The 57,671-nt window shown below is 66.3% G+C and carries 49 protein-coding genes, 1 tRNA gene and 1 pseudogene (1 of these 51 cut by a window edge); 31 read left to right on the forward strand and 20 right to left on the reverse strand.

Annotated elements, in window-relative coordinates:
• Nucleotides 1-499: 499 nt before the first annotated feature.
• Nucleotides 500-2,008 (reverse strand): HNH endonuclease signature motif containing protein, encoded by a 1,509-nt coding sequence (locus OG326_RS34815; protein WP_327141367.1) that lies wholly within the window; start codon nucleotides 2,006-2,008, stop codon nucleotides 500-502.
• Between the two features lie 331 nt (nucleotides 2,009-2,339).
• Here OG326_RS34815 and OG326_RS34820 point away from each other — a divergent pair, with 331 nt between their 5' ends.
• Both OG326_RS34820 and OG326_RS34825 read left to right on the forward strand, forming a co-directional pair.
• Nucleotides 2,340-3,530: a serine hydrolase domain-containing protein gene (locus OG326_RS34820; RefSeq protein WP_327141368.1), complete on the forward strand. Its 1,191-nt coding sequence runs from the start codon at nucleotides 2,340-2,342 to the stop codon at nucleotides 3,528-3,530.
• A gap of 44 nt (nucleotides 3,531-3,574) precedes the next feature.
• Nucleotides 3,575-4,591, forward strand: a pseudogene (locus tag OG326_RS34825) (agmatine deiminase family protein); the annotation flags it as partial.
• On the opposite strand, the gene OG326_RS34830 reads toward OG326_RS34825, so the two are convergent.
• Nucleotides 4,588-5,190 carry a DinB family protein gene (locus OG326_RS34830; RefSeq protein WP_442790863.1) on the reverse strand — a complete coding sequence of 201 codons (603 nt, stop codon included), beginning with the start codon at nucleotides 5,188-5,190 and terminating at the stop codon, nucleotides 4,588-4,590. The pseudogene OG326_RS34825 and the gene OG326_RS34830 sit on opposite strands and share 4 nt — an antisense overlap.
• Before the next feature lie 205 nt (nucleotides 5,191-5,395).
• Nucleotides 5,396-6,460, reverse strand: a complete 1,065-nt coding sequence (locus OG326_RS34835) for a phosphotransferase family protein (RefSeq protein WP_327146672.1) — start codon at nucleotides 6,458-6,460, stop codon at nucleotides 5,396-5,398.
• A gap of 138 nt (nucleotides 6,461-6,598) precedes the next feature.
• On the opposite strand from OG326_RS34835, the gene pabB reads away from it, so the two are divergent.
• Nucleotides 6,599-8,743: an aminodeoxychorismate synthase gene (gene pabB / locus OG326_RS34840; RefSeq protein ID WP_327141369.1), complete on the forward strand. Its 2,145-nt coding sequence runs from the start codon at nucleotides 6,599-6,601 to the stop codon at nucleotides 8,741-8,743.
• 111 nt (nucleotides 8,744-8,854) lie between these two features.
• Here the strand turns inward: pabB and OG326_RS34845 are convergent, their stop codons facing one another.
• Nucleotides 8,855-9,343: a hypothetical protein gene (locus OG326_RS34845; RefSeq protein ID WP_327141370.1), complete on the reverse strand. Its 489-nt coding sequence runs from the start codon at nucleotides 9,341-9,343 to the stop codon at nucleotides 8,855-8,857.
• Between the two features lie 125 nt (nucleotides 9,344-9,468).
• Here OG326_RS34845 and OG326_RS34850 point away from each other — a divergent pair, with 125 nt between their 5' ends.
• On the forward strand, nucleotides 9,469-11,142 hold the full coding sequence (locus OG326_RS34850) for a TerD family protein (protein ID WP_327141371.1): 1,674 nt from the start codon (nucleotides 9,469-9,471) through the stop codon (nucleotides 11,140-11,142).
• 24 nt (nucleotides 11,143-11,166) lie between these two features.
• On the opposite strand, the gene OG326_RS34855 is transcribed toward OG326_RS34850, so the two are convergent.
• Entirely contained in the window at nucleotides 11,167-11,955 is a 789-nt protein-coding gene (locus tag OG326_RS34855; protein WP_327141372.1) for a hypothetical protein, read from the reverse strand.
• A 78-nt stretch (nucleotides 11,956-12,033) separates the two neighbouring features.
• Between OG326_RS34855 and OG326_RS34860 the strand changes: the two genes are divergently transcribed.
• The 3 genes from OG326_RS34860 (at nucleotide 12,034) to OG326_RS34870 (ending at nucleotide 15,486) form a co-directional block, all read left to right on the forward strand.
• Nucleotides 12,034-13,266, forward strand: coding sequence for an MFS transporter (locus OG326_RS34860; RefSeq protein ID WP_327141373.1), 1,233 nt, complete (start codon nucleotides 12,034-12,036; stop codon nucleotides 13,264-13,266).
• Nucleotides 13,267-13,269: 3 nt separating this feature from the next.
• Nucleotides 13,270-13,644: an ArsR/SmtB family transcription factor gene (locus OG326_RS34865; protein ID WP_327141374.1), complete on the forward strand. Its 375-nt coding sequence runs from the start codon at nucleotides 13,270-13,272 to the stop codon at nucleotides 13,642-13,644.
• A gap of 228 nt (nucleotides 13,645-13,872) precedes the next feature.
• The gene (locus tag OG326_RS34870) at nucleotides 13,873-15,486 is read left to right on the forward strand and encodes a flavin-containing monooxygenase (protein ID WP_327141375.1); all 1,614 of its coding nucleotides are present in this window, start codon (nucleotides 13,873-13,875) and stop codon (nucleotides 15,484-15,486) included.
• A 70-nt stretch (nucleotides 15,487-15,556) separates the two neighbouring features.
• Here the strand turns inward: OG326_RS34870 and OG326_RS34875 are convergent, their stop codons facing one another.
• Nucleotides 15,557-16,597 carry an alpha/beta hydrolase gene (locus OG326_RS34875; RefSeq protein ID WP_327141376.1) on the reverse strand — a complete coding sequence of 347 codons (1,041 nt, stop codon included), beginning with the start codon at nucleotides 16,595-16,597 and terminating at the stop codon, nucleotides 15,557-15,559.
• Nucleotides 16,598-16,867: 270 nt separating this feature from the next.
• Here OG326_RS34875 and OG326_RS34880 point away from each other — a divergent pair, with 270 nt between their 5' ends.
• A complete protein-coding gene (locus tag OG326_RS34880) occupies nucleotides 16,868-18,250 on the forward strand; it encodes a serine hydrolase domain-containing protein (RefSeq protein WP_327141377.1) in 1,383 nt (460 codons plus the stop codon).
• A 281-nt stretch (nucleotides 18,251-18,531) separates the two neighbouring features.
• On the opposite strand, the gene OG326_RS34885 is transcribed toward OG326_RS34880, so the two are convergent.
• Nucleotides 18,532-21,714 carry a BTAD domain-containing putative transcriptional regulator gene (locus tag OG326_RS34885; RefSeq protein WP_327141378.1) on the reverse strand — a complete coding sequence of 1,061 codons (3,183 nt, stop codon included), beginning with the start codon at nucleotides 21,712-21,714 and terminating at the stop codon, nucleotides 18,532-18,534.
• 151 nt (nucleotides 21,715-21,865) lie between these two features.
• Here OG326_RS34885 and OG326_RS34890 point away from each other — a divergent pair, with 151 nt between their 5' ends.
• The 9 genes from OG326_RS34890 (at nucleotide 21,866) to OG326_RS34930 (ending at nucleotide 33,035) form a co-directional block, all read left to right on the forward strand.
• Nucleotides 21,866-22,276 carry a PaaI family thioesterase gene (locus tag OG326_RS34890; RefSeq protein WP_327141379.1) on the forward strand — a complete coding sequence of 137 codons (411 nt, stop codon included), beginning with the start codon at nucleotides 21,866-21,868 and terminating at the stop codon, nucleotides 22,274-22,276.
• A gap of 92 nt (nucleotides 22,277-22,368) precedes the next feature.
• Nucleotides 22,369-23,445, forward strand: coding sequence for a phospho-N-acetylmuramoyl-pentapeptide-transferase (gene mraY, locus OG326_RS34895; protein WP_327141380.1), 1,077 nt, complete (start codon nucleotides 22,369-22,371; stop codon nucleotides 23,443-23,445).
• Nucleotides 23,446-23,518: 73 nt separating this feature from the next.
• The gene (locus OG326_RS34900) at nucleotides 23,519-24,499 is read left to right on the forward strand and encodes an aldo/keto reductase (RefSeq protein WP_327141381.1); all 981 of its coding nucleotides are present in this window, start codon (nucleotides 23,519-23,521) and stop codon (nucleotides 24,497-24,499) included.
• A 158-nt stretch (nucleotides 24,500-24,657) separates the two neighbouring features.
• Nucleotides 24,658-25,515 (forward strand): Ig-like domain-containing protein, encoded by an 858-nt coding sequence (locus OG326_RS34905; protein ID WP_327141382.1) that lies wholly within the window; start codon nucleotides 24,658-24,660, stop codon nucleotides 25,513-25,515.
• A gap of 150 nt (nucleotides 25,516-25,665) precedes the next feature.
• Entirely contained in the window at nucleotides 25,666-26,205 is a 540-nt protein-coding gene (locus OG326_RS34910) for an orotate phosphoribosyltransferase (protein ID WP_327141383.1), read from the forward strand.
• A 220-nt stretch (nucleotides 26,206-26,425) separates the two neighbouring features.
• Complete coding sequence (locus tag OG326_RS34915; protein ID WP_327141384.1) at nucleotides 26,426-26,734, forward strand: hypothetical protein; 309 nt, start codon at nucleotides 26,426-26,428, stop codon at nucleotides 26,732-26,734.
• A 1,397-nt stretch (nucleotides 26,735-28,131) separates the two neighbouring features.
• On the forward strand, nucleotides 28,132-28,884 hold the full coding sequence (locus tag OG326_RS34920; protein WP_327141385.1) for a hypothetical protein: 753 nt from the start codon (nucleotides 28,132-28,134) through the stop codon (nucleotides 28,882-28,884).
• A gap of 277 nt (nucleotides 28,885-29,161) precedes the next feature.
• Complete coding sequence (locus tag OG326_RS34925) at nucleotides 29,162-32,272, forward strand: hypothetical protein (protein WP_327141386.1); 3,111 nt, start codon at nucleotides 29,162-29,164, stop codon at nucleotides 32,270-32,272.
• A gap of 49 nt (nucleotides 32,273-32,321) precedes the next feature.
• Nucleotides 32,322-33,035: a hypothetical protein gene (locus OG326_RS34930; RefSeq protein WP_327141387.1), complete on the forward strand. Its 714-nt coding sequence runs from the start codon at nucleotides 32,322-32,324 to the stop codon at nucleotides 33,033-33,035.
• Nucleotides 33,036-33,498: 463 nt separating this feature from the next.
• Here the strand turns inward: OG326_RS34930 and OG326_RS34935 are convergent, their stop codons facing one another.
• The 3 genes from OG326_RS34935 to OG326_RS34945 all read right to left on the reverse strand — a co-directional run bounded on the left by OG326_RS34935 (nucleotide 33,499) and on the right by OG326_RS34945 (nucleotide 35,053).
• Complete coding sequence (locus OG326_RS34935; RefSeq protein ID WP_327141388.1) at nucleotides 33,499-33,978, reverse strand: site-specific integrase; 480 nt, start codon at nucleotides 33,976-33,978, stop codon at nucleotides 33,499-33,501.
• A 437-nt stretch (nucleotides 33,979-34,415) separates the two neighbouring features.
• Nucleotides 34,416-34,489: transfer RNA gene (locus OG326_RS34940), tRNA-Ile, on the reverse strand.
• Nucleotides 34,490-34,672: 183 nt separating this feature from the next.
• Entirely contained in the window at nucleotides 34,673-35,053 is a 381-nt protein-coding gene (locus OG326_RS34945) for a DUF4234 domain-containing protein (RefSeq protein ID WP_327141389.1), read from the reverse strand.
• Between the two features lie 129 nt (nucleotides 35,054-35,182).
• Here OG326_RS34945 and OG326_RS34950 point away from each other — a divergent pair, with 129 nt between their 5' ends.
• The 3 genes from OG326_RS34950 (at nucleotide 35,183) to OG326_RS34960 (ending at nucleotide 37,343) form a co-directional block, all read left to right on the forward strand.
• Nucleotides 35,183-35,611, forward strand: coding sequence for a nitroreductase family deazaflavin-dependent oxidoreductase (locus OG326_RS34950; RefSeq protein WP_327141390.1), 429 nt, complete (start codon nucleotides 35,183-35,185; stop codon nucleotides 35,609-35,611).
• A gap of 208 nt (nucleotides 35,612-35,819) precedes the next feature.
• Nucleotides 35,820-36,845, forward strand: a complete 1,026-nt coding sequence (locus OG326_RS34955; RefSeq protein ID WP_327141391.1) for a TerC/Alx family metal homeostasis membrane protein — start codon at nucleotides 35,820-35,822, stop codon at nucleotides 36,843-36,845.
• Nucleotides 36,846-36,848: 3 nt separating this feature from the next.
• The gene (locus tag OG326_RS34960) at nucleotides 36,849-37,343 is read left to right on the forward strand and encodes a hypothetical protein (protein ID WP_327141392.1); all 495 of its coding nucleotides are present in this window, start codon (nucleotides 36,849-36,851) and stop codon (nucleotides 37,341-37,343) included.
• 635 nt (nucleotides 37,344-37,978) lie between these two features.
• Here the strand turns inward: OG326_RS34960 and OG326_RS34965 are convergent.
• From OG326_RS34965 to OG326_RS35005, 9 genes are all read right to left on the reverse strand, one after another.
• Nucleotides 37,979-39,745 carry an SDR family oxidoreductase gene (locus OG326_RS34965; RefSeq protein WP_327141393.1) on the reverse strand — a complete coding sequence of 589 codons (1,767 nt, stop codon included), beginning with the start codon at nucleotides 39,743-39,745 and terminating at the stop codon, nucleotides 37,979-37,981.
• A gap of 20 nt (nucleotides 39,746-39,765) precedes the next feature.
• Nucleotides 39,766-40,875 (reverse strand): PDR/VanB family oxidoreductase, encoded by a 1,110-nt coding sequence (locus tag OG326_RS34970; protein WP_327141394.1) that lies wholly within the window; start codon nucleotides 40,873-40,875, stop codon nucleotides 39,766-39,768.
• Nucleotides 40,872-41,777 (reverse strand): metal-dependent hydrolase, encoded by a 906-nt coding sequence (locus OG326_RS34975; RefSeq protein ID WP_327141395.1) that lies wholly within the window; start codon nucleotides 41,775-41,777, stop codon nucleotides 40,872-40,874. Before OG326_RS34975 ends, OG326_RS34970 begins: the two co-directional genes overlap by 4 nt.
• Before the next feature lie 208 nt (nucleotides 41,778-41,985).
• Nucleotides 41,986-43,848, reverse strand: coding sequence for an amino acid transporter (locus OG326_RS34980; RefSeq protein WP_327146673.1), 1,863 nt, complete (start codon nucleotides 43,846-43,848; stop codon nucleotides 41,986-41,988).
• Between the two features lie 210 nt (nucleotides 43,849-44,058).
• Nucleotides 44,059-44,847, reverse strand: coding sequence for an N-acetylmuramoyl-L-alanine amidase (locus tag OG326_RS34985; protein ID WP_327141396.1), 789 nt, complete (start codon nucleotides 44,845-44,847; stop codon nucleotides 44,059-44,061).
• 37 nt (nucleotides 44,848-44,884) lie between these two features.
• Nucleotides 44,885-45,304, reverse strand: coding sequence for a MarR family winged helix-turn-helix transcriptional regulator (locus OG326_RS34990; protein WP_327141397.1), 420 nt, complete (start codon nucleotides 45,302-45,304; stop codon nucleotides 44,885-44,887).
• Nucleotides 45,294-46,670, reverse strand: coding sequence for an MFS transporter (locus OG326_RS34995; RefSeq protein ID WP_327141398.1), 1,377 nt, complete (start codon nucleotides 46,668-46,670; stop codon nucleotides 45,294-45,296). Before OG326_RS34995 ends, OG326_RS34990 begins: the two co-directional genes overlap by 11 nt.
• Nucleotides 46,667-47,503, reverse strand: a complete 837-nt coding sequence (locus OG326_RS35000) for a hypothetical protein (protein ID WP_327141399.1) — start codon at nucleotides 47,501-47,503, stop codon at nucleotides 46,667-46,669. Before OG326_RS35000 ends, OG326_RS34995 begins: the two co-directional genes overlap by 4 nt.
• Nucleotides 47,504-47,604: 101 nt before the next feature.
• The gene (locus OG326_RS35005; protein ID WP_327141400.1) at nucleotides 47,605-48,594 is read right to left on the reverse strand and encodes a zinc-binding dehydrogenase; all 990 of its coding nucleotides are present in this window, start codon (nucleotides 48,592-48,594) and stop codon (nucleotides 47,605-47,607) included.
• 317 nt (nucleotides 48,595-48,911) lie between these two features.
• Between OG326_RS35005 and OG326_RS35010 the strand changes: the two genes are divergently transcribed.
• The 11 genes from OG326_RS35010 to OG326_RS35060 all read left to right on the forward strand — a co-directional run bounded on the left by OG326_RS35010 (nucleotide 48,912) and on the right by OG326_RS35060 (nucleotide 57,519).
• Entirely contained in the window at nucleotides 48,912-49,130 is a 219-nt protein-coding gene (locus OG326_RS35010; RefSeq protein WP_327141401.1) for a hypothetical protein, read from the forward strand.
• A 74-nt stretch (nucleotides 49,131-49,204) separates the two neighbouring features.
• Nucleotides 49,205-49,564 (forward strand): hypothetical protein, encoded by a 360-nt coding sequence (locus OG326_RS35015; RefSeq protein WP_327141402.1) that lies wholly within the window; start codon nucleotides 49,205-49,207, stop codon nucleotides 49,562-49,564.
• Entirely contained in the window at nucleotides 49,561-50,235 is a 675-nt protein-coding gene (locus OG326_RS35020) for a hypothetical protein (protein ID WP_327141403.1), read from the forward strand. The genes OG326_RS35015 and OG326_RS35020 overlap by 4 nt, the downstream gene beginning before the upstream one ends.
• 234 nt (nucleotides 50,236-50,469) lie before the next feature.
• The gene (locus tag OG326_RS35025) at nucleotides 50,470-52,452 is read left to right on the forward strand and encodes a sensor histidine kinase (RefSeq protein ID WP_327141404.1); all 1,983 of its coding nucleotides are present in this window, start codon (nucleotides 50,470-50,472) and stop codon (nucleotides 52,450-52,452) included.
• A complete protein-coding gene (locus tag OG326_RS35030; RefSeq protein WP_327141405.1) occupies nucleotides 52,449-52,904 on the forward strand; it encodes a roadblock/LC7 domain-containing protein in 456 nt (151 codons plus the stop codon). The genes OG326_RS35025 and OG326_RS35030 overlap by 4 nt, the downstream gene beginning before the upstream one ends.
• Entirely contained in the window at nucleotides 52,901-53,257 is a 357-nt protein-coding gene (locus OG326_RS35035; RefSeq protein WP_327141406.1) for a DUF742 domain-containing protein, read from the forward strand. The genes OG326_RS35030 and OG326_RS35035 overlap by 4 nt, the downstream gene beginning before the upstream one ends.
• Nucleotides 53,238-53,840 (forward strand): GTP-binding protein, encoded by a 603-nt coding sequence (locus tag OG326_RS35040; protein ID WP_442790864.1) that lies wholly within the window; start codon nucleotides 53,238-53,240, stop codon nucleotides 53,838-53,840. The genes OG326_RS35035 and OG326_RS35040 overlap by 20 nt, the downstream gene beginning before the upstream one ends.
• Nucleotides 53,837-55,090 (forward strand): cytochrome P450, encoded by a 1,254-nt coding sequence (locus OG326_RS35045; RefSeq protein ID WP_327141407.1) that lies wholly within the window; start codon nucleotides 53,837-53,839, stop codon nucleotides 55,088-55,090. The genes OG326_RS35040 and OG326_RS35045 overlap by 4 nt, the downstream gene beginning before the upstream one ends.
• 20 nt (nucleotides 55,091-55,110) lie before the next feature.
• Nucleotides 55,111-56,310: a cytochrome P450 family protein gene (locus OG326_RS35050; protein ID WP_327141408.1), complete on the forward strand. Its 1,200-nt coding sequence runs from the start codon at nucleotides 55,111-55,113 to the stop codon at nucleotides 56,308-56,310.
• 96 nt (nucleotides 56,311-56,406) lie between these two features.
• Nucleotides 56,407-57,117: a hypothetical protein gene (locus tag OG326_RS35055; RefSeq protein WP_327141409.1), complete on the forward strand. Its 711-nt coding sequence runs from the start codon at nucleotides 56,407-56,409 to the stop codon at nucleotides 57,115-57,117.
• A 138-nt stretch (nucleotides 57,118-57,255) separates the two neighbouring features.
• Complete coding sequence (locus tag OG326_RS35060; RefSeq protein ID WP_297620495.1) at nucleotides 57,256-57,519, forward strand: GlsB/YeaQ/YmgE family stress response membrane protein; 264 nt, start codon at nucleotides 57,256-57,258, stop codon at nucleotides 57,517-57,519.
• A 52-nt stretch (nucleotides 57,520-57,571) separates the two neighbouring features.
• On the opposite strand, the gene OG326_RS35065 is transcribed toward OG326_RS35060, so the two are convergent.
• A protein-coding gene (locus OG326_RS35065; protein ID WP_327141410.1) for a class I SAM-dependent methyltransferase crosses the window boundary here: on the reverse strand, nucleotides 57,572-57,671 show its final stretch. Its footprint extends 746 nt past the window's final position; the window shows 100 of its 846 coding nt (coding positions 747-846); the start codon falls outside the window, past its right edge; it ends in the stop codon at nucleotides 57,572-57,574.

Raw genomic sequence — 57,671 nt, forward strand, 5'->3', positions numbered from 1 at the left:
GTGTGGTCGGAGAGAAGGGTTGTGTGGTGCCCGCTTCAGGGGGTTTCGAGGCCGAGATGAGGCCGGTGCACCTGGGTTGTGTGCGGCGAGAGGCGGTGGTGGGTCACGGGGTGCGGGCAGGGCCCGAGATGGCCGTGCTGGTGGCGTTGGGTGGGGTACCCGATTTACCTTCCGCAGTAGGAAGGTACCTGCGGTACCGGCTCGGTCGACCGGCTGTGGTCCGGTTTCAGAGACAAACACGAAAGACGAAGAGCGAAAAGAAGAAAGATGCCTGGAACACAGGGATCGAAGATCAAGAACCCGAAAGACCAAGTCGGGCAACGGCCTGCAGCAGGGCGGGATCGGCCTGACTGTGAGGGAGTTGGGCGGGAAGCCCTTTTGTCGCGGCCGAGGTGTCATGGTTCGGGTTCCGCGAGCGAGCCGGTCTCGAAACACCCTGATAGGCAACGACCTGTAGCACCGACAGGATGATCCTGTCGGTGACACCAGGGGCGGGAACCTATTGTCGCGGTGGCGGTGGGGCAGCCCGGCGCAGCACCCGGTACCGCACCGGGGACAACCCCCAGGCACGACACACCCGGCCAGGCCGCAGCGACGGCGGAGCCTCCGACATCAACTCACCGGGATGGTGCAGGTGATTGACCTGCGGAGTCCCGGACGGGTCCACATGCGCGGGCGCGATCCACGCCGTACGACCCGGGAAGTCTGAATCCGCACCGAGTTTGATCGTCTTCCACCCGCGCGGGCCGTCCTTGACCAAGGCATGGCAGTGATCGCACGCCAAGGTCAGGTTCTCGATGTCGGTGCGGCCACCCTTGCAGAACTCGGTCACATGATGGACGGCGGCCATGCTCGCCGGGGCCGAGCAACCGGGGCGGGTGCAGCCGCGTTCGGTGGCGATCAACGCCAACCGCTGCGCCGGGTTCGCCAACCGGGCCTCGCCCAGGTGCAGAGGCATGCCGTCCTTGTTCTTCACCAACACGAACGTCTTCGAGCGGCGGGCCACCAACTTCAACGCCTCAGGAACAGGCACCGTGCCACCGGTCGCGGTGGTCGCCACTCCGGCCACGCGTTCCACGTCTTCGATGCTCATGGTGAGGATCGTCGAGACGGGCAGCCCGCGGTGGGAGCCGAGCTTGGCGGGGTTGAAATCCGGGTGCAACACCGCCAGCAACGCATCGTGCTGGCGTTGCACCTTCGAGCGCTCGTCGCGGGCGGCACAGGCTTCGAGTACGTCCCGGGGGATCGGGTTGTCCTCGTCCTCGGCCCACGGGCTTTCCTTGTCCGCGGGGTTGCACATCCCTGGACGCGCCAGCTTCGCCATGACCGCATCGAACGCCCCGCGCGCATCAGGGGTGAGTTCGACGGTGAGGGTGGACATCAGGTCATACCGTTGCGGACTCGCACTCGCCGACCGCAACCGTTGCCGGTCATCCTCATCGGTGAGTTTGCCGTCCGGGTCGAGGTAACCCAGGATCCGCTCCCCGATCCGCGGCAGATGCGTCGGATCCAACGCACGCGCCTGCCGGGCCAGTTCTTCTTCGGCATAGGCGCGGGCCTCGGCGGGGACTTTGCTGGGCAGCCGGTTCATGACCTGCCGGATCACCCGCACATGATCGAGGGAGATCGCCCCGTCATCGAGGGCCTGGGCCGAGCACGGCAGGACGGGGGCCGGGTCGGGTTCGTCACCGACCCGATGCCACACGGCGAGGTCTTCGGCGGTGCGCCACCGGTTGATCGCATCCCCGTGCGAGATATGCAGCACCGCTTGCAAATACAGGGCCGGGCTCCCGGACCCGTTCTTGGTAGGCAGGGACCGGGCACACGCTTGCACGATCAGGTCCCGTTGCACCGACGCCAACCGGCGGGTGCTGGTTTCGATCTGCTGCATCAACGCCACGATGTCGGTGTCAGGCAACGGAATCAACGACAAGGTGGTGAGGGAATCGACCGCCGCGACCAGTGCTTGCGCACTGGTCGTGATTGCGGTTTCTTCCCTTGATTCCATGCCTCTATTCTACTCCGGGGAAACAGACCCGGAAAGGCGAATTCCGTTGTGATATAAGGATATTCAGAATATCTGATCTTTACCTTTCACCCTCGACTGCTCTGTCTTTCTCGTTTTCGTTCTTCTTGTCCACGCGTCTTTCATCATTTGTCCTCTCCTCCTCAGACCGGAACGTGACGGGTCAATAGTTGGCGCTGGAACTCGGCGATCCGGTTGTCGAGGCGCGCCACCCCGTCGTGCGAACCTTCGGGAGTGATCGCAGTGCAGGTGACCGGTGCCGGTGTGCCGTCCGCCCGGCGGCCGGTCTTGCCCGGCTAGCATCGGGGGCACCATGAGTGAGCAGGTCACGGTCCACGGTCAGGTGGACAGCGGGTTCGGTCCGGTAGCGGATGCCTTTCGGCGCAACTTCGAGCAGCACGGGGAGATCGGGGCGGCGGTAGCCGTTTATGCCGGGGATCGGCCGGTGGTGGATCTGTGGGCGGGGTATCGCGATCGCAAGCGCACGCTGGTATGGGAGCGCGACACCATGGCGCCGGTGTGGTCCTCGACCAAGGGGATGACGGCTTTTGTAGTCGCTTCGGCTGTTTCGCGTGGGCTGCTGGATTATGAGGCGCCGGTGGCGAAGTACTGGCCGGAGTTCGCGGCGCACGGTAAGGAGTCGATCACCGTCCGGCAGTTGCTGGATCATCAGGCCGGGCTGGCGGCGCTGGACCGGCCGGTGCGCCTGCGCGAGATGGCCGATCTGGACGGCCTGGCGGTATTGCTGGCGGATCAGAAACCGCTGTGGCGGCCGGGAACCCGCCAGGGCTATCACCCGATCACCGCGGGGCTCTATCAGGGCGAGTTGATGCGCCGGGTCGATCCGGCGCATCGCACACTGGGCCGGGTTTTCGCGGAGGACTTCGCCGCGCCGCTGGGCCTGGACTTCTATATCGGCCTGCCGGAAGACATCTCGCTGGATCGTGTGGCCACGCTCTCGGCGACCGAGGGCCTGGACATTCTCAGGTATGAGCGGGATCTGCCGCTGCGCATCGGCGCTCAGCTGTACGCCAAGCGCGGGCTGTCCTTCCGCGCCTTGAACAGTCCGCAGGTCGGTGCGCCCGCCCGGGCCACGCGACGCGAATTCCTCGAGGTCGAATCCCCGGCCGCGGGCGGTGTGGGTACTGCCCGCTCACTGGCGCGGGTCTACGGCGCGGCGGCGGCCGATACCGGCGAGCTGCCGATCGACGCAGATCTGTTGCAGCGCTTGGCCGCCGCCGAGACCGCGCAGGATGTCCCGGCCGACGATCTGGTCCTGCTCACTCAGAGTCGCTATCACCTGGGGTTCCGGAAGTCCTGCGGCAGTTTCCGTTTCGGCGCCGATGCGCGTGCCTACGGCACTACCGGTTACGGCGGCTCGTTCGGATTCGCCGATCCGGCAACAGGTCTCGGCTTCGGTTACACCATGAATCGCCTCGGCATGGCCGTCCTCGACGATGTCCGGGCCCGCAATCTCCGTCAAGCTCTGCGCCGCTGTCTCTGACCGCTCCCTGCCGGGAGCGCGACCACCTGATGTGAGGAGCGATTTCGATGCCCTGGGAGATGCCCGACGAAGGCAGGCCGCACCGGCGCACCTGGATGGCATTCGGTGCGAGCGAACGGGTGTGGACCGCCGATCTGCTACCGCTGGCGCAGCAGACCCTGGCGAATATCGCGCGCACCATCTCCCGTTTCGAGCCGGTCGCCATGCTGGTGCGACCGGCGGAGCTGGAGCTGGCTCGAAATCTGCTGGGCCCCGGCATCGAACTATTTGAGACGCCGCTCGATGATCTGTGGCTGCGCGATTCGGGCCCGACCTTCGTCGTGGATCCGGACGCGCCTCGCGCCAAGGCCGGCGTCGACTTCAATTTCAACGGCTGGGGCGGCAAGCAGGAGCACAGCGAGGATGCGCTCGCGGCCAGCCTCGTCACCGCGCACGCCGGGGCGGAGGCGCTGCATACCGAGCTGGTGCTGGAGGGCGGCGGCATCGAGGTCGACGGCGCGGGCATGGCGATCATCACCGAAAGCTGTGTGCTGAACGACAATCGGAATCCGGACTGGACCAAGCCGGAGGTGGAGCGGGAGCTGCAGCGGCTGCTGGGCATCGAGCGGATTCTGTGGCTGCCCGGTATCGCCGGACGCGATATCACCGACGGGCACACTGATTTCTACGCGCGCTTCGCCGGACCCGGTGTGGTGGTGGCCGGACTGGAGAACAATCCGGACGCGTACGACTACGAGGTCACCCGCATCCATCTCGACATTCTGCGCGAGTCCAAGGATCTGTACGGCCGGCCGCTGCACGTCGAGGTGATCGAAGGCCCGAATACGGTGCGGCCGGAGTGGATCGACGAGGATTTCGCGGCGGGCTACATCAATTTCTACCTCTGCAACGGCGGGGTCATCGCACCACAGTTCGGTGACGAACCCTCCGATGCCGCCGCCAAAGCCACCCTCGAACGGCTGTATCCGGATCGCGAGGTGGTGCAGATCGACATCGATGCCATCGCGGCCGGCGGTGGCGGCATCCACTGCACCACCCAGCAGGAACCTGCGGTGCGTTAGCGCGTTGCGGCGCTGCGCTTCTCGACGTCGTGGACGTGGTGCACAACATCGTGGGTGAAGTAGCGCGCCAGTGACTCCACCGTGAACAGCGAGCCGTTGCTGCGCTTGGCGGGACGCGCGCGCTCGTCCTCGGCAACGGATTCGAATGCGCGAGAAGTGGTTTCACCGGCGGCGCGCAGTTCGGCGGCGACCTGCGCCGGATGCTGCGCGCCGTAGTTCTCCGCGAGCGCGGTGACGTCCTGATCCCAGTCGGCGAACATGGGGATGCCGGAATCGTCGACGGCGACCGAGGTGTCGTATCCGCCGATCGCCGGTCCGGGGCGCGCCGAACCGGTGCGGGTGATGTCGAGGCGGTGCTCGAAGATGCGGCACACATCGCGGACATGTGCGGCGTACTCGAGCGGTGACCAGGTCGAATCATCCGGCCGCACCGCGGCATTCGGACTATCGAGGGCCTCGGCCAGCGCGGCGGCGCTCGCACGCACCCGCCCCGGGATCGACTCGTACGTGACGGCGTCCGGGTCGAATCCGCATTCGGCGCAGGTGCGTTCGAGCACCCAGGTCCAGTCCTTGGCATCGGGAGCGATCGGCATGCCCATGAACCTACTGTGGCAATAACTTACCGTCCACCAACATTCAGCCACTCGCCGCCAAATTAGCGACAGGTGCGCCAAACCTGCGCAACGGTGCCGCGCCGAACACCCACCGCAGTCGACTCCGGATCATTACGCCGTAGCACCAGACAGCCATCGTGCAGGACGACGCCCCGCCCGCGCGATGCGAATGGGGCGCACCCGCACACACTCACTCCATCAACTGATGCGCCAGATCGAACAGCTCCAGCGTGATCGCATGCAGGAAATCGCCGACCTGCTTGGGCGCCTTGCCCGCACAGGCCCGCGCATGCGTGCCCTCCAGCACGATGCCGAGCTTGAAGCAGGCCAGCACCGTGTACCAGGTGACATTGCTCAGGTCGCGGTCGGAGAATTTGCCGTAGTGCGCGATCATCTCCGCCGGCGTGGGCAGCCCGCCGACCGCGCCGAGGGTGCCGATGAGCGCCGATCCGGTGGTGCCGGGGCGCGGCCGGGTGGCGATCTGCCAGCCCAGGTCCAGCAGCGGATCGCCGATGGTGGACATCTCCCAGTCCACGAGGGCCGCGACCTGCGGGCCGTCGTAGGAGAACATGATGTTGGCCAGATGGCAGTCGCCGTGCAGGATGCCGGCTTTCCATTCGGCGGGCCGGTTGCGGTCCAGCCACGCGCCGACGCGGTCGACGCCCGGGATCTCGGGTCCGGGGTAGCCCTCGTTGACGCTGTAGGACTCGAGTTCCTTGGTCCAGCGCGGCACCTGCCGTTCCAGGAAGCCCTCGGGCTTGCCGTAGTCGGCCAGTCCGAGCGCCTCGTGATCGAGCGAGCCGAGCCGGGCGATGGCCTCCACCGCGGACAGGCCCATCTGCCGCCGGATCTCCGGATCGCCCGCGTGCAGGTCCGGGAGTTCGGTCTGCGGGTTGAAGCCGATGATCGGCTCCATGAGATAGAACGATGCGCCGATGAGGGATTCGTCCTCGGCGGCGGCGATCACCTTGGGCGCGCGCACGCCGGTGCCGTCGAGAGCGCCGAGAATGCGGGATTCGCGGCGGATCACAGTGTTGCTGGCGGCGCGCAGATGCTTGGGTCCGCGCCGCAGTACGTAGTCCTGCCCGCCTCGGCGGAACCTCAGCATGATGTTCTGGGTGCCGCCGCCGAGCGGCTTCACCTCCTCGAATTCACCGCTGGGCAAGCCCTGCTCATCCATCCACTTCCCGACGACTGCGAAATCGACGAGGTCGCGATCAACATCGACCGGCTGCACTTCAGACATGCCCCACATTGTGCCGTAACCGTCCAGTGCAACTGAAGGCATATGCCAGCACAAGTGGCGGGCGCCTCGTTCACGCAGGTCAGGCATGACTATTCGAGCACGGTGATGCGCGGTGCCCGCGCGGTGGTGGCGTAATGTGCCAGCCAAATGCGCACGCTGCTGATCGACAACTACGACTCGTTCACCTACAACCTGTATCAGCTGATCAGTGAGGTGAACGGGGTGGAACCCGTGGTCGTGCGCAATGACGACGTTTCCGAACCGGCAGCGCTGGATCTCGAGTCCTTCGACAATATCGTCATCTCCCCCGGTCCCGGACGGCCCGATATCCCCCGCGATTTCGGCATCTCCGCCGCGGTGATCGCGCACTCGAATCTCCCGTTGCTCGGAGTGTGCCTCGGGCATCAGGGCATTGTGATCGCCGCCGGTGGTCTGGTCACGCCGGCGCCGCGGGCCCGGCACGGCTTCCCGGACCGCATTACGCACGACGGCCGCGACCTGTTCGCCGATGTGCCGCAGGACTTCACGGCCGTCCGCTATCACTCGCTCTGCGCCGCGCGCCCGCTGCCGGAGGACCTCGAGGTCACGGCGACCACCCCCGACGGCGTCATCATGGGTGTACGGCACCGCACCCGGCCGCAGTGGGGCGTGCAGTTCCACCCCGAATCCATCGCGAGTTCGTACGGGGCGGCACTGCTGCGAAACTTCAAGGCGCTCACCGTCGCTCACGGTGGGTCGCGGCGATTGCGCGGGGAGACAGCGGTATCGAGACCGGCCGTGGCCGGGGATGCGCCCGCACCGGCGGCGATCCGGGCCGCGCCGCGCGAAATACTCACTCCCCCGGTCGATTACACGGTCGAGCAGACGGTGGTGGAGCGGGCCGTGGATGCCGAGGCGATATTCCTGCGGCTGCACCGGGATTCGCCGACGGCGTTCTGGCTCGACAGCGAGCATGTGGAGCCCGGGCTCGATCGGTTCTCCTTTCTCGGAGACGCGTCGGGGCCGCTGGCCGAAACGGTGCGGTACCGGGTCGGATCCGGGCAGGTGGAGGTCGAGTCGGCGGCCGGGCGGCGGATCGTTCCGGGTGGGGTGCTGGACTACCTATCCGGTGAGCTACGGCGGCGGCGCATCGAATTCCCGGATGTGCCTTTCGATTTCGTGGGCGGCTATGTCGGATATCTCGGTTACGAGATGAAGTCCGAATGCGGGGGGAGCGCCGTGCACCACGCATCCACCCCGGATGCGCAGTGGCTCTTCGCCGATCGGCTGATCGTGGTCGATCACGAGGCGGGCCGCACCTACCTGCTGACCCTGGCCGAACCGGATTCCCTTGCCGCCGCGCGCGATTGGCTGGCGACCACGCGCGCCCTCGTGGAAGCCCTGCCCACCTGGGAGAATCCACCGGACCTCGAATTGCGCGCCGAGGAACGCGCGGTGGCTCCGCTGCTGACCCGGGGCCGGGATCGCTATCTCGCCGATGTGCGCGCCTGCCAGGAGAAGTTGCACGCGGGCGAATCCTACGAAATCTGCATTACCGACAGCGCGTATCTGCCCGCCGACACTGACGGTCTGAGCGTCTACCGCACCCTGCGCCGCTGTAATCCCGCGCCGTACGCGGCCTTCCTGCGCTTCGCCGATCTGGAGGTGGCGTCCGCCTCGCCGGAGCGCTTCCTCAAACTCGATCGCGCGCGCACCGTGGAGAGCAAGCCCATCAAGGGCACCGCTCCGCGCGGCGATACTCCGGCCGAGGACGAGCAGCTCGCCGCCGAGCTCGCGCGCAATCCCAAGACCCGCGCCGAGAACCTGATGATCGTCGACCTGCTCCGCAATGATCTCGGCCGTGTCTGCGAGGTCGGCTCGGTGCATGTGCCCAAGCTGATGGCCGTCGAGACGTATACGACACTGCACCAACTGGTTTCGACGGTTCGCGGCACGCTGCGTCCGGGCCTCGGCATCATCGACTGCCTGCGCGCCTGCTTCCCCGGCGGTTCCATGACCGGTGCACCCAAACTCCGCACCATGGAGATCATCGACGGTCTGGAAACCGAGGCCCGCGGCATCTACTCCGGCACCATCGGCTTCCTCGGCCTCGGCGGCACCGCCGACCTGAACATCGTCATCCGCACCGCGGTCCGCCACGACAATCACTGGCGGGTAGGCGCCGGCGGCGCCATAGTCCTGGACTCCGACCCCGAGGACGAATACCAGGAAATGCTCTGGAAAGCCGCCACCGCCCTCCGCGCCCTCCCCGGCCTGGGCATAACACCCCCGACCCCCCTCCCCTCAGCCTGACCCACGCCTCGGTTTCATGATCACCAGGAACTGACGCAGGTCTCCTCTCGACGAATGCCGCCACCATGTCCTGGTGAACTTCCGACCAGGACCAGCGGGCGGGGCCCTGGTCTATTTGCTGCGGCGGGGTTTGGGTTGGGGTGGTTCGGGTTCGGGGGTGTCGCGGGCGCCCGCCAGGCGGGTGAGGAGGGAGATGCCGGGGAGTTTGTCGAGGCGGGAGAGGGCCTCTTCGCCCAGGGCGGTGAGAGATTCGAGGCGGGTGAGGAGGCGGTCGTAGGCGACGAAGGCGGGTTCGGCGAGGGCGAGGGTGCGGTCGAGGCGGTCGATGGTGGAGTTGAGGCGTTCGACTGCGGTGGTGAGGTTTTCGATGAGGTCGGGGAGCTGGGCGGCCAGTTGGATGGAGGCCGGCGGGAGGCGGACGGCGGTGTCGAAGGCCTGGGTGGCGGTCACCTGGGCGGAGCCGAGGGCTTGGCCGGCGGCGGCTTGGGCGGCATCGACGGCGGCCTGGGCGGCGGCGAGTACGTCACCGACGGTGGGGACTCGCGGGGGCTGGGGTTTGCCGCGCGGTGGTTGGCCGCCGGGGCCCTTGGGTGTGGTCATGATTCCACTGTGCCGCAGGTTCCGTACCACGGCTGGAGGTTCGGTGCGACGTGGATCCGGTGTCGGACCGGGTGGTCTTGCGGGCTGCGGAGGGTGTCGTAGCCGCGTGGCATAGTTCGATCACAATGAAACTCACCGAGGGTGGCCATGCGCCGGTTCCGACATCGCTTCTGACGGTTGTCCTTTCGTGGCAATCCGATCACGAGGTCGATGCGCACGCCTTGCTGCTGTCGAACGCCGGGCGGGTCAGATCGGACCGGGATTTCGTCTTCTTCAACAATCCCCGGCACGTCTCCCAGGCGGTGACGGTGGATCCGGAGCCCGCCCCCGGCACCGCGCGGCTCTCGGTCTCGCTGCCGCGCACCGAATCCGAGGTCGAGCGCATTGTGGTCACCGGCTCGGTGGCGGGCTCCTTCGCGGAGGTCCCGGGGCTCATCCTCACGGTGTTCGACCACAACCGCCCGGTCGCCTGGTTCGAGATCGCCGCCGAACCGGTGCAGGCCATGATGTTCGGCGAGTTCTACCGCAGCGACGGGCACTGGCAGTTCCGTGCCGTCGGCCAGGGCTGGACGAGCGGATTGAGCGGCGTCGTCACCGAATTCGGCGTACGTGTCGACGACCCCGGCGAGCCCGCACCGGCAACCGAACCGGATCGGCAACAGTCAGGTACGAACGGACAGCGTCGGAGTTTCACGATCGAGCGTGAGCTCCAGCCTGAGCCCCCGCGATTGCCGCCGGATCCGGAACGGGCGGACTGGCATCCGGATCCGGAGGGAGCGGGGGTGCTGCGCTGGTGGGATGGTGCGGAGTGGACCGCGGCCACGCGTTCGCAGCTGATCGCCGATGCGCGCCATTGCCCGCGTTGCGGGCGAGCGCGGCGGTGGCGGGTATTCGGCGGAGCGGCGCTCTGCCGGGATTGCACGGATCAGGTCGAGCAGTATCTGTCGTCCTGGCGCGGCCGGGCCGAGCGGGTGCTGCGTTCCACCGGGCCGAAGGGTGCTGATTGGGAGGCACTGTGGGCCGGGCTGCGCTATCAGCGGATCGATGCGAACCCGGCGCGGGCGGCGCTGCGTCCGGTCGCGCACGATCATGTGGAGCGCCTGGTGGCCTTCGCTTTCGCGGACGGCAGCATCGACGAGCAGGAGATGGACGCCTTCGACGCGGCCGTCACCGCGCTGACGCTGGACGGCCCGCTCATCGAGGATCTGCGCCGCCGCATGCAGCGCGGCCGCATGCTCACGCGCCTGCGCGCGGGCGAACTGCCGGTGCTCGGCGCGGCAGGCCTGCATTTGGATCCCGCCGAACAGCTGCACCTGAATGTCGCCGCCATCCATATCCGCCAGCTCTCACGCGGCCCGAAGCTCACCGAGGGCCGCCTGATCTGCAGCAATAAGAAGCTCCGCTTCACCGGCCCGGACACGGGAACCGAAATGCCTTGGACGCGTGTTGTTTCGGTGATCGCGGAGAGCGGCCGCGTAGAGGTCGCCGCCACCTCGGCACGCGGCGGCGCGATCTTCGAGGTCGCCGACCCCGATCACGTGGCCGCCACCATGGAGGGCGCACTACGGGTCGCCAAACGCCTCGCACTCACGCCTGGCCGCCGCGACACCCGCACCATCGGCCAGGACATCAAAGCGCAGGTGTGGCAGCGCGACGGCGGCAGATGCGTGGAATGCGGCGACAGCCACTACCTGGAATTCGACCACATAATCCCGCTCAGCCGCGGCGGAGCCACCAGTGCCACCAACCTCCAAATCCTCTGCCGCGCCTGCAATCGCGCCAAGGGCGCCCGCATCTGACGGTGCGATCTGCCGCGGCGGTGGTCAGTTGCGGCGGACTCGGGTGACTGCGGGTTCGGCGCAGAACTGGGTGTCGGCTTGGGTGGGGGTCAGGCCGGTGGCGGCTAGGCCGCCGGAATCTATTACGGCGCAGGTGGTTCCGGCTACCTTGCCGGTGCCGTCGTCGATCGGGCGGACCTGGGCGGTGACGATCGGGGTGAGGTCGTCGGGGCTGAATTTCCAGAATTCCACGTCCCAGCTGGCGTATTCGGCGCGGGCGGAGACTACGACGTATCCCGAGGCGGAGGTGTCTATGCCGATGCCGGCGAGTTCGCCGGCGCGGTGGTATTCGAGGGAGTCTCCGTTGGCGTGGTAGACGGCGTAGCGCATATTGGCGGTGGCCAGGAAGATCGGGATGACGAGTTCGTCGCGGCCGTTGCCGTCGAGGTCGCGCAGTTTCGGCACCGCGCCCGGGGCGTCGGCTTCGGGTTCGACCAGTGTCTGCACGAACGCACCGGCGGAGTCGAGCAGTGTCACGGTGGTGACGAGGTGTGCCGGACTCCCGGTGTGCCGGATTTCGAAGGTGATGCCGGCGGGATCGCGGGATTGCAGCTGACAGTCGGCAGGCATTGCGGCGGTGCCGATATCGCCGCAGGGCGGCAGTTCCGAGGCGGGTTCGGGCGGCGCTTCCGCCGGCGGAGCGGGGGCGGTCTCCGGGGCCGGAGTGGTCGTCTCGACCGCGGGTGCGGGCCCGTCTGCCGGAGGCGAGGAACAGCCCGAAAGGAGCAGTGTCGAAACCGCGGCCACGGAGCAGACCGCGAAATTCCTCACCATGGGGCGAGAATAGTCGCCCGCTGGCGGATAACCGACAACATGTGCACAGCTGCGCACTTATTGTCATATAGTGGGGTCGTGCTCGACGTACTACGCCACACCCAGTTCCGGCGGCTCTTCATCGCCCAGGTGGTCGCGCTGATCGGCACCGGCCTGCTGACCGTCGCACTGGGCCTGCTGGCATACGACCTGGCCGGAGCCCATGCGGGCGCGGTGCTCGGCACCGCACTCGCGGTCAAGATGGTGGCGTATGTGGCTGTGGCGCCGGTGATTTCGGCGCTCACCGAGCGGGTACCGCGCACCACGCTGCTGGTGTCCGCGGATGTGACGCGGGTGGCGATCGCACTGGTCCTGCCGTGGGTGACACAGACCTGGCAGATCTACGTGCTCATCGCGCTGCTGCAATCGGCGTCGGCGACATTCACCCCGGCTTTCCAATCGGTGATCCCCTCGGTGCTGCCGCGGGAGGAGCACTACACCCGCGCACTGTCCCTGTCCCGCCTGGCCTACGACCTGGAATCGCTGCTGAGCCCGGTGCTGGCGGCCGCCGCGCTGACGGTGATCAGCTACCACCTGCTGTTCGTCGGCACCGCCGCGGGTTTCGTGGCCTCGGCCGCGCTGGTGCTCACCACGCGACTCCCCCGGCTCACCTCGGCCCGGCCCGAGCCACTGCGGGAGCGGATCACCAGCGGCGCCCGGCTCATGATGGATCGCCCCGTACTGCGCGGCCTGCTCGCCATGAATCTCGCAGTGGCCGCGGCGACTTCGCTGGTCGTGGTGAATACCGTTGTGTACGTGCGCGATCGGCTCGACGGCTCGAATACCGGGGTGGCACTCGCCCTGGGCTGCTTCGGATTCGGCTCCATGGTCGTGGCCCTGGCGCTGCCCCGCGTGCTCGCGGACATCCCGGATCGCCAGGTCATGATGACCGGCTGCCGCATCCTCCCTGCCGGATTACTCGCCGCGGCCGTGATCCCCCTGCTCGGTTCGGTCGCCGGCGCCTGCGTTCTGGCGGTGACGTGGGCGGTGCTGGGCGCGGGCACGTCCATGATCAATACGCCGTCGGCGCGGCTGCTGCGCGCCCACTCGGATTCCGATTCCCGCGCAGCCGTTTTCACCGCACAGTTCTCGCTGTCGCACGCCTGCTACCTGCTGACCTATCCCGTCGCGGGCACCCTCGGCGCGCTGGCGGGCCTGCCGATCACGGCGGTGGTGCTGGCGGCGATCGCTACACTGGCTGCTACGACGGCTGTCCGCATGTGGCCCGTGTCCGCACCCGCGGACAGCGAGGCGGTAGCGGCGGAAAGGTGAGCGATGGCGAGCAAGCGCAACGCACAGGCATTGCCCGCCGAGCGTTCCAGCCTCGCCCACCCCGTCGAACCCGATCCCGCGCGCCTCGATGCCGCCACCGCGACCTTCCGCATGCTCTCCGATCCCACCCGCCTGCACCTGCTGTGGATCCTCGCCAATGCCGAAGCCGACGTCACCGCCCTCACCGAGGCCTGCGGCGCCTCCCGCACGGCGGTCAGCCAGCACCTGGCCAAACTCCGCTTCACCGGCCTGGTCGACACCCGCCGCGACGGCCGCCGCATCATCTACAGCATCCGCGACGGCCACCTCTCCCGTCTGATCCGCGAGGGCCTCAACCACGCCGATCACATAGTCACCGGCGAACCCACCCACGAATAGGCCGGGCGCCGCTACTCCGCTTGCGCCGCACCGCACGGCTTGCCCACGTGGCCCGCTCAGCCCGTGACCAGGTCACCGAGGTAGCGGTTCGTGCGCACGATCCGCCCGTGATGGGCCTCCTCGCCGCCCGTGGCTCCTGGTCAGTGGGACGAGGGCTCGCGACCAGCCGCTGTCGGCCCGACGATATGCCTATTCGAAATAGTTTGTGGACGAGTCGAGAGGGCACGCATGTTTGCCAGCGCCGAGCAGGCCAGTCAATACGATGTGATCATCATCGGCGCCGGATTCGCCGGACTCTACGGCGTCCATCAGGCGGCCCGGGCCGGTCTGAACGTGCTCGGCCTGGAGGCGGGCGAGGATGTCGGCGGCACCTGGTTCTGGAACCGGTATCCGGGCGCGCGCTGCGATGTGGAGAGCGTGGACTACTCGTACTCGTTCGACGAGGAGCTGCAGCAGAGCTGGACGTGGACCGAGCGTTTCGCCGCGCAGCCGGAGATCCTCGCGTACATCAATCACGTGGCGGACCGGTTCGAACTGCGCCCGCGCTACCGCTTCGGCCAGTCGGTGACGGCCGCGCACTTCGATGACGAAACCTCGCTCTGGACAGTGCATTCGGCCAGCGGTGACGAGTTCCGCTCCCGCTTCGTGGTTTTCGCCACCGGCTGCCTGTCCGCGCCGATCAAGCCGAATATCCCGGGCGTGGAAACCTTTGCGGGCGAGGAGCTTTTCACCGCCCGCTGGCCCGAGGAGGGTGCGTCCCTGGCCGGTAAGCGGGTCGGTGTCATCGGCACCGGTTCCTCCGGCATCCAGGTCTCGCCGATCATCGCCCGGCAGGCCGAGGCGCTGACCGTCTTCCAGCGCTCCGCCAATTTCAGTGTGCCCGTGCCGAACCGGCCCTGGACAGTGCAGGAGCAGGAGCAGATCCGCGCCACCTACCCGCAGCGGCGCGCGAAGTCCTACTACGCCCCCGCCGCCACCCCGCACCCCAGCCTGCAGACCAAGGCGCTGGAGCTGAGCGCGCAGGAGCGCGAGGAGGCCATGGAGGACCGCTGGAACGGCGGCGGTGTGCTGTTCAACAAGGTCTTCCCCGATCAGAACAGCGATATGGCGGCCAATGATCTGGTGCGTGATTTCGCCGTGGCGAAGATCCGCGCCAAGATCTACGATCCGGCGGTGGCCGATGATCTGATCGCCACCGATCATCCGATCGGCACCAAGCGCATCTGCACCGACTCCGGCTACTACGAGATGTTCAACCGGCCGAATGTCACGCTGGTGAACCTGCGCCGCGAGCCCATCGAGGAGATCACCCCCACCGGCATCCGCACCGCGGACAAGTTCATCGAGATCGACACCCTGGTCTACGCAACCGGATTCGACGCCATGACCGGTGCACTGCTGCGCATCGACATCCAGGGTGCGCGCGACTCGCACCTGCGCGACACCTGGGCCGACGGACCGGTCACCTATCTGGGCTTCGGCATCCACGGTTTCCCGAACATGTTCAGTATCAACAGCGTCGGAACCCCGTCGGTGATGGCGAATATGGTCCTGCATTCCGAGCAGCAGCTCGACTGGGTGATCGACCTCATCGAACACTGCCGCGCACAGGGCATTCGGCAGGTCGAGGCCCGCGAGGAGGCGGCGGCCAAGTGGACCGATCACCTCATGGAGGTCGCCGAGGGCACGCTGTTCGTCAAGGCGAACTCCTGGTACATGGGCGCGAACATCGAGGGCAAGAAGCGCGTATTCATGCCCTACATCGGTGGTTTCGGCAATTACCGCCGCTTCTGCGACGAGGAACGCGACAACGGCTACCCGAGTTTCGAGCTCACCACCTAGCCTCCGGCACGAAAAAGCGCGGCTGCGGTCGGCATCCCCACCGACCGTAGCCGCGCGACCGGCCCCGAATTCAGTTGGCGGGCAATCCGAGTCCGGCCGCGAGCACCGGCCACGAATTCTTCAGATCATCCTGCCAGTAGCCCCAGGAGTGGGTGCCGGTCGGCGTGAAGTTGAAGGTGGCGGGAATGCCCAGCTGACCCAGCTTGGCTTGCAGATTGTGCGAGCAGTAGTTGGTGGCGGCCTCCAGCGCGCCGCCGAGGGTGGTCTGATTCACCACTCCGCCGACCCCGGGCAGCGTGTGCGGACCGTTCAAGGTGTCCCACGGCCCGGGCAGGCCGGAGCCGCTGGAGATATAGAGATTCATACCGCGCAGCTGGTCGGCGTGCACATACGGATCGTTGGCCGCCCACATCGGATCACCCTTGGGCCCATACATATTCGCGGTATTGCCACCGCCGGCCGCGACCACCAGATTCACGGCGTTGTAGCCCACCGGATCACTGATCTGCGCGCAGCCGCTGTAGGAGGCCACCGACTGGTAGAGCCCCGGCGCGGCGATCCCCAACTGCAGCACCGAGGTGCCCGCCATGGAGAGTCCGGCAATCGCATTGCGGCCGTTGGTGTTCAGCGCCTTGTCGATGAGCGGCGGTAGCTCCTGGGTGAGGAAGGTCTTCCACTTGTTCACGCCCAGTGTGGGATCCGCGTCGCGCCAGTCGGTGTAGTAGCTGAATCCGCCGCCGACCGGCTGCACCACATTCACGTTCTTGTCCGAGAGGAAGTTCAGCGCGTCGGTCTGCCGCTGCCAGGTGGCGGAATCCGTGCCGCCGCCCGCGCCATTGAGCAGGTAGAGCACCGGGCTGGGCGCGGAGGTGTCGGCCGGGCGCTGCACATCGACCTCGATGTTCTTGTCCATGGCGGCCGAATAGACCTGCAGCTTCACCGTGCGCGCGTCGGTCGACTCACTGGAGGCGATGTGCGAACCGTCCGTGGAGGTGCCGCCGGCGCGCAGCGCAATGCCGGAATCTGCGGAGGCGGTGCCCGCGGCGACTGGTAGCAGGACGGTTGCGGTGAGCGCGAGAACCACGCTGCCCCAGGTCTTCGACAATCGCACGCCGGGTATCTCCTCAGTAGATGACTAATTCTGATCGGCAGGTTTTCACACTGCCCTAGTTCACTGAGTGTTTGCTAACCCCCTCCTGAAGGGGGCCTGAGAGAAGCCGCTGACCAGGGCCGATACCCCGCCGATCGGTGCTGTCAGCGGGGGTGTCCGTGCTGTCGGCGCACTGTCGGCCCGCTGTCAGCGGCGCTCGGCACTCTGATCTCAGACCGGATGAGCGGCCGACAACGAGAGCCGCACACCGAGCACAGGAGAGGTACTGCCATGCCGAACATCGCACCGTCGTCGGATATCGCACTGTCGGAGATCGTCGAAGCCACCGCCACCGAATTCGGAATCCCGGGCGTCACCGTCGGCATCTGGGTCGACGGCCGCGAGATCTTCGCCTCGCACGGCGTGACCAGCATCGAGAACCCCCTGCCCGTCGACCCGGACACACTGTTCACCATCGGCTCGATCAGCAAGAGCTTCACCGCCACCGTGCTCATGCAATTGGTCGCCGAGGGCAAGCTCGACCTGGACGCGCCGGTCCAGCGGTACGTGCCGGAGCTGCGGCTCATCGATGCGGAGGTCGCCGCCGCCATTACGGTGAAGCAGCTGCTCAACCACTCCGCCGGGCTGGATTGGAACCTCATCAACGACACCGGCGAGGGCGATGACGCGCTGGCCGAGTTCGTGGCGCAGCTCGCCGAGATCCCGCTCATCGCCGCTCCCGGCGTGCGGTCCTCCTACAGCCAGGCGGGCTTCAACCTGCTCGGCCGGGTCATCGAGAAGATCACCGGCCAGACTTTCGAACAGGCCGTCACCACGCGCATCCTGCGTCCGCTCGACCTGACCACCAGCAGCTACTCCCGCAACGAGATCATGACGCGGCGGTTCGCCGCCGGGCACGAGCGCGGCGAGGACGGCGAGCTGTCGGTGCAGCGGTCCTGGAACGGGACGCGCGCCAACAACCCCGGCGGCGGCCTCTCCTCCTCGGTCGTGGAGCAATTGCGCTGGGCCCGTTTTCATCTCGGCGCGGCCGCGAACGGTGAGACGGTGCTACCCGCTGAACTGCGAGACCTCATGAAGCAGCCGACCATCGAAATGAAAGCGAGCACCCTCGGCGACGCCCTCGGACTGTGCTGGTTCCTGCGCGATGTCGACGGTGTCCGCACCGTCGGGCACGGCGGATCAGGCTTCGGGCAGTTCTCCGAACTGCTGCTGGTCCCCGAGCGGAACTTCGCCATCTCGATCATGTCCAATGCCAGCCCCGACGGCATTCCGTCCAACCAGGCCATTGTCCGCTGGGCGCTCGAGCACTACCTGGGCGTGATCGACAAGGATCCGGAACCGGTGGCCTACAACGCCTCCCGCGCCCAGGAGCTGGTCGGCACCTACGAGATCGACGCCATGACCATGACCGTCCTCGCCACCTCCGACGGCCTCTCCCTGGAATGCCGCATCCGCCCCGAAATCCGCGCCGCCTCGGAAACCGAACTCCCCCAGGACCACCCCGCCTTCCCCTTCGGCATGCTCCCCGGCAACACCGACGAATACATCATCACCGAAGGCTCCTTCAAGGGCCAGCGAGGCTACTTCAGCCGCAACCCCTCCGGCGCCATCACCGGCCTAGACCTCGCCGGCCGCCTCTTCACCCGCGCCTAGCATCACCGAGAGGGCTCTCACGGTGGGGACACGCCGAAACTCCCCACCGTGAGAGCCCTCTCGACGTTTGGGGTGGGGCGCGCTGGCGAGGAGCTGCGCGGGGGGATGTCTGATCTGGGTTCAGTGCGCGAACGAATACCCAGCTAGAGCACCTGCGCCGCAGGGGATCCCGCCTCAGCGCTCGCATCGTGCGGGACTGCGACTGTGCAGCCGTGTCTGGTAAAGCGACCGCAGCACGAAAGGTTCGGCCGACAGCGCTCGCGGCGCGGGATGTGGGGGGGTTAGGGGCGGGGGGTGGTTTCGGATCGGAGTTGGTGGAGGGCTTGGTCTCGGGGGAGGTTGGATCCTTGGAGGTAGGCCGTGTGGAAGGTCTGGTCGCCGAGGCGGTCTTCGAGTTCGGTGATGAGGGTTTGCAGTTCTGGTTCGCCGTTGTCGAAGGCGCCTCGGATTGCCTCGGTCATGCCCAGTGTGGTGGCTGCGGACTGCGGATCGTTCTCCAGGAGTTGGAGTTTCGCCAGCAGTTCCGCTGTGTGGGCTACGGCCTGGGTGACGGCCGCGACGTCGCCATTGACGAATGAGCTTTCGATGATTTCCGGCAGCAGGGTCCGGGCCTGGGTGGCTGCGCCCTCCGCGAGCCGGTTGGCCATGCGGGCGACTGCGATTCGGTGTGCGGCCAGTCCCTCTGGGAAGGGCAGTCGGCGGATGCGCTGCTCGAGCTGCTCCAGGTCTCGGTCGGCTCGGGCGATATCGCCTGCGCGCCGGTGCAATTCGGCCAGGCTGAAGCCCATGACCGCGGCCATGCGGGAGTAGCCCAGGTCCTCGGCCTGCCGCTGCGCCACCTGGATATCGCGTTCGGCCTCCGCCAGATCACCGCTGCGCATGCGCTCGCGCGCCAGCTCGGTGCGCGCGATGTAGACGTCGTCCTCCATGCCGAGCTCGGACGCGATGACCACCGCCCGCCCGAACGCCGCCATCGACTCCGGGTATGCGCCCCGCAGCGAGTGATCACGCCCGACCGCGAGCAACGCCATCCCCAACCCCCAGCGATCCCCGGCAATCTCGAAGTCACGCAGTGCTTCCCGCCGCTCCACCGCCCCGGCGAGCAGCTCTCCCCGACCGGTGAGCGCCAGATCCCGCGCCAAATGCGCACTCGCCCGCAACCACGGATCCGGCGACTCCAGCGCCTCTTCGAGCAGCCGCTCCCCCACTTCCTCCGCACCGGCCTGAAATGCCACCAATGAGGTCCACAGCGGCAATCCCGGATGAAATGCCAGCGCCCCGGTACGCACACAACCGTCGACCAACCCACGCGCCGAACCGGATTCATCCCCCGGCGCCCCGGCCATCAACTGAATGACGCCGAACGCAGCCCGCACATCCACCGGCAACGCCTCCCCGAACCGCAGCACGCCGGCAATCGCACTCTCGAACTGACTACTCATCCCCCGAATCCCCCAGTACCAGAACATCGCCCGCGCAAACCGCCAAGCCGGCTCCGCCTGCCCGGTGGGCTGCCCCACCGGCAGGTCGCCCCGATCGGCGGAGGCGGCGCGGAGGGCGGCGGCCATATTGGCGTGTTCGGCGTCGAAAACTGCTATGGCGCTGAGTTGTTCGCCGGTGCGCAGTAGGGGTTCCTGTTGTTCGGCGAGGGTGAGGTAGTAGTGGGCGAAGGCCGGGGTCAGGTTGTCGCCGGAGTCGGCGAGCTGGTCGGCGGCGTAGGCGCGGATGGTTTCCAGCATGCGGTAGCGGGGCTGGTCGCCACCGGAGGATTGCACCAGGGACTTCTCGACCAGGGCGCCGAGGACATACAGGATGTCGTCGGCCGGGAGGGTCTGGTCGGCGCAGATCGCTTCCAGCGCTTCGACTGTCGCGCCGCCGGGGAACAGGGAGAGTCGGCGGGCCAGGACGGGCTCGGCGTCTTCGAGCAGATCCCAGCTCCATTCGACCAGGGCCAGCAGGGTGCGCTGGCGGGGCAGTGCGGTGCGACTGCCCGAGGTGAGGAGGCGGAAGCGATCGTCGAGGCGGCGGGCGATCTGGTCGACGCTCATGGACCGCAGTTTGGCGGCGGCGAGCTCGAGTGCGAGTGGGATGCCGTCGAGCTTGCGGCAGATCGCCACGACGGGTGCGGTGGTGTGCTCGTCGAGCGCGAAGCCCGGGCGGACCGCGGCGGCCCGGTCGAGGAACAGCTGCACCGCCGGAGAGCGCTGCGCCACAGCAGGTTCCGTCGACTCCGCCGGGAGATCCAGCGGTCCGAGATGGCACAGCACCTCGCCGATGATCGTCAGCGGTTCCCTGCTGGTGGCCAGGATTCGCAACTGCGGCAGTCGGTCCAGCAGATGTTCGGCGAGCTCGGCCGCAGCGCCGATCAGATGTTCGCAATTGTCCAGAACCAGTACCGCCGCACCGACATCCAGCAGTTCCACCAGCCGTGCGGTTCTGCCCGCGGGCAGCCCCTCGGCGGCATTGCCGAGCGCTCCGGTGACCGCATCGGCGAGCTGGTCGGGGGCGCCGATCTCGGCGAGAGGCACGAAAAATACTGGGCCACCCTGATATCGGGACATGACTTCCAGTGAAAGCCTGGTCTTCCCGGCCCCGCCCGGCCCGACAACGGTGACCAGCCGGGCAGTATCGAGCAGCTTCGCGAGCGCTTCCAGCTCACTGTCGCGACCGACAAAACTCGTCAACCGGGCCGGAAGGCTGCTGCCGACGGGTTCCCTTCGCACAGCGGGGCTTTCGAGCTCGCCGCGCAGGAGCGCGAGATGGGTGTCCCGCAATTCCGCCGACGGGTCGATGCCGAGTTCGTCGCCCAGCAGCTCCCGCATGCCTTCGTACACCGCGAGGGCATCGGATTGCCGCCCGGCCGCGGCCAGCGCCCGCATGCGCAGCGCCGCCAGCCGCTCACTCAGCGGATGTTCGGCGCCGGCGACCTCCAGATCCGCGAGAATATCTGCGTGGCGGCCCAATTGGAGTTCGGCCGCGAATCGGTCCTCGACGGCCGCCGCCCGCAAATCATCCAGCCGGGTGGCGACAACCTGCACGAAAGGGGCATCCTGCACATCCCCGAGTACCGGTCCGCGCCACAGTCCCAGCGCCTCCCCCAGCAGCCCCGCCGCAACCTCCGCCCGCCCGGCCGCGAGCTCCCGCCGCCCGCGCTTGACCAAATCCTCGAACCGCTCGGAATCCACCTCGACCCCGGGCAGCCGATACCCACCGGCCGTGAGCTCCACCGTCCCCGCCTCGCGCAGGGCGCGCCGCAGCCGCGATACCAGGGCCTGCAGCGCACCCGGCGCGTCACCGGGCGGCTGCTCACCCCAGAGCCCGTCGATCAGCGCCGCCGCCGATACCGTCCCGCCCGCCTCGAGCGCGAGCCGGGCCAGCAACATGCGCACCCGGACCCCGCCGATCTCGATCGGCGCTCCCGTATCCGTCGACGCCTGAACCGGCCCCAGCACATCTACCCGCACCGGGCGAGTCTCGCAGAATCGCCGACCATCCCGATACTTGTCGCGTCGGACCTCCGCGTGGTGCGGTATCAGCGGCCCCGAGCCGCCGCTCTCCGCCCCATTACCCCCGGGGTAATCGCGGCGCGGCACCCCATGCGGCAGAGTTGATCTCATGACCGAAACTGCGCTGGATCCGATCGGAACCCAACTCTTCAGCACCATGCCGTTCGCCGATCGACTCGGCATCGAGGTGCTCGAGCACGGACCGGAGCAGGTCCGCAGCCGCCTGGCCTGGGACGAATCCCTGTGCACCCTCGGCGGCGGCATGCACGGCGGCGCGCTGATGGCGCTCGCGGATTCCACCGGGGCGGTCTGCGCCTTCCTGAATCTGCCGGAGGGCAAGCAGGGCACCACGACCGTCGAATCCAAGACCAATTTCCTGCGCGGTGTGCGCTCGGGTCATGCCACCGCCACCGCACGGCCGCTGCACGCCGGGCGCAGTTTCATCGTCATCGAGACCGAAATTCGGGATGATGCGGGCAAACTGGTCGCCAAGGTCACGCAGACGCAGGCCGTGCTCTGAGGGTCGCATCTCGGTGAGCCGAACCCACCTGTGAACCGCCTCGGGGGCTGCGGATAGCGTCAGAGCAATTGTTCGCGGCACGAGGTGGGTAGATGAGGCAGATCTTTTTCGCGGTCCTGATCGCATTGGCGGTGTCGATCACACTGACACCGCTGTTGATCAAGCTGTTCGCGAAAAGGAATGTCGGGCAGGAGATCCGGTCGGACGGTCCGGCCAGCCATCAGGCCAAGCGCGGTACGCCGACCATGGGCGGCATTGCCATCATCATCGGCATGTGGGCCGGTTATCTGGGCTCGCATCTGATCGGAATACGGTATGACGCAGAGGGTTTGACCGCCTCCGGGCTGCTCGTCCTCGGGTTGGCGACCGCACTCGGCGTGGTCGGTTTCCTCGATGACTTCATCAAGCTGTACAAACACCGCAATCTGGGCCTGACCGCCAAGGGCAAGTATCTCGGACAGCTCACCGCCGCCATCGTCTTCGGCGTCCTGGCGCTGCGTTTTCCCAGCAATTCGGGCCTGACCCCGGCGAGCCGGCACCTGTCGTACGTCCGCGACTACCCGTTCCTGTCCTTCGGCATCATCGTGTTCCTGGTGCTCGTGGTCTTCCTCGTGATCGCCTGGTCGAACGCGGTCAATATCACCGACGGCCTCGACGGCCTGGCCGCCGGATCGATGGCGCTGGCACTGGGCGCGTATGTGATCGTCACCCTCTGGCAGTACACCAATGCCTGCTCGATCAAGCCCGGCGTCGGGTGCTACACCGTGCGCGATCCGCTGGATCTGTCGCTGGTCTGCGCGTCCGGCGCCGCGGCCTGTATCGGCTTCCTCTGGTGGAATGCGGCCCCCGCCAAGATCTTCATGGGCGATACCGGTTCCCTCGCGCTCGGCGGCCTCATCGCCGGTATCTCCATCACCACCCGCACCGAACTTCTCATGACGGTCATCGGCGCGCTCTTCGTCGCGGAAATCCTCTCCGTCGCGCTCCAGATCGCGGTCTTCAAAGCCAACCGCACCCGGCTGTTCAAAATGGCCCCCTTCCACCACCATTTCGAACTGAGCACCTGGCCGGAAACCGCCGTCATCATCCGCTTCTGGCTGCTGGGCGGCATTGCCGCCGGTGTCGGCCTCATGCTCTTCTACGGCGAACACCTCGCCGCCACCAGGTAACCCATTGACGCGCCGATGGCACCCATCGGAATTCCTATTTGTGCGATCCTCACCCCGTCAGCACGATGGGGTCATGCAGCAGCATCAGCTCGGCAGCGAATTGACCACTTCCGCAATCGGTTTGGGATGCATGGGCTTCTCTCAGGGCTACGGCGCGACCGATGACGAGGAGTCGATCACCGCGATCCACACCGCGATCGACGCCGGCGTAACCCTTTTCGACACCGCCATGAGCTACGGCAGCGGCCACAATGAGCGCCTGCTGGCCCGCGCCCTGCGGGACGCCGGCGAACAGGTCCGGGTAGCAACCAAATTCGGCATCGTCCGCACCGATTCCGGTGTCCGCCTGGACGGCAACCCCGCCCACGTCCGCGAATACTGCGACGCCTCACTACAGCGCCTCGACCGCGACGTCATCGACCTCTACTACCTTCATCGCATCGACCCCGAGGTACCGGTTGCCGAAACCATCGGCGCCATGGCCGAATTGGTAGCCTCCGGCAAAGTCCGCCACCTCGGCATCTCCGAAGCAACCCCGGCCCAGTTGGCCGAGGCGGCCGCCGTCCACCCCCTCGCCGCAGTGCAATTCGAGTGGTCGATGCTCTGGCGAGAGCCAGAACACGACGTCGTCCCCACTGCCCGCCGACTCGGCATCGGCCTGGTCCCCTACAGCCCCCTGGGCCGCGGCCTGCTCACCGCCACCCTGGACCCAACCACCGTGGCCACCAGCGACTTCCGTCGCAACGACCCCCGTTTCCAAGGCGACCACCTGGACAACAACCTCACCCAGGTAGCCGCCCTCCGCGACCTGGCCGCCCGCCTGGACATCACAGCGGGCCAGCTGGCGCTCGCCTGGCTCCTGGCCCAGGGCCCGGACGTGGTCCCCATCCCCGGCACCCGCCGCTCCGCCCGCATCCTCGAAAACGCAGCCGCCGCCACCGTCGAGCTGTCCGCAGCCGACCTCGAAGACCTGGAGAAGTTCGTCTCCCCCGAAGCCTGGACCGGTGACCGCCAATCCTTCGCAGCCCACGCCACAACAAGATCGACCAGCTGACTTCGGCGGTGGCCGGCAACCTTCACGGAAACTGAATCACAATCATTTCAGATTCTGGTCCGCCGACCAGTTCACCGTGATGTAATCACGCCGAACTCGGGTGCGGAAACCCTTCGACGACCGTGTCAAGGGACACCCGAGGTCTGTGGGAGATGCAAATGATGGACAGCAATATGCGGCGGGCAGCCGGAGCGGCGGCCGCGATCGCGGTAGCGGGCGGTCTCGCGGTGACGATGATCCCCGGCACGGCCGTGGCCGCATCGGGAACGATCACCTGGACCGACGGGAACAGCAAGTTCACCCGGACAGTCTCGGACACCACCCCGATCGCCGGCGAAACCATCACCGTCACGACGATGTTCGAGCGGACCGGCATTCCGGTCGAGTACATCTACTCGATCGCGGACGCGCACCCCACCTGCCTGACTCCGGTCGCGGGCTCGGCCACGATGGGCGGCGATCAGGTCTCGCTCGACACCTCGGCCGCGGGCACGGCCAGCGCCTCCTTCAGCATCGTCAAATACCCGGTGTACCCGAACATCTCACCGAAATCCCAGACCTTCTCGGTGCAGTACACGGTGGGCGTCAACTGCGCGCGCGACACCGCGCTGCCGACCTCTATGAGCTACACCGGCTCGCTCGGCGCCGGCAACTACACCGACAAGGGCCCGGCCATCACCGTGTCCAGCGACGCCGTCTCGACCACCACGCTCGCCCCGGTGAGCGGCCTCCAGGTCAACAACGCCACCACCCTGCAGGCGAGCGTCTCGCCGGCGGCAGCGGGCGGCACCATCGAATTCAAGGCGGGCGACCAGGTTCTCGGCTCCATCCCCGTCGCCGCGAACGGCACCGCCTCGATCGGCTGGACCCCCGGCGCCGCGGGCACCTACAACATCACCGCCACCTTCTCCGGCCGCACCGGCGTCGCCGGCTCCACCACGACCCAGGCGGTCACCGTGGCCGACGTCTCGACCACCACCACGACACCCCCCAAGCCCAGCACCGGCTCCTTCTGATCGTCACCTGACCACTGCGGTCGCGGGTACCCCGCGACCGCAGTGTCGTGCCACGAATTCTATTGCAGCGCATCGCTGATCAGCTGCCACGCAATCTGGACGAGCGCTCGGCGCCACACAGACGCAAACAGCGCCCCCTACCCTCTGAGGATGCGCGATCTCCACGCCTCCCTCCCCCGCCCCGCGGCCGAAGGCGACCTCTCGGCCCGGATCCGTCAGGCGGCCCACCTGACCGGCGAGTTCCTCCTGCGATCCGGCGAAACCGCCACCCAGTTCCTGGACGAGTACCGCTTCGCAGCCGACCCCGCCCTACTCGACGCCGCCGCCCGCGCCATGGTCCCCCTCATCCCCCCGAACACCGAGGTCCTGGCCGGCCTGGAACTCGGCGGCGTCCCCGTCGCAACCGCCCTCTCCCTCCACACCGGACTCCCGATCGCCTTCATCCGCAAGAAGGCCAAGATCCACGGAACCTGCCGCCTGGCCGAGGGCGCCGACATCACCGGCAAACACGTCCTGATCATCGACGCCGTCGTAAACACCGGCGGCCAAATCGCCCTCTCCGCAGCCGACCTCCGCCCCCTGGGCGCCACCATCACCCACGCCCTCTGCGTCATCGACCGAGGCCGCACCGGCCGCACCAACCTGGCCGCGCACGGGGTGGAGCTGCTGAACTTGCTGGAACTGACCTGATCCCGAAATACCGGGCCGTCCGTTTCGACGACGCGCACAATCCATTCGTGTTCCCAAAAACCGCGTGCGAGAAGAAGACTCGCGGTAGAGGTCCGGGGCTGAGCAGAGGCCATACATGGGGCGGGCGGGGCTCGAACCCGCGACCGAATGGATTATGTGCGCCTCCATAGGTGCGCCGAAACAAGTTGAAATGACATTATTTCAGATAATGTCAGCGAGCATGACATCCTCATCCCGCAGGGCCATACGCACCGGATTCACCACCCTGGCCCTCACCTCCGTGCTCGTCGCCGGCGCGGGCACCGCCGATGCGGACAGTCTCTCCGCAAGCAATTCCGCTACCTCCGGCTCCAGCACCCCTCAGGGCGACTCCGGCTCCAGCAACGCCCAGGGCGTCCCCACGGGCAGCGCCGCCGTCTACAACGACATATTCGCCGCCCTTACCCCCCTCTTCTTTGCTGCGTGCGGGGTCGCCGAGACGATCGTCGGGCAGGAATTTTGCTATGGACTGTCCGGGCGCCCGGCTTAGCCACGTGCCCACCCATCAACTGAACCTCACCAACCCCACCATCGGTCCATAACCGCCAGAAGGCCCCTCGCTCACCGGGATTCGATGAGCGAGTGGCCTTTTCATGCGCGTATGTGCGGTATGTCCGCCGCAATGGCTGCCGACTTTCACGGGTGCCGCGAACATACTGCTGCAATTCCGGCCGGCGCAGCTCAATTGCGAAGTCTTCCTTCAGTTCCCGGAGATCGCCTGGATCGAGCGACCCGATACCGGATGATTACGCGCAAATACAAAGCTGGATGCGCTTTCGTATTCGGATCTCTCGCGACTTCAGCCAAGCATCGGCACTGTTCAGAGGCCGTAAGTGGGGCGGGCGGGGCTCGAACCCGCGACCAATGGATTATGAGTTCAAACAGGCTTGACATTGTCCTGACCTGCGAAAACGCTGATCGCGGGCCAGCATAATTTCAAAATCCATTGCTGTTCACCTGCACCCTGTTGATCTTGATCGGATAGAGCCCTGCGACTGTCCTCCTTAGAACGGTCGGGTTTGCCTCGGGGCCTCTGGTCGTGACAGTGCACGCGCGGAGCCCCCGCTCCGTCGCGGCGCTGGGCACGATCCACATTCGAGTGACGGAAATATAGTCCCACCAGGTCTGTTCAACACTTTTGCCGTGTTTTAACACGAGGAAGGGTTATGCTGCCGGCCTCGCACGACGCCTCTCTCGCGTGGGCACCCACCCCTCGGCTACCGCAGGGCAAACAACCCCCGACAGTCAACCACCGACCGCCGCATCACTCCGGCTTCGCACTGACCGATCGCGCAGGCTGCCAGCCGATTGACAAGTCCCCATCCTTGAGTAAAACCTTTACCAGCGATAGATCTGTGCGCCCGCCTCACCTACGAAATTTCACCCTGAATAAATCCCGAAGCGCTGACCCCCTTTCCTTTCCGGTCAGGGCTTCAGTCGTTCCGATGAGCCAGTGACCGTCATATGACGGTAGACAGAAATAGCCTTCTACCTGCACTGTTGGACACTTTTTGCCGAATCGTCACGCTCCATCCGATACGCTGCCGACTGTTCGGACGTTCATTCGCCCGCCCTGGCGGTCAGGCAATCTTCATGGCATTCAGGCGGTGCACGTGCAGCGGCGGCCGAAGTATGTTGCCACGCTGGAGTATTCCGCGGGGCAATGTGCACCCCGCCTGTATTCACGTGATAACCCGTCCCCGGGGACAACGTCGATTCCGGTGCACTGACACCCGCAGCATCAGTCCACAGGCCGAGAAATCATCCAATGAGCCCGTAGCCACCTCACAGGAGGGACCCTCAGCGCTCGTTCGCACTGTGAACTCCTGTAGATATTACCTTGTGTACCAGGAAGATTGAGTAGGACGTGAGGATATTTGGATGAGTGTGAGTGAGCACGACAAGATCGATCAGCTGGCGGCGGGGCCGGATGGGCGCCTGTTGCTGGCTATGACCGAGGAGAGGTCTTATTCCGATGGCGATCCCACGCTGTTGAACGAGGACTTCCGGTTGAAGATCAATTCCTACGTGTACGGAGTCCAGTCCGGGTATGTGCAGGATTTAGCCCGCAGGGCGGGTATCGCGGACTTCGCAGGTGTCGACATCGTGCTGTTCAGTGATAGCGAACCGACGCCGTTCGTCCATGAGGTGCTCGACGCGATCAGCCGCGAGTTCGCGGGACAGGGTATCCGGGCGTGGTGGGAGTCGACAGCCGCCGACGAGCTCGGGCCGGAGGTGATCGAGCGGGCGTTGGTGGACGAGGCAGTGCGGCTGTGTGGTCCTCGATGGGAGTTCGCGCTGCTGTGGGTGCGACTGATCGGCGAGGAAGGCCACGCCGGCGTCAAGGTCATCCGCAGTCGTAAGAAACAGATAACGGAGAACCTCGAGCCGTCGGAGGCGATGCTGGCGATGCTCGCCGACTACAAGCGGGCCTGCTACGACGAGCGGACCGGAACCTGGCTCAGCGGCCAGATATCCATCGCAGGCCCCGACAACTATCGCGCACAGTTCTCGAAAACCACCGACCTGCCGTGGGTGAAGATACCGCCGGTCACAGAGAGCTTGAAGGCGGAGCTCGCAGCGTTCCCTCGGGCAACCGAGGAAATCCCGCAGTGGATCCGCGAGTGCATCTCGCTATAGCCGCTCAACTGTCCGAAGTGGCTTTATCAGCGAGTAGATCAAACCTCTCGTAGCAAAAGGAATCATCTGACATCGCTGGTGCGATCCAAGTCGCACCGGAAGTAAACGCGTCTCGCATACCTGTGGGGCGCGTTTTTCATGCCCGAAATGCCGACTGACCCTCTGTTCGGCACAAACTATTGGAGTTCAAATGTCTGACCCTGTCGGCCTGCCACCAGAGGCGAGTAGTCACCACGAAGGAGATACATGGTGGTCGACAGACGCCAATGGAAATCCGGTGAAGAACACCATCCCCATCGGTAACGGCAACCAGACTGTCGACCAGACCTATACCGATCCAAAAACCGGCGTCCAAACTAATTCTCGTGTCACAGGCAATGGACTGGGTGGCTACCAGCGGTGGACGAACAGCTCTGATGATTCAGCGAATTATGTCGGCAAAGATACCCAGGACGGGCCGGGCTATGTCCAGGCCTACAACCATGGATCGTCGACCTCCGGCACACCTGATTACGTAATCGGGGCGCAGGGAAACAATTGGAACAACAACGTCGTGTCGGCCTACGACAGGCACGGAAACCTCACCGGCGTCCAGCAGAACTCCATCGGTATCGATGGTCATCAGCACAGCACCTATATCGACCCTGCCACCAATTCAAAGACCTTGTTCGGCGACCAGCCCGACGGCAAGGGTGGTGTCATTCACGGCGCGCTCACCGGCCAGATCAACAAGGACGGGCAAGGCTGGGAGAACGACGCCGACGGCCACCGCTGGAACATCGTCCCCACGAGAGTCGACGAGGACGGCCATCAGGCCCCGATGATGTGGCGCACCCAAACCGACAAAACCGGCACTCACACCTATTACCAGACACCCCAGACCGACGATCAGGGCAACGTCACCGGTTTCCTGCAACAGGACGATTTCACGGGGACCGACCCGAAGAATTCCTACCAGCAGAACGCGAACGCCGACGGGACGATCACCCGCGACGACGCCAACGGCACGCGCACAACCCTCGACCAGCACGGCAACGTTCTCTCGGTACAAACTCCCCCCGACACCCGCAGCGGTTTCGACAAAGCATGGGATACCGTCGATCACTGGCCTGGTGCGGCTCTCGGTGCCATCAATCGAACCTTTTCCGTCGGTTTCGACTCGTTGGCCGACCCTATGCACATGACTGGTTTCGGTGCGGGCGATGCGAACCTACCGAACCCGGATGTCACCTTTACCGGAATAGGAAAGGGTCTTATTGCGCCGGCTCTCGCGCCGTTGCAATTCATGGCGGACACCTTCGCCGCCGGATTGACCGTTGCCGCAAACCCTCTTGACCCCTCGCTCGTCCAAAAATCCCAGAACATCATGCACGACGGGCCGAGCGCCACAACTGCGCTGATGGACGCCGCTACTCTGCTCCCGCTACCCGAATTCCAGATCGGTGAACGCATCCTCGCGACGATGGCGCGCCTGGGTATCTACCGCGTCGGCAGCCGAACCTCGGAAGAGTTGCTCATCGACGCACTGGTCGCCGAAGGCCGCAACGATCCCGAAATCATCAAGCAGCTACAAGACGCCGGCACATTGGGTCAGGAACAGCGCCTCACCGATGCCGAAGTCATGGCCGCTATTCAACAATCGCGTGACGCCCGAGCCGCAACCCAGAACGGCGGACTCGCCGCACCGAACGAAGACGCCACAAGCGCCGGCTCCACCGAAAATTCGGGTGAATCCGACGGCCGGAACCGGGTGCCGGGCCTCGCCCAGGAAACGCCCGGTGGCGGTTTGGATTCGATGCTGAACAGTTTCCAGGACCGACTATCAGCGGGGATCGATGGCTTCTTCGGTCGGATATCGTCCGGCCTCAACGCATTGGACTCGTTCCTGAAGGGACCCGTAGACGATCTGGTCCCCCTCGGCCCCGCGGCGGACTCTGGTGGCGGCGTCCTCGGACAAATGTCTGCGGCCGCACAAGCTGCCGGTGACCGACTTCAGCAGGCACTGTTCGGCGACGGTGACCAGGGCGGCCTGTTCGGCATCCTCAGCGGTGGCCGACGCAGCAGCCCAGCGGCGCTTATTGGGCCGGGTGAGGAATTCGAGGCAAGCAACGGGATCACCTACGGACGTGACGAGAAGGGCAGGTGGTACGGGTACGACGAGACCGGGGCGCAGGGGGCTGAAAAGCGTTTCCTTCCTGATGGGGCCGCGCCCACCAAAAATGGCCTCTGGCATGACGGCCACTCCGTCAAAATGGATGATTGGGCCAAAACTGGTCGCCGGAACACCGCGCCCAGTATCCCCAAGGCTGACCAGGAGGCGCTTGAGACCGGCACCCCGCCAGCGGATGACATGCCGACTATCGGGCCTGACCACCCAGAGTTGACGGTGTCGGGGCTGGGCAATGCACCGAACAAGTCGGGAGTTCTCGGCAAGGTCGGCGACGCATATACCAGGGCGCGAATCAAGATGAGAGGCCTCACAATCGTCGCAGAGGAGCCATGGCTTCCTATCCCGGGAAGACCGGGCAAATACTTCAAGCCAGACTTTCTGTGCGTCGACAAAGAAGGTAACGTCGTCCTGGTCGAATCCAAATTCAACCGGTCGGGGTACCAACCAGGCCAATACTCGGCATATAACTATTACCGCAATGGCGGAGATTATGATATGCCGCTCCAAGTCGAGAGCGACAAGTTTCGAGATCTGCTAGAAGAAAAGTACGGGATCAAGCCTGGATCCAAGGTGACTCGGGTCGAGACGTATCGATGGAATGGGGACATGCCGGATGGCGGCCCTGGCATTGTGCCGGACGACCCAACAGTATTTTATACTGCGGACAACTATTTTCCGGACAAATACGGTTCGGTCGTTCGGAGTCCCGACGACAATCTGGAGTTCGCGGACTCCATGCTGAGGGGGTACTCCGCGGTCCTTCAGGAGGCTGCCGACAGAGCAGCAGTTCTGCATGATCCGCGGGAAGACCTGTACCAGTTCAAACACGATACACTTGAGGGCCTCCTGAACTCCGCGATATTTCCGGAAGACCAACTTCTCAACATCGTTAAAACTGCGGATAAATTGAGTGAATTCGGCGTGAAGGAGCTGGACAAACTGCTACAGCTCGGATTCAAGCCTCCCACCAGGAGGGTGGGTGAGACCTCCGCGCTGCTGTCACCAGGAGGTGGAGCCGTCGATGTCTCAGCAGCCCTGCAATCGCCACCCGAAATACTTCCGCTAGCCGCCCCCGTCGCCGCTCTGACCCGCCCCGATCGCGGAACGAGCCCGGTGAACCAGAAGCTTGTCGTCAAAATCGCGATGCCCACACAGGTCGGGTCGACGCCCGAGCAGAGACGATGTTTAGGTTATGGTGCCACGTTCCTGCGCCGCTGAAATCAGAACTAGAGTCGACGCGAACGTGACGTCAGAAAGGGTATCGACAGTGGGTGCGCGCAACCAAGCTCGATGGACGAAGCAGATCATTCCCCGATTGACGAAAGCGATGGAGGCAGAAGGGTTCACGACTTGCGCACCGCTAGAGGTGTGGCCCAGCACCGGACCACAGTTGTGGACGAAGGTCCGCTTCAGCCCGACGGACGAGTCGATCCCCCGAATGACTCGAGTTGTCGACGCCTACATCGAGCGTCACCGCAATGGTGGCCTTCGCCTGGAAGGGACTGCACGGATCGGCTCGCCGGCCGTCGATGAGATCATGCGCGACCTGCCCGGCGAGGGGCTCAGTCGCGGTGACATCGATCGCGCGCTCTTCGAACTCCTTGATGAGTCACCGGAGCCGTTGGTGATGTCGGTCGATTTCGATACCGATGTCGATAGATCGGTGACTAAGTTCATGGGTTACGTACGTGGCCCTGCCCGGGTGTGGTTCGCCAAGCGAGCCACGTTCTCAGCGCTGCTCGAAACTGCGCGGGAACCGACGATCGCGCCATGGGAGACGAATCCGGATCCGACCCTGCTGCGGGGGACTCTCCTGCTCTGTGTGCTGGATGGTTGCGTGCAGGAGGCGGCGTCGTTGATGCGGTGGTATCTGCAGCGTGAGCAGTTCCACCGGTGGGATTCCCTCGAGGATGCGTCCGCGTTCGACACTGCGATGCGCGAACGGTTCCCCGACTACGCCGCCGCACGGTCGGGGAACTGAACGCCCCGACGTATCGCTCCTGTGAGATTCGAACTGACCCGGTTCAGGCTTTCCGATTTCGACCCTGAATGATCATCGCAGACGAAAATTGCTGTCCGAACCCGTCATAGATGTCGAAGGCACCTCGCGCCCCAGGTCGGGCGCCACCGGACCGGTCCTTCAGGAACGGAACCGAACTCATGCGGAGCTCACGCTGCACCGGAGCCTACTCGGAACCGACTGTGCGACAACCTCGGTCACGAAGCTGGCCCAGAAGGTCACAGATGCGGCGCGCGGCGACCGTTTCGCCGTCCATGCCGAGAAGGCGGGCGATCGTGCCGAGTTTCCGGTATTCGTCGGGGTCTTCGGGCATGGCGTACGAGTCCGGTCGGCGCTGCGCCTGCCAACGCACCAGCCAGCCGTCGAGCTCCTACTCCCGATGGCGTGCTCCACGGCTGGTTCCGGCAGGGCGGGCACGGTATTGCTAGTGCGCTGGGAAGTCCTCGCGCAGCGCCCATTTCGTCCGAACGGTCGTCAAGCTGAGGCCATGCGTTTTTGCCCATTCGGCGAGGGTCACCAACCGTGCCATTGCTCCAATGTCGGTGGCGTGCCCCCGCGGCGCCGTGCCGGCGTCCGAGCCAGAGAGCTTGCTCGTTGTGGTTGGTTTTTGGGTGTTTGGCACGGGCTCGTAGGTACTTCCGAAGGGCAGCTCGTGTCTTGTCGCCGAATGGTGCGGTGCGCGGCCTTCGCCGAGAACCATTGCTGTGTTCTCTACGAAGTCAATGCCATCGACGTCCAATCCGGCGAGTTCTCCTGCATGGCAACCGGTATCGGTGAGCATTCGGATGATGGCGGTGTCGCGCAACGCCTCGAAGTCGGTGCCAGCGCATTCGGACAGTAGGGCGCGGAGGGCGTCGTCCGGTGGGCCCGCTACGAGCTGCTCGGGCGCGTCAGGCAGGGTCATCTTCGCGAATGGGTCTGCCTCGATGATTGTCTTCGGCCGCAAGGTATTTGAAGAACTGTTGCAGGCTTCGGTACTGGCTGCGGGAGTATTGCGGCGAGAGTGGCGGGCCTGTGCGCCTGTTCGTGCGCGTCAGTAGCGACTCTATGTAGGCGCCGAGGTGCTCGTAGGTGATGGCCGGCGCGCTGGCCGGCAGCTCGTTCGAAACGAGGTAGTAGATGAGGTAGCCGATGTGAACCAGATAGCCGTCAATGGTGGTCTTACTGCGGCTCTAACGGCGCGGCCCAGTGGCGAAGTCGTCCTTCAGTTCCCGGAGATCATCCAGGTCGAGTGTCCTCATACGGGCCGTATTTTACGCGCAGAATCCATGGCTCGACGTGCTTTGTGCTTGATCGACCTGGCGGCACTCGATCAGATCCGCGCAGTTCAAAGGGTATAAGTGGGGCGGGCGGGGCTCGAACCCGCGACCAATGGATTATGAGTCCACGGCTCTAACCGACTGAGCTACCGCCCCTGACCGCGGCGGTGTGCTGCGGGCCTCGCGATGCTACCGCGAGGGTTGGGGGGATGCCTAGTGGACCCCCGGGTTTCTACGGTGTCGTAGGTTGGGGTGCGGAAGACCCCCGGCGGGGATGGCGCCGGGGGTCTTTCGTTGCGGTGGCTCGGCCCGAATCGGGCGGGGCGGGGCGGGTTTCGGTTATTGGGCGAAGCGGTCGGCGATCTTGTTGAGCTCGAGCTGGTAGTAGAGGATGCCGAGGCCGAAGACGAAGTTCAGGAGGAAGCCGAGGACCGGGTTGCAGGTGCCCTGCAGGCCCGCCGCCTCCTGGGATTCCTTGATGCGGGTGCCGGTGCGCCAGAAGCTGATGATGGCGGCGATTCCGGTCCAGGACAGGAAGATCATCACCAGGAGCGGGCCGGCCACGGGCGCGTCCGGGTCGCGGCGGAGTTCCGCCATCTCCTTGTGAATCTTGTAGTACCAGACCAGGAAGTAGATGCCGAGCGTGATGAGCGGCCAGACGAGCCACACCAGCACGGCATTGCGGTTCTTGATCGGGGAGGCCACGAGGGCAGTGTTCATTTCTTCGATCCTGTTGTTGTCGACCGGAATTGGAGGCTCCGGCAGCGCGAGCAAGGCCACCGTATCGGCGGCTTCATGATCAGATCGTGAACCGCATAGGCTGGCGTTAACCGCGCAACAGGAGGAACCATGGCGAATCTGTTCGTGAACGTGCTTCGAGGCCACCAATGGCTGTACGAGAACACCGGCGGGCTCGTCGGGCACCGGCTGCTCTTCGGCAATCCGACGCTGCTGCTGCGGACGGTCGGCCGCAAGACCGGGCAGCCGCGCACCTCGGCGCTGACCTATGCCAAGGACGGCAAGGACTACCTGGTGACCGCCTCCAATGGCGGCTCCTCGAAGCCGCCGGGCTGGCTGGCGAATGTGAAGGCCGCCCCGGAGGTCGAGATCCAGGTCGGCACCACCAAGATCCAGGTGACGGCACACCCCACCTATCCGGATGATCCGGACTACGCGCGGCGATTCGCGCTGGTCGACAAGGTCAACGGAGGCCGGTACGCGGAGTATCAGAAGAAGACGTCCCGGCCGATCGCGGTGGTCGTACTCAGCCCGCGTTGACCCCGGATTGCCGCGCCGGGTGACCACGCACACGGCGCGGCTTGTTGGACAGGTGAGTTAAGGGTCGGTTATCCTCTGCGTCGAGGGGAGTACTTCCCAAGAATCATTCCGGTCAGTACGGATTGCGCCATCGCGATCCCCGGGTGGTTGCCCGAGGACACGGGTGAAGGAGACCTCAGGCGGTTTTTCCTGCCCGAGGAGGTCCTGAATGAGTCCCGAACTTTCACTATTCGCAAGTCCCGCGGTAATCCACACCATCGGCACACCGTGGTTGTGGGGCGGCACCATCGCCGTCGTCCTGGCCCTGCTGGTCATGGACTTCGCGATCACCCGCCGCCCGCACGAAGTGTCCATGCGCGAGGCCATCGGCTGGACCGTCTTCTATATCGCCCTGCCGATCGCGTTCGGCATCTTCCTGTGGGCCGGCCACGGCTCCACCACCGGCATGGAATTCTTCACCGGATATCTGCTGGAGAAGTCGCTGTCGGTCGACAACCTCTTCGTCTTCATGCTGCTGCTGTCGGCCTTCGCGGTCCCGGCGGCGCTGGCGCAGCGAGTCCTGCTGTACGGCATCGCCGGAGCGCTGGTCCTGCGCGGCATCTTCATCGCGCTGGGCGCCGCGGCCCTGGCCACACTGGATTGGGCGTTCCTGCTGTTCGGCCTGATCCTGCTGGTCACCGCCGTGAAGCTGCTGGCCGACGCGGCCGGCGGGCACGAGCAGGAGGTCGACGTATCGTCGATGAAGTCGGTCAAGCTGATGCGCCGGTTCATGCCCGTCACCGACGACTATCAGGGCACCCGCATGACCGTCCGACAGGCCGGTCGCCGCGCACTCACCCCGCTCGCCCTGGTGGTGGCCGCGGTCATGGCCACCGACCTCGTCTTCGCCGTCGACTCCGTCCCCGCGGTCTACGGCGTCACCGGTGACCCGTTCCTGGTGTTCGCCACCAACGCCTTCGCGCTACTCGGTTTGCGCGCACTGTATTTCGTGCTGCACGCCGCGCTGTCGCGACTGGTGCACCTGGCCTACGGCCTGGCCGCCATTCTCGCCTTCATCGGCGTGAAGCTGGTGCTGCACTGGGCGCACGGCATCTGGAGCGGCGTACCCCAGATCCCCACCGCCACCTCACTGGTGTTCATCGTGGTGGTGCTGGCGACGGTCACCTTCACCAGCCTGCGCGCAACCCGCGGAGAACAGCGGCATGCGGGCGAGGAGCCCACTGTCGTACCGTGAATCATGGTGCTGCAACGCTTCCGGCGTCCACGGCTGGATGAACTGAATCGAGTCGTGGACGCCCTGGAACTCCCGGAGGCTGTGTACAAGACCTGCCCCTGGCAGCCCCGGGAACTCGTGGAAACCGGTCTGCGGCAATGGTTGCGCTGCTGCGGAGCCGCCATGCGGGACGATCAGGTGATCGGTATGCCTTCTCATGCGGTGGACGAAGCGTGGCACGGGCTCATCCTCTGCACCCTGCGGTACGCGCGATTCTGCGACGCGGCGTACGGGCGATTCCTGCACCATTTCCCGGAGGGTGAGGGCTCCCGCGGTACGAACGCGGACTCGATGGCGGATCAGCTCGGGCGCACCGTGGTGGCCTGGTCCATGGTGGCGCGCCGTGGTGAGCGGTGTGTGCTGTGGAATCTGGATACGGTTGCAGGAGTGGATAACCCGTGGGGCATCCCGCCCGAGCGGGTGGCAGCCATCGAGCAGGCACAGCCGGCCCACGACTGAACCGAGCTGCCGGACGGCGGCTCAGTTACCGCCACCGCCACCACCCCCGCAGCCCCCGCCACCGCAACCACTGCCGCCACCGCACCCGCCGCCACCACAGCCACTACCCCCGCCGCACCCGCTATGGCCCCCGCCGCACCCGTGCCCGCCGTGGCTGTGCCCGCCGTGGCTGTGCCCGCCGCCGGATCCCCCGTAGTAACCGCCGGAACTGGAGGATCCGCCCGAATCTCCGTAAGAACCGCTGCCCCAGCGCCTTCGGTTCCTGCGCCGCCCTGCTTGGCGATCCATCCGAATGAACACCGCCAGTACCGCGATCAAGAACGCGCCCATCACCACTATCCCGGTCATCAGCTCTCGCCCTCCCCTGCCGAACGGCAATCGTCGTGCTATAGCCGAAAGCTACCGGCCCCCCGATCGCTTCGACAGCCCCCTCAATTCGGGGAATCCCCCCTGGTGTGAACCACGTTTGCGCTGGGTACGAATCTCCCGCGCCACGGCAGCGACGACCGCGCGGCCACGGCGGCGATGCCCGCACCCCGGCAGCACCCCGTGCACACTCGCGAGCCAGGACAGAGATGGGTGTGCCCCCTGCGGATATTCGCAGGGGGCACATGCTTACTCAGTAGTCCGCGCGGCTACGTCAGCTTCACCCGCGCCGCGAAAAAGCGGGCGACGGTCGGCGCGAAGCGGTTGAACCGGTACTGCAACCACGCCTCGGGCGTCACCGGCACGATGTCACGTCCCTGTTCGACAGCCTTGACGATCTGCGCCGCGACCTTCTCCGGCCCGTAGCGGCGCGCCGCGTAGAGCTTGTCGAAGCGCTCCTGCTTGGCTGCCTCCTCCTCGGCGGAAACGCCCGAGAAGCGGGTGGTGGCAACGATATTGGTGTGCACGATGCCGGGGCAGATGGTGTGCACGCCGATGTTCTTGCCCGCCAGTTCGGCGCGCAGGCAGTCGGAGAACATGAAGACAGCGGACTTGCTGGTGGAGTACGCCGAGAAACCACGCTGCGGGGTGTACGCCGCCATGCTGGAGAGATTCACGATATGGCCGCCGAGCCCGCGCTCGGCCATGGCTTTGCCGAACGCCCGGCAGCCGTTGATCACGCCGTGCAGGTTGATATTGAGCACCCGATCGAATTCGGCTGCGGGAGTGTCGAAGAAGTCTCCCGCCTGCCCGATCCCCGCATTGTTGATGAGGATGTCCGGCACCCCGTGCGCGGCGATCACCGTGGCAGCGTGCTCATCGACGGCCGCCGCGGAGGACACGTCCAGCTGGTACGCATGCGCCGTACCACCTTCGCGGGCAATGAGTTCCGCGGTCTCCTTGGCGGAGTCGAGGTTGATGTCCGACAGCACCACCTCGGCGCCGCCGCGCGCGAAGGCGAGCGCCGTCTCGCGCCCGATGCCACTGCCGCCGCCGGTGATGACCAGCAGCTGATCCTCGAAAGCCCTTTTCTCCCTGCCGACTTCGGCACGCCGCAGCGTGCGCGGGGTATCCCCGGTGCGCAGCGAATCGATGAGTTCGGCGGTGGAGGTGGCCAGCAGCTCGGGATGCGAGAACGGCAGCCAGTGCCCGCCGCCGACCTCACGCCGGTACAGGTTGGGCGCGTACTCCTTGGTGTCGGCATATCCGGCCGGCCGCACCGCCACATCGCGGCGAGCGATGATGAGCTGCACCGGAACCTCGGTGCGGCGATCCCGCGGACCGGCCATGCGCTGCACGATATTCGCCCGGTAGATGCGCATCCCGTCGAAGAAGTCGCGCCGGAACTCGGGCCCGAATTTGATGTTCTCCGGCGAGGTGTCGTTCATCAGCCCGACAAACCGCGACCACACCTTCTCGGTGCCCAGCGGCCGCAGCACCACCTTCGGCAGCCCGGGCGTCATGAACAACCCGGTGTAGGCCGAGGACAGCAGCTGGGTGAACGGGCCCCACACCTTGCCGCGCGAGAGATCGGCACGCACCCAGGCGCCCATATGATCCAGGTTCGGCCCGGACACCGAGGTGAAAGACGCTACGCGCGTGGCGGCTTCGGGCTCGCACACCGCCTCCCACATCTCCACCGAACCCCAGTCGTGCGCCAGGATGTGCACCGGCTTATCGGGGCTCACCGCCTCGGCGACGGCGAAGAAATCGGCGGCGAAATGCTCGAGCCGGTAGTCCTCGGTGCGGTCGGTACGCGTGGAGCGACCGTGTCCGCGGGTGTCATAGGTGACCACGTGGAAGCGGTCGGCCAGCAGCGGCACCACCCGATCCCACAGGTGATTGTCATCGGGCCAACCATGCACAAGCACAACGGTTTCAGCGGACGGCTCACCGTATTCGTAGACGGCGATATCGAATTCACCACTGCGCACGATGCGCTCGTCGGCAGCGATGACTGGCGTTTGATCGGTCACGATCTTCTCCTGAGAGGGTGTCACAGGTCCAGGACCAAACGGTCACCGGCGCAACGGGATACACAGATGAGCATGTCGCCGGCGGCCCGTTCGCCGTCGGTGAGCACGGTGTCGCGATGGTCGACGTCACCGGCGAGCGTATTGACCCGGCAGGTGCGGCAGAAACCCTGCCGGCACGAATACGGGCTGTCGGGGCGGACTTTCAGCACCTCTTCGAGCACCGACTTGTCGGCGGGAATGTCGATGACCTCGCCGGTGCGCGCGAGCTGCACCTGGAAAGCGGTGCCGTTCACCACCGGCGGCGGCGAGAAGCGCTCGGAATACAGTTCCACGCCCGGCATATCGCGCACCGAATCGGCGATGGCCTGCGTCATGACCACGGGTCCGCAGCAGTAGACGGACGTATCGGTCCCGACACCGGCCAGCAGTTCGGCGGCGGTGGGTATGCCGTGCTCGTCATCGGTGCGGACGGTGACGCGATGCCCGAAGGATTCCACCTCCGACAGGAACGGAATGGTGTCGCGACTGCGCCCGGCGTACACCATGGTCCAGTCCACGCCGAGCCGATGCGCCATGCGCACCATCGGCAGGATCGGGGTGATGCCGATACCGCCCGCCACGAAATGCACTCGCGCGGCAGAGGATCCATATCCGGGCAGTACGAAGGGGAACGCATTGCGCGGCCCGCGCACCGTCACCAGAGTGCCCACGGTCAGCGAATCGTGCACCTCGAGCGATCCGCCGCCGCCATTCGGTATGCGGCGCACCGCGATTCGATAGGCGTGCCGATCCGCCGGATCACCGCACAGCGAGTACTGCCGCACCCGCCCCGACGGCAGTTCCAGATCCAGGTGCGCACCCGGCCGCCATTCGGGCAGCGCCCGCCCGTCGGCCGCGGTGAACATGAGGCTGATGACATCGGTGTCGTGCGCTTCGACCCGGCGCTGCACCAGCACCAGCGGCAGCCGCCGATCATCGACCCGCGCGGGCGGTTCGTGCCGGTTCACCAGGGTGGTCCAGCGCAGCCGCGTCTCCGCGATGGCATCGAGCACGCGGGTGGCGCGGTCGGAACGCCCCTTCCCGTACAGGTCGAGCGGCGGCTGCGCGGGAACCGGTCGGCTCCCGCTCACGAGGCCATGGCTCGGGCAGCCGGCGACTGCGCGAGATAGGCGATGGCCTGCGCGCTCGAACCCACGGGCTCGGGGGTGTACCCGGGCTTGAAGGTCGACAGGGCACTGATCAGCAGCGACGGAATGCCGGGTACCGCACCCCGCCACATCGAGGCGAAGATGCGGGCGACCAGCACCGGGTACCGGTGATTGGGCAGCGACGGATCCTGATGCACCAGATACTTGGTGCCGCGCAGCAGCAGTGCGATGAAGATCGGGAAGACGATCAGCATGAGCGCACCACGCCGCAGATATCCGACCCCGAAGTACTCGGCCACATCGTGCGCGACCATGCGGTGTTCGACCTCTTCGGCCCCGTGCCAGCGGAACAGATCCAGCATCTGCGGATCGGCGTCGAACTTCTCCAGATCGGCATTGAGCACCCAGTCACCGAGGAAGGCGAAGAAGTGCTCGAGCGTGGCGATGACGCCGAGCCGCTCCACCAGCACCTGCTGCTGGGCGGCGGCGGAACCCATCTCACGGTGGCCGAGGGTCTTGCGGAACAGGTATTCCGCCTGTCGCACATACGGTTCCACATCGATGCCGTGCGTCGCGAGCACCTCTTCGAGGGCGCCGTTATGGCTCTCGGCGTGCATGGATTCCTGGCCGATGAAGCCGATCATGGCCTCGCGCAGCTTCTCGTCCCGGACGAGTTCGAGCGCTTCCCCGTAGGTCACCAGGAACATGCGCTCACCCTCAGGCAGCAGCATGCTGAGGGCGTTCAGTACATGGGAGGCGATCGGTTCGGCGGTCATCCACACCGGGGCGGTATTGGACCAGTCGAAGTGCACGTTGCGGGCGTGCAGGGCTACCTCACCGGGTTCGGTCACCGGCCGGCGGCCCAGTTTCGGAAGTAGCTTCATCGATACTCCTGGTGTCGAGTTCTTGACAGCGTTGTCGGTGACCCGGGTGAGCAGACCCACAGTCGCCTGTTGCTTCGTGAGCGTAGCAATATTCTACGCGTACATGAAACCCACGGTTACAGCTAAAACGCGAACAAGTCGAGAACGGCCCCGCTGCACAGTGCGTCAGCGGGGCCGGGCGGCTTTCGAGAAGGTCAGTGGGAGCGCGTCAGCTGTCGACGTGCACGTGCGGCCGCTGCGACCGGCGGGGCACGGCCCGGCGCAGGATCTCCCGCGTCACCGGAGCGACCTCACCCTCGCCGAAGAACATGAACCGCATGAGGTTGGTCAGCGGATTGCCCTCGGTCCATTCGAAATACACGTGCGGCGGAGCGCCGGTGCGATCTCGAATGGCCAGCAGGATGGCGGCAATACAGTTCGGCACGGCCGCGGCCTCGACCGAAAGAATGTGGTACTGGTCCACATCCACCTCGGTCACCAGCAATTCGGTGCTGAACTCCGAGGGGTCCCGGACGATGACCTCGAGGAAGAGGATCGGCTCCTCGGCGGGAATATGGCTCTCGCGCCGCTGATCGGCTTCCTTCTCCGCGTACTCCTCGGGCTCCCGATTGTCGATATCGTGCGTGACGATGCGGACCTCGCCGCGCGCGGCGAGATCGTCGATCATCTGCCCGGCCTTCTCGTCGAAGGTCACGTGCACGGCCCGCAGTTCGAAGGCCCGGCGGAAGCGGGAAGCGAAGGACACCACCAGGATCGCCAGAATGAACAGCAGCGCCAGCTGCGCGCCCTCGGGCTTCTCGATCACATTGTCGATGGTGGTGTAGACGAAGATCGCCGACACCACACCGAACGCGAACACCCGCGAACGCTGCTTCTTGCGCGCCGCCGACAGCGTCACCGCGACCGCCGCGGAGGTGATGAGCACCAGCACACCGGTCGCGTACGCCGCGCCCTGCGCATCGACGCTGGCATTGAAATACCAGGTGATGCCGAACGACACCGCCGCGAAAACCAGGACCAGCGGCCGAATCTGGCGCGCCCACTCCGGCGCCATGCCGAAGCGCGGCAGATAGCGCGGCACCAGATTCAGCAGGCCCGCCATGGCGGAGGCGCCGGCGAACCACAGGATGGCGATGGTGCTGATGTCGTAGACGGTGCCGAAGCCATTGCCCAGATACTGATGCGCCAGATACGCCAGCGCGCGGCCGTTGGCCGGTCCGCCGTCCTTGAACGCATCCTCCGGAATCAGGATGGTGGTGATGAAGCTGGTGATGATGAGGAAGCCGCTCATGATGAACGCGGCCGTGGTCAGCAGTTTGCGCGCGCCGACAATGCGCATGCGGGGGAATTCCTCGGTGTCCTCCGGGCAGCCCTTGATCTGCGGCATGACCGCCACGCCGGTCTCGAATCCCGAAAGACCAAGTGCCAGTTTCGGAAACACCAGCAGCGCGACGCCGATCATGGCTATCGGACTGCCGTGCTGCGCGGTGAGCGCATGCGTCCAGTCGGTGACCATGGACCCGTGCTCGGCCACCTTGACGATGCCGACCACCGACACCACCACGTTCAGCGCCAGATACACCCCGACCAGGACGACCGCGATGCTGATGGCCTCACTGAAGCCCTTGAGGAACACCGCCGCCAGCAGCGCGAGCAGCACCAGCGTGATGATCATGTTCTGGTCGTGCAGGAAACCCGGAACGTTCGGGTTCTCGACAATGTGCGCCGCACCGTCAGCCGCCGAGAGCGTCATGGTGATGGTGAAGTCGGTGGCCGCGAAGCCCAGCAGCACCAGAATCAGGATCTTGCCCCACCAATTGGGCAGGAAATTGGCGAGCATGGCGATCGAGCCGCCGCCGTGCGGACTCTCCTTGGCCACGCGCCGATAGACCGGCAGCGCGCCGAGCAGTGTGAGCGCCACCAGAACCAGGGTCGCCAGCGGCGAGAGCACGCCCGCGGCCAGCGCCGCGATACCGGGCTGATATCCGAGCGTCGAGAAGTAGTCGACACCGGTCAGGCACATCACCTTCCACCAGGAATGCTGATGTTCCTTGGGCGGGCGTTTGGTCATGGGCCCGGGTAGCTGGGAGTGCTGCTCCCCCGCGTCCTCGAGCAGCCAGGCCGCGAATCGCGAGCGTGGCTGTACGTCGGTCGTGGTCAACAGAGTCCTCCCCGGAACCCATGTGTCCGGTTTCCCGGAGTCTGCAATGACCTGGTCAATGTACTCACGACATAAACGACATATTTACACCCCGCGCCGTGAGTCGCGTAGACCGTTGTGCTAGCCGATGTACGCCGTGATCGCGTCCGCGAGGGAAGCCGCCAATCGGGCACGCCCGTCCGGGGATTCGAGCATGGCGATATCACCCGAATCGCGCATATTGCCGCACTCGACCAGCGCGGCCGGGACCGTCGCGAAATTCAGTCCGGCCAGGTCCGCCCGCGGGTCCAGGCCATGGGAGCCGACATAGTTGGATTCGGTGAAGCCCTTGCCGTCCAGACCGTCGCGCAGCGCGGTGGCCAGCCGGATCGACGGATCGCCCTGCGCGTCATTGACCGCCGGCGAGGAGTAGGCGACATGGAACCCGTGGTCGCCCTCGGGAGCGCCGTCGGCGTGAATGGAGACCACCGCCGCCGCACCGACCCGATTGCCGAGCGTGCCGCGCTCGTCCACACACGGCCCCCAGCCGGTGTCGTTATCGCGGCTCATGACCACCTGGATGCCGCGCGCGGTCAGCAGATCCCGGACCTGCTGCGCCACAACCCAGTTGAATTCGTGCTCGCTGTACCCGTCATTGGCATTGGTGCCGGTGGTGTTGCAGGGCTTCATACCGCCGCGCCCGTCCGGAACCTGGGCATTGATCTCATCGGGATGCGCACCGCCGCCGCCATTGTGGCCCGGATCCAGAACCACGATCCGGCCGGCGATCGGGAAGACCGGCAGCGCGGGCCAATCCAGGGCCGGACGGTGCTGCACGGGGGTCGGCACGGCGGCGGATCCCGTTCCCCCCGCCGCGATCAGTAGTGCACCGCAGAGGGCCGCCAGCGATTTCCAGTGTCGGTTGCGCACCCGGCTCACCCTACGGGCCGAATGGCCCACCGGTAAGTCACTCTTCGAGCTTGCGCAGCAGATCCGCGAGTGTGCGCAGTTCCGCAGGGGTGAGGGCGGCGACGGGCGGTGGCGCGGGATCGGGCGTGGCGAGCACCTCCGCGACCGCCTCCTGCCCGGCCCGGGTCAGCGATACCAGTTTGCAGCGCCGATTGGTCGGATCGATTTCGCGCACGACCAGACCGCGTTCCTCCAGATCGTTCACCGCGACCGTGGCCGCGGGCGCGTCCAGGGTGGCGGCGTAGGCGACCTGCTTGACGGACATCGGCCCGGCGGCCAGGCGCCGCAGTACTCGAATTCGACTGAACGGCAGTCCCGTTCGCTCGATCACCGCCCGCCGGTACGCGTCGCGGCTGTCCATCACCAGATGGGTGAGCTGTCGCCACACCTGGTCCGGGGTGGGGGTGTCATCCGGCATGAGCGGGGACCTTCTGTTCGAGCAGCGGGGCGACGCGATCACGGGTCCGGTATGCCCACGAGGTGTTCGCGGCGACTCCCAGCATAGGGATGGTGACGGCAAACATGGCGATCGTCCACCACAGCCCCGAACCGGTGAGCGCACCACACAGTGCCACACCGAGACTCACGCCGACCTGACGACTGGTGGAGGCCACCGCGGCCGCGGCCCCGGCGCGATCGAGCGGCATACCGCTCACCGCGGCCGTGGTGATGGGTGCGTTGACCATGCCGAAACCAATGCCGAACAGCGCGAACATAATGATCAGCTGCCACACCGGGGTGTCCGGCGCGAGCCGGGTCAGGCCGATCGCGGCGACGGTCATGAAGGCGCCGGCCGCCAGCAGCGAGGGCCGGGTGCCGTACCGGCCGACCAGCCGGCCCGACAGCGGCGAGAAGATGAGCATGCCCACTGCCATAGGCAGGTACAGCAGACCGGTGTGCACGGCCGAAAAGCCCCGCACCCCTTGCAGATACAGCGAGACGTCGAACAGGAACGCACCCAGCGCGGCGAAGGCGGCGACCGCGATGACGGTGGCCGAGGTGAACGGGAAACTGCGGAAGAAGCGCAGATCGATGAAGGGTGACGGGTGCCGCGACTCGTGCCAGATGAAGCCGACGAGCGCCACGGCCGTCACGGCGAACATGACCGGCTTCTTCTCGATGAGACCGAACACCAGCGTGAACATGATGGTGATGGCCAAAGCCTGTCCGACCCAGTCCATTCCGCGGTACTTGGCCGACTTCGATTCCGGCACGAAGAGTGTGGTCAGCACGAGCGCGATCGCGACGATTGGCAGATTGACCCAGAACACCGATTGCCAGCCCAGCGAATCGATGAGCACCCCGCCGACCAGCGGGCCCATGGCCGTGGAAATGCCGACCACGGCGCCCCAGACGCCCACGGCGCGAGCACGTTCCATGCGCCCGGTGAAGACGGTGGTGATGATCGACATGGCGACCGGGTTCAGCATGGAACCGCCGACGGCCTGCAGAAACCGTGCGCCGATGAGGAAATCGATACTGGGCGCCAGGCTGCACAGCAGCGAGCCCACGGCGAAGGTGATGAGACCGATCCGGAAGATCCGCTTGCGGCCGAAGCGGTCGGCGGCCGCGCCCGAGAGCATGAGCAGGCTGGCCAGGGTCAGGGTGTAGACGTCCACGATCCACTGCAGCCGGTTGAGCCCCGCGCCGAGATCGTCCCGAATGGTGGGGATGGCGACATTCACGATGGTCGCGTCCATCGACGAGATCAGCAGGCTGAGACAGCAGGTGACCAAGATCAGCGTCTTACGCTGCTTGCTGAGTTCCCCGACAGTTGTAATCACACAACGATTGTGAAACTAAAACTATCCAGCCGCAACCCCGGAATCACGTGCAACAGCTCACGCCCCGGCGCCGGCAGCATGTCGTCGAGCATTGTGTTCACCGCCCCGAGCACATCCTCGGTCTGCTGCTCGGGCGTGCCGTAGGTGTGGGCGGTGACGGCGAAGCCCGGGCCGAACGAGGCCGACGACACCTCCGGCACCCCCGAATCCGACCAACCCCACTTGGTGCCCTGCACCCGGGGCAGGCGAGCGGTGCCCCAGTCCTGCCGGGTGCCGTCCGCGGCGACCTCGCCGGGCTCGCGCATCCAGGCGAGGATGGGGCTGTCCGGATCCGACCGCAGTTTGGCCACCAGGAATTCCGACACATCGGCGGTGCTCGTCGAGGAGTTGCCCCATTCGGCGGCGCCGTGCGTCGCGGTGAGCCCGTACTCGGCGGCGATCTCATCGATGGCATGCGGATATTTCGCGTCGACGGCATCCGCTGCGGCATTGTCGGAGTAGCGAATCATGCGCTCCCCCAGGTCTTTATCGCCCGCGGACGCGTCGCCGTGGCGCAGCGCGTAATCGATCAGGTAGAGCTTGGCCAGCGACAGCGCACTGACGCTCTCCGTCTCATTGGCCGTACCCCACGCCAATCCCGGCACCACCGAGCGCACGGAGATCGCGGTGCGGGAGGGAACCTGCACCGGCGCCGGGACCGGCACGCTCGGCTCGGCCGCCGCGGTGGGCACCACGCAGAGGCATGCGACCACGCCGACCAATCCTGCTAAGAAGCCCAGCCCTGCCGTATAGCCCAGCCCTGCCAAATAGCGCAGCCCTGTCCAATAGCGCACAGCTACCTCCGGGTCGAGCCCCGCCCGGCTCCCAGCTTGCCCGCCGATTCGGGCGGGAGCTGGGAGAACAGCCTCGACACGCCGAGCGGCGCTATACGCCGTCAGACTGTGAGGATGGTGCGACCGGAGGCGGCGCGGGCCTCGATGGCGGCATGCGCGGCGGCGGCGTCGGCCAGCGGGAAGCTCTGGCCGATGACCACTTCGAGCCGCCCGGCCGCCACCTCCGCGTGCGCCCGCTCGTGCAGCGCCGGCCAATCGACATCGCTGCCGGTGAGCTCGAACAGCGAGACCACCGTGATGTCCTGCGCCGCAGCCGCTTCGGCATCGATCGGCGCGAATCCCCCGGCGGCATTGCCGTATCCGATGATCCGGCCGCCCGCGGCGGTGACCGCCAGGGCGGCCGCGCCGATCGCACCGCCCGCGCCGTCGAGCACCACCTGCACACCGCCGGTGCGCGCCCGCACCTGATCCACCCAGTCGGGCTGCGAGTAGTCGACCACCTCGTGTGCGCCGAGTCGTTGCGCCAGTGCGAGTTTGGCCGCACCGCGCGCCGCCGCGATGACCCGCGCACCCGCCGATCGGGCGAGCTGGATCAGCAATGTGCCCAAACCGCCTGCGGCAGCGGTGATCAGCACCCATTCGCCCGGCTGAATGGCGGCCCGATCGATGATCGCCATCACGGTGCGGCCGTCATGGGCAAGGGCCACAGCCTGTTCCAGGCTCAATTCCTCGGGCACGACCGCGAGGGTGCCCACCTTGGCGAGGGCCTTCTCGGCGTAACCACCGGTCGGGGTGCCGCTGCCGATCCCGCTGGCGGCGGTCGGCGTGGCCACGCGCCTGCCGATCCAGGCCGGATCGACGTCCGGTCCGACCGACTCGATCACGCCCGAGATCGCGCCGCCGGGCACGAACGGCGGTGCGACCGGGAAGAAGTCCTTGGCCCAGCCATTGCGCAGCAGGGTATCGAGGAACATCACGTCCGCCGCGGCGACGGCGACCACCACCTCGCCCGCACCGGCCACCGGATCGGGCGCCTCGCTGACCATCAGCACCTCGGGTCCACCGAACGTCTTCGCTTCGACAACTCGCATTGTTCCGCCTCTCTGGTTGTTCCGCTCGGACACCAGCCTCCGACCTCGACAAAGGTTGAGGTCAAGTCGCGGCGTCCGCATTACGCGCAGAGCGAACCCCCCGCCGAACTACATCTGACGCATGGCGAACCACATACGCCCGGGCGAAAGGTCCGGTGTGCTCGGCACAACAACGACGTTTGCCAAGCCACTGACCTTGGATTCTGCCGACGCCAATATCGAGAGTGAGTCATTTTCGAGGCAAGCAGTCTTGACTACGACTCAGTAATTCGCCTACGGTTTGCCTCGAACCCCGGCACCCGCGGAAGGAATCCGAGATGACCACGCAGCAGTACCTCGAACAGGTCCGCGCGGCCACCGATGCCCGAGAGGCCGCCAAAGAGGCGGCGCAGATGGCAGACGACCTCTGGCGCAACAAGATCAAAGAGGCCACGGTCGCGGGCGCACGCGTCTTCCTCATCGCCAAGGCCGCCGGTGACATCACCACCTCCCGCGTCTATCAAATCCGCGACGGCGTGCGCACCGGCAGTCGCTAGCCGGCCGATCGCCCACGATCCGGGGCCCGGTCACGTGTCCCGAACTCGAGGCAGCCGCATGCGACAATGGCACCGTGCATGAGCCGTTGAAACAGTGGGTCGAGGAGCTGACGGGGGGCGACAGCACCCGGGCAATGGCCGTGGTGACAGGCATCCCGCAGGCCACCCTCGCCCGGCATCTGACAATGGCGACACCCCCGGTGGAGACGCTGATCGAGATCGCCCGCGCCTACAGCGCCAATCCGGTCGAGGTGCAGGTGGTCGCCGGCATCATCACCGAAGCCGAGGCACAGCGCGCCGGTTCCGGCAGCGCGATCCGGCAGGCGAGCACCCGGCAATTGCTCACCGAATTATTGCGACGGGATAAAGAGGAGAACGACGCGCCGCGTCGCAAACCCTCGCGCGGCGAGGCCGGCGCCAGGCTGTTCCAGTGAACAACGCCGTTCCGATGCTGGCCGCGCTCCTCGCCGCCACCGCCGCGGCGGTGCGTGCGCCGCGCTGGCGCAATCCGGTATCGCGGCCATTGACCCTCGGTCTGGCGCTACTGGCGGTGTGGGCGCTGCTGCGCGCACCGGCGATCAACCGCTGGGGTGACGATCTCACCACGTCGGCAACACAATTGGAGCGACTGCCCGGACTGATAGCCGATGTCTCGCTGGTGGCGGCCGGAGTGCTGCTCGCCATTGCCGTCGCCCAGGCCTGGGGCCGTTCCGGGCTGATCAGGGCGGCGTACACGGCGCTGGTCGCGGTCGAGGTCGTACTCCTGGCGACCTATGACCCCTTCGACGCGCCCGAGTGGGTGCTCACCGCACAGAAGTGGGTCATCGCCGCAGCCGTAACCCTGGGCAGCGCTGCGATATTCGCGGCGGCCTGCATCACCTATCGCGCCCTGCCCTCCCGGCTGCGTCTGCCCATGGCCGTATTCATGCTGGGCGGGCTGCTCGGCGTGATCGTCGGCATCATCCGGGGAGTTGTCCTGCTGCTGCCCGACGTTCACCTCGGTGACTCCTGGGCCGTGCTGGGGAGTCTTCCGGTCTACGCCTTCGCGATAGGGTCGCTGATAGCCGCCGCTCGCACCCGCAATGCCACTAGTACCGAGAAGTAGCGGACCAAGAGTGAGACGGCATTCGATGCCGTCAGCGGTCCCCGGCCCCAGATCACCGAGAACCCCTGCTGTACAGCGGATTGCCGTCGCCGGAAGTTCGTCCCAACTATCGGGACTGCGCTTTGCCAGGCCGGTTTCCCTCAGGTAGCGCCAACCTTCCGAGCCGCCTATGCTCGTCCGCTAGATCCGAATCCGCTTGTCGGTCCGCACATTTCACGTGCGAGAGCCGCGGGCGTGCTCGATCCCACCGCGGTGCCTGCCGTGGTGAACGTGAGTGCGGAAGTGCAGAGCTTGTCGGAGTCATCGAATCCCCCAGGCGGCGAGCCGAATACCGTTCGGGGTGCGCGGCTGCCGTTCGGGACGCTGTCGGCGTGTGCCGCAGCGGCCGTCGCGGCGGTATGCGTCGCGATCTTCACCGCGCCCGGCGATATTCGGATCGCGGTGGCGATCAGCGCGAGCATCACCGCTGTACTGCTGTGTGCGGCAATCACCGCGGCGGTGTACTTCCGCGCCCAGATCGGCCGGGAGCGACATCTCGCCGCACTACGGGTGGAGCAGGCCGACGCCCGCACTGCGGCGGTGATCGCCGAGGCCGAGGCGCGACTCTCGGACGGCCACCGTCATATTCAATCCATTACCGAGGCCGGCGCCGAACAGGCGCGCGAGACCAAGGAGAGCGATAACCGGCGGGCGGCGGCCATGGCGGCCTTCGCCGGTGCGGCCGGGCGCATGCAGGCCATGAGCACCAGCATGCTGGCCGAACTGCGCGAAATGGAGCATCGGCACGCCGATCCCAAGGTCCTCGCCGATCTGCTGGAGCTCGATCACCGCACCGCGCAGGCGGGCCGGCTGGCCGACAGCATCGCGGTGCTCAGTGGTTCACGCTCCGGGCGGCGCTGGGCCAAACCCATTGCCATGGAATCGATTCTGCGCGGCGCGATGGGCCGGGTGGCGGGCTATCAGCGAGTGCGGCTGCGGGCCGTCGCCGAGATCGCCATTGCCGGGCATGCGGCCGAGGGCATCATGCACGCGCTGGCCGAACTGCTCGACAATGCCTGCAATTTCTCCCCGCCCACCACCGAGGTGCACGTCTACGCCGCGGAAGTCCCCGCCGGCGTGGTGATCACCATCGAGGACAGCGGCCTGGTGATGAGCGAATCCGCCTTGCGCCGAGCCGAACTCACCGTCTCCGGCCGGGGCGAACCCGGTGCCGCCGATCCCACCCAGCGCGGTAGCCGCTCGCGCTACAGCGGCGCGGGCTCCGACCTGTCCTCACTGTCGGGTACCCGTCTCGGCCTGGCGGTTGTCGGCTACCTGGCCCGCAAACATGATCTCACCGTCTCCTACCGCCCGTCCGCCATCGGCGGCACGGCCGTGGTCGTGGTCGTCCCCCGCGAACTCACCACCCGACTGGATCGCACGCCCGGCTCCCTCGCCGCCATCCCGCTCCCCGCTCGGAGCCCCGGCGCACCGGCCCTCACCAGCGGCGACCCCGGTCGCCCCGCCGCGCTGACCAGCCCGGAACCCGAGCGTCCGGCCGCTGCCCGCGCCGGTGCGGCAACCGCGCGCACCGGCGGAGAGACGGCGCGCACCGGCGCGGCGCCGGCCCTCACCGCCGGGGATGCGGGCAGCGGGCCGAGCCTTACCGCCGCGGATTCGGCACGGCCGAGTTCGCCGCCGATGTTCACGAATTCAGGTCCGTCGCATCCTCCGCATACGGAGTCGACGTATATCCCGCCCGCGTTCACCAGCCGGGAACCGCATCGACCCGGCGCCCCGGCCGAATTCACCGGCGGCGATGCGGCCGGACCTCGCACGAGTCCCGGTATGCGGCGCATCGATGCCTTTCTCGCCGACGCCGATTCCGCGCTCTTCGGCGTGACCAGCGCGAGTGCCGTGAATGCCCTGGCATTCCCGGAGGGCGCGGCCGGGTTCTCGGGCAGCACTTCGGCTTTGGCCGACCGGTCGATCGAGGCGGCCGCAGTCGAGGAGAACGCCCCGACCTCCACCGTGTCCGGGCTGCCCAGGCGCCGGCGCGGTCAAACGCTCGCGGCCGTGCATCCCGAGGGGCTGGCCGCGCTGCACGATCCCGCGGGCCCCGCCCATGCCCGGCCGGTGTCCCCGTCCGCGCTGGGCGCCTTCCAGCGCGCGGTGAACGGGCGCGAGAATGCCAGTGCCGCAACCCCTTCCCCGTCCGCCTTGGAGACCGATAAATGACATTGTCCGCAACTCAGCTGGGCTGGCTGCTGGAGCAGCTGCTCACCCGTACCCCGCGCGCCAGGCATGCCCTGCTGCTGTCGGGTGACGGCCTGAAGATCTGCCATACCCCGGAACTGGGGAATGACAGCGCCGATCAGCTGGCCGCGATCGCCGCTGGTATTCAAAGCCTTTCGCACGGCGCCTCCGTGGAGTTCGGTGACGGCCGCGGGGGTGTGCGCCAGTCCATGACCGAGTTCTACGGCGGCATTCTGTTCATCGTCGAGGCCGGGGTGGGCGCGCATATCGCGGTGGTCGCCGCGGAGGACGCCGATGCCGGGCTGGTCGGCCACAATATGCGCGAGCTGGTAGAGCAGCTGGGCGAACACCTCGCCGCCGCACCGCGCACCCGCGAGACCCCTGGCGCGCCGGTGCGCGATACCGTGGCGCCACGAGGAGCGGGCGTGTCGTGACCAGGCCAGACGAGGATCCGGACCGGCTGTACACGCTGACCGGCGGCCGCAGCAGCCCGGATTCCGACGCCTTCGATCTCGTGACTCTTGTTGTCAGCGAGAGCGATCCGGCGCCGGGCATGCAATCGGAGCATGCGGCCATCCTCGAGATCTGCCGGGCGCCGACCGCCGTCGTGGAGATCGCGGCGGAGCTGCGGCTACCGGTCGGCATAGTCACGATCCTGCTGTCGGACCTGCTGCACGCGGGCCGGATCACCGTGCGGCATCCGCGGCACAACCCAGCCACGCAATGGCATTCGCTGCCCGACACCACCACCCTGGAGAAGGTGCTCGTTGGACTCCGCAACCTTTGACCCCCGGCCGTCCCGCGCCGACGCACCCCTGCACGCCTCGGCCAGCCAAGGCCTCAAGATCGTCATCGTCGGCGGTTTCGGCGTCGGCAAGACGACAATGGTGCGCGCTGTCAGTGAGATTCGGCCCCTGGACACCGAGGCCACCATGACCCAGGTCAGTGTGGGCGTCGACGATCTGGCGGGCGCGCCGGGCAAATCGACCACCACGGTGGCCTTCGACTTCGGCCGTATCACCATCGACGCCGAACATGTGCTGTACCTGTTCGGCGCGCCCGGACAGGAGCGCTTCTGGTTCCTGTGGGACCGGCTGTTCACCGGGGCGCTGGGCGCCATCGTGCTGGTGGATCAGCGCCGAATCGCCGACTCCTGGTACGCCATCGACCGGCTGGAACATCAGCGCACCCCGTTCATCGTGGCGTGCAACAACTTCGGCGAGTCCTATCGGCCCGCCGAGGTGCGCGAGGCGCTGGATCTGGATCCGCACGTGCCGCTCGTCGATTGTGATGCCCGCCACCGTGATTCGTGCAAACAGGTGCTGATCACGCTGGTCGAGTATCTCTACACACCGGAGAACGTTCGATGACCCCGACCGAACGACAGTATTGCCCGGTGCAGCCCGGTGCGGTGCCGCTGGGCGGGCCGCGCTTCCAGGCCGACCCGCATCACCTCTACAACGATATGCGGCGCGAGCACGGTTCGGTGGTCGCCGTCGAACTCCCCGGCGGCGTACCCGCCTGGCTGGTCATCGGTTATCGCGAAATGCACCAGGTCACCAACAGTCCCGAACTGTTCCCGCGTGATGTGAGCCTGTGGAACCAGTGGGGCAATATTCCGGAGGACTGGCCGCTGCTGCCCATGGTCGGCCAGCCCATGCCGTCCATCTATTTCACCGCCGGGGTCGAGCATCGCCGGCATCTGGCCATGGTCGAGCCCGCGCTCGAATCGGTGGATCCCTTCGAATTGCGCCGCATCTGTGAGGATTTGGCGGATCGGCTGATCGACGGATTCTGTGGTCGCGGCACCGCCGAACTGATGGCCGAATTCGCCGAACCGCTGCCGGTGCTGGCGCTGGGCGCACTACTGGGGCTGCCGAAAGAGGAAGGGCCACATCTGGCCTGGAGCATGAAGGTGATGGCCGACGGCGGCGCGGACGCCCAGGGTGCGCACCTGCAGTTCATGGGGCATATGCAGCGGCTGGTGGCCATGAAGAAGGCCGTGCCGGGCGATGATCTGGTCTCGCGCATGCTCGCCTATCCCACACCGTTCACCGATGAGGAGTACGTCAACGACCTGATGGCGATCACCGCCGCCGGTCATCTGACGACCTCCGACTGGGTCGGAAACTCGGTGCGGCTCATGCTCACCGACGATCGCTTCGCCGCGGCGCTGGGCGGTGGCCGGCGCAGTATCAGCCAGGCCATGAACGAGGTGCTGTGGGAGGAGGGCCCGACCTCCATTCTCGCCGGGCGCTGGGCCGCCCGCGACACCCGGCTGGGCGACAAGGTGATTCGCGCCGGGGATCTGCTGCTGCTGGGCCTGGCCGCGGCCAATACCGATCCGCATGTGCGCCAGCATGTCTCGGATGCGGTGCATACCGGCAACAATGCGCACTTCGCCTTCAGCCACGGGGAATACCGCTGCCCGTTCCCGGCGCAGCATATTGCCGAAATCATCGCCAGGACCGGTATCGAGGTGCTGCTGGACCGGCTGCCCGATCTGGATCTGGCGGTGCCCGCGCAGCAGCTGACGCGCCGGCCTTCGCCGTTCATGCATGGAATGTCCGCTCTTCCAGTTGTTTTCACACCAGTTCGCGCAGTCGGAGGTTTCCAGTGAGTTCAGCATGTCCCCACGCCATGGCGATCGATCCCATGGTCGGTGATCTGGCCGGCGAGACCGCCACCCTGCGCGCCGCCGGGCCGCTCACCCGTATCGAACTGCTCGGCGCCCCCGCCTGGACCGTGACCGATCATTCGCTGGCCCGCCAGCTGCTCACCGATGCCCGGCTCGTCAAGGACATCAATGCCTGGGGGCTGTGGACCTCGGGTGTGGTGACCCGGCAGTGGCCGCTCATCGGCATGATCGATGCCGGGCGTTCCATGTTCACCGTGGACGGGTCCGAGCACCGCCGCCTGCGCATCAAGACCACGCAGGCGCTGACCGCGCGCCGGCTGGAAGCGTTGCGGCCGTTCATCGAAGCGCTCACCGCCGAACTGCTCGACGATCTGGAGACTGCGGCGCAGGAGGGCGCAGTCGTCGATCTCAAGCAGGTTTTCGCCTACCCGCTGCCCATGCGCGTGATCAGTGAGCTCATGGGGGTGCCGCCGGCCGATCAGGCCATGCTGCTGGACCGGTACAAGAAATTCTTCTCGATGATGACGCCGCAGGACGAGCGGCTGCGCGTGATCGATGAGCTGGACGTCTATTTCACCGAGATGGTGCGCCGCAAGACCGCGGCGCCGGGCGACGATCTCACCAGCGCGCTCATCTTGGCCGACGAGGGCGGCGATCCGCTCACCGAGGAGGAGGTGGTCGGCAATCTCAAGGCGCTGGTCGCCGCCGGGCACGAGACCACCGTGAGCCTCATTGTGAATGCGGTGCGCGCCTTGCTCTCTCGCCCCGAGCAGCTGGAGACGGTGCGCAGCGGCGATGCGGAGTGGAAGCAGGCCATCGAGGAAACCCTGCGCTACGACGGTCCGGTCACGCATCTGCTCATGCGCTTCGCCACCGAGGACATCACCGTGGGCGACACCGTGATCGAGCGCGGTGAGGGCGTGGTCATGTCCTACCGCGCGATCGGCCGCGACACGGCCATTCACGGCGAGGATGCCGATGAATTCGACGTCACCCGCCCGACCGCGGGACGCAATATCTCCTTCGGCTACGGCCCGCACATCTGCCCGGGCGCGGCGCTGGCCCGGCTGGAGGCCTCGATCGGCCTGCCCGCGCTGTTCGACCGCTTCCCCGGTCTGAAACTCGCTGTGCCGGAGCAGGAAATCGGCAATCTGCCGGTGCTCACCCAGAACGATGTGGCGGCGCTGCCGGTCCACATCTGATGCCGTGCGCCGTGGTGGCTCGAATTTTCGAACCACCACGGCGACAGATCCCGCATCTCCCCGAGATGGCAGCGACTTCCTGGCATGCTGTGCCGCGTGATGACCAAGGGAGCATGGATCTCGACCGCAGTGTGCGCGGTACTGCTGAGCGCCGGATGCGGTGGGAGCACCAGCGATACGAAGGCTACCTCCGCCGGCCCGGCGCCGAGCACACCGCGCGATCAACTGGTGCTGGCCGCCGCGGAATTCCCCGCCGACACCACACCGCTGGATCTGCCGCCGGACAAGCTGCGCTCCAGCGTCTCCGATCTCGGTGACGCCATGGCGAATTCGACGGTCACGCCCGCGGACTGCAAACAGCCGCAGGTGGATCTGGCCGCCCTCAGCAATGACCTGATCGGCAGTTCGGCCGTAGCGGCCGCCACCACCGAAGATATGACCGTCTACGTGGAATTCGTCGCGAACAAGCTGGCCGACACCCGAACCATGGCCGCCACCAATGAGAAATGCGCCGCCCTCACCTCCGCCAGCACGGTGAACGGCCAGCACATCGACACCGTCGTCAAAATGGAGCGCCTCCCCTCCCCCAACGCCCTCTCCGGCGTCCAAACCCTCGCCTACCGCGCCACCAGCACCAGCACCGTCTCCGACACCAAACCCCAAACCCGCACCTCCTACCAGGCCTGGGCCACCCTGCGCGGCATGACGGTCGGCGTCCGCGCCGCCGCCCTCGCCGGCACCCCCGACCAAGCCGAATTCGAAAAACTCTTCACCGACGCCGTACAAAAGGTCCGCACCGCCCAGTAAGACGCGAGTCAGCGGTGGCAGCACGGTGTCGGGGAGATGTTCGTGTTCCGGGCACGCTGATGTAATGCGACACGCACTGATGTCCGTCTTGTCCTGCTACCGTCGAATTAGCGACATCAGCTAGGCAAGGAGCACGACATGGGCATTATCGTCATGATCGTTATCGGTCTCATCGCCGGTGCCATCGCCCGACTCCTCGTCCCGGGTAAGGAAAATTTCGGGTGGATCGGGACCATCCTGCTGGGCATTGTCGGTGGCTACGTGGGCGGGACCCTGGGGAGTCTGGTCTTCGCACCGCACAAGTTCAGCGTTCATGCACCGGTGCAGCACACGTTCCTCGGGGCGATCGTCGGCGCGGTCGTTCTGCTGGTCATCTACAAGTTCGTGCGCGCCCGCGTCTGAGGCGCGACCGCGCAATTGCCATGCGGCAGTGGGACTGCCGCATGGCGGTGCGTCAGTTCGTCGCGCGCAGGATTCGGGGTGTGTTGCCCGCACTCGGCTGCGGTGACGTCCCGGTATATCCGGCGATCACCTCGGTCGCGGTCCGATCTTCG

Source organism: Nocardia sp. NBC_01327, assembly GCF_035958815.1.
In the GTDB taxonomy this organism is placed as follows: Bacteria; Actinomycetota; Actinomycetes; order Mycobacteriales; family Mycobacteriaceae; genus Nocardia.

Excerpts from the sequence above, each read along its gene's own strand:
- OG326_RS34955 (WP_327141391.1), top strand. The coding sequence starts at position 35,820 with ATGAGTCCCGAACTTTCACTATTCGCAAGTCCCGCGGTAATCCACACC.
- OG326_RS35050 (WP_327141408.1), top strand. The coding sequence starts at position 55,111 with ATGGCGATCGATCCCATGGTCGGTGATCTGGCCGGCGAGACCGCCACC.
- OG326_RS34935 (WP_327141388.1), bottom strand. The coding sequence starts at position 33,978 with ATGACCCTGCCTGACGCGCCCGAGCAGCTCGTAGCGGGCCCACCGGAC.
- OG326_RS34945 (WP_327141389.1), bottom strand. The coding sequence starts at position 35,053 with ATGAACACTGCCCTCGTGGCCTCCCCGATCAAGAACCGCAATGCCGTG.
- OG326_RS34850 (WP_327141371.1), top strand. The coding sequence starts at position 9,469 with ATGAAACTCACCGAGGGTGGCCATGCGCCGGTTCCGACATCGCTTCTG.
- OG326_RS34960 (WP_327141392.1), top strand. The coding sequence starts at position 36,849 with ATGGTGCTGCAACGCTTCCGGCGTCCACGGCTGGATGAACTGAATCGA.
- OG326_RS34870 (WP_327141375.1), top strand. The coding sequence starts at position 13,873 with ATGTTTGCCAGCGCCGAGCAGGCCAGTCAATACGATGTGATCATCATC.
- OG326_RS34855 (WP_327141372.1), bottom strand. The coding sequence starts at position 11,955 with ATGGTGAGGAATTTCGCGGTCTGCTCCGTGGCCGCGGTTTCGACACTG.
- OG326_RS34820 (WP_327141368.1), top strand. The coding sequence starts at position 2,340 with ATGAGTGAGCAGGTCACGGTCCACGGTCAGGTGGACAGCGGGTTCGGT.
- OG326_RS34950 (WP_327141390.1), top strand. The coding sequence starts at position 35,183 with ATGGCGAATCTGTTCGTGAACGTGCTTCGAGGCCACCAATGGCTGTAC.
- OG326_RS34880 (WP_327141377.1), top strand. The coding sequence starts at position 16,868 with ATGCCGAACATCGCACCGTCGTCGGATATCGCACTGTCGGAGATCGTC.
- OG326_RS34990 (WP_327141397.1), bottom strand. The coding sequence starts at position 45,304 with ATGCCGGATGACACCCCCACCCCGGACCAGGTGTGGCGACAGCTCACC.
- OG326_RS34830 (WP_442790863.1), bottom strand. The coding sequence starts at position 5,190 with ATGGGCATGCCGATCGCTCCCGATGCCAAGGACTGGACCTGGGTGCTC.
- OG326_RS35010 (WP_327141401.1), top strand. The coding sequence starts at position 48,912 with ATGACCACGCAGCAGTACCTCGAACAGGTCCGCGCGGCCACCGATGCC.
- OG326_RS34865 (WP_327141374.1), top strand. The coding sequence starts at position 13,270 with ATGGCGAGCAAGCGCAACGCACAGGCATTGCCCGCCGAGCGTTCCAGC.
- OG326_RS34845 (WP_327141370.1), bottom strand. The coding sequence starts at position 9,343 with ATGACCACACCCAAGGGCCCCGGCGGCCAACCACCGCGCGGCAAACCC.
- OG326_RS35005 (WP_327141400.1), bottom strand. The coding sequence starts at position 48,594 with ATGCGAGTTGTCGAAGCGAAGACGTTCGGTGGACCCGAGGTGCTGATG.
- OG326_RS34900 (WP_327141381.1), top strand. The coding sequence starts at position 23,519 with ATGCAGCAGCATCAGCTCGGCAGCGAATTGACCACTTCCGCAATCGGT.
- OG326_RS34975 (WP_327141395.1), bottom strand. The coding sequence starts at position 41,777 with ATGAAGCTACTTCCGAAACTGGGCCGCCGGCCGGTGACCGAACCCGGT.
- OG326_RS35045 (WP_327141407.1), top strand. The coding sequence starts at position 53,837 with ATGACCCCGACCGAACGACAGTATTGCCCGGTGCAGCCCGGTGCGGTG.
- OG326_RS34835 (WP_327146672.1), bottom strand. The coding sequence starts at position 6,460 with ATGTGGGGCATGTCTGAAGTGCAGCCGGTCGATGTTGATCGCGACCTC.
- OG326_RS35030 (WP_327141405.1), top strand. The coding sequence starts at position 52,449 with ATGACATTGTCCGCAACTCAGCTGGGCTGGCTGCTGGAGCAGCTGCTC.
- OG326_RS35060 (WP_297620495.1), top strand. The coding sequence starts at position 57,256 with ATGGGCATTATCGTCATGATCGTTATCGGTCTCATCGCCGGTGCCATC.
- OG326_RS34815 (WP_327141367.1), bottom strand. The coding sequence starts at position 2,008 with ATGGAATCAAGGGAAGAAACCGCAATCACGACCAGTGCGCAAGCACTG.
- OG326_RS34915 (WP_327141384.1), top strand. The coding sequence starts at position 26,426 with ATGACATCCTCATCCCGCAGGGCCATACGCACCGGATTCACCACCCTG.
- pabB (WP_327141369.1), top strand. The coding sequence starts at position 6,599 with ATGCGCACGCTGCTGATCGACAACTACGACTCGTTCACCTACAACCTG.
- OG326_RS34910 (WP_327141383.1), top strand. The coding sequence starts at position 25,666 with ATGCGCGATCTCCACGCCTCCCTCCCCCGCCCCGCGGCCGAAGGCGAC.
- mraY (WP_327141380.1), top strand. The coding sequence starts at position 22,369 with ATGAGGCAGATCTTTTTCGCGGTCCTGATCGCATTGGCGGTGTCGATC.
- OG326_RS34890 (WP_327141379.1), top strand. The coding sequence starts at position 21,866 with ATGACCGAAACTGCGCTGGATCCGATCGGAACCCAACTCTTCAGCACC.
- OG326_RS34980 (WP_327146673.1), bottom strand. The coding sequence starts at position 43,848 with ATGACCAAACGCCCGCCCAAGGAACATCAGCATTCCTGGTGGAAGGTG.
- OG326_RS34905 (WP_327141382.1), top strand. The coding sequence starts at position 24,658 with ATGATGGACAGCAATATGCGGCGGGCAGCCGGAGCGGCGGCCGCGATC.